At 57.6% G+C, this 57,671-nt stretch carries 46 protein-coding genes (1 of these 46 running past the window's edge); 30 read left to right on the top strand and 16 right to left on the bottom strand.

The genetic code is table 11. The features are described 5' to 3' along the window. On the bottom strand, positions 1-1,438 hold the 5' portion of the coding sequence (menD, locus tag H6G62_RS10745; protein ID WP_190494919.1) for a 2-succinyl-5-enolpyruvyl-6-hydroxy-3-cyclohexene-1-carboxylic-acid synthase. Its footprint begins 491 nt before the window's first position; only the first 1,438 of its 1,929 coding nucleotides appear in the window; the start codon lies at positions 1,436-1,438; its stop codon lies beyond the left edge, outside the window. A gap of 12 nt (positions 1,439-1,450) precedes the next feature. After that, the gene (locus H6G62_RS10740; RefSeq protein WP_190494917.1) at positions 1,451-2,890 is read right to left on the bottom strand and encodes an isochorismate synthase; all 1,440 of its coding nucleotides are present in this window, start codon (positions 2,888-2,890) and stop codon (positions 1,451-1,453) included. 416 nt (positions 2,891-3,306) lie between these two features. On the opposite strand from H6G62_RS10740, the gene H6G62_RS10735 reads away from it, so the two are divergent. Next, complete coding sequence (locus H6G62_RS10735; protein ID WP_190494915.1) at positions 3,307-3,960, top strand: DUF3318 domain-containing protein; 654 nt, start codon at positions 3,307-3,309, stop codon at positions 3,958-3,960. Between the two features lie 128 nt (positions 3,961-4,088). Beyond that, entirely contained in the window at positions 4,089-4,982 is an 894-nt protein-coding gene (locus H6G62_RS10730; RefSeq protein ID WP_190494913.1) for a DUF72 domain-containing protein, read from the top strand. A gap of 56 nt (positions 4,983-5,038) precedes the next feature. On the opposite strand, the gene H6G62_RS10725 is transcribed toward H6G62_RS10730, so the two are convergent. Further along, positions 5,039-5,260 (bottom strand): DUF4327 family protein, encoded by a 222-nt coding sequence (locus tag H6G62_RS10725; protein ID WP_190494912.1) that lies wholly within the window; start codon positions 5,258-5,260, stop codon positions 5,039-5,041. Positions 5,261-5,515: 255 nt separating this feature from the next. Then, complete coding sequence (gene pdxA / locus H6G62_RS10720; RefSeq protein ID WP_190494910.1) at positions 5,516-6,610, bottom strand: 4-hydroxythreonine-4-phosphate dehydrogenase PdxA; 1,095 nt, start codon at positions 6,608-6,610, stop codon at positions 5,516-5,518. Positions 6,611-6,724: 114 nt separating this feature from the next. On the opposite strand from pdxA, the gene H6G62_RS10715 reads away from it, so the two are divergent. Both H6G62_RS10715 and H6G62_RS10710 read left to right on the top strand, forming a co-directional pair. Then, positions 6,725-6,829: a PetM family cytochrome b6-f complex subunit 7 gene (locus tag H6G62_RS10715; RefSeq protein ID WP_190494908.1), complete on the top strand. Its 105-nt coding sequence runs from the start codon at positions 6,725-6,727 to the stop codon at positions 6,827-6,829. Between the two features lie 75 nt (positions 6,830-6,904). Then, positions 6,905-7,861 carry an SDR family oxidoreductase gene (locus H6G62_RS10710; protein ID WP_190494906.1) on the top strand — a complete coding sequence of 319 codons (957 nt, stop codon included), beginning with the start codon at positions 6,905-6,907 and terminating at the stop codon, positions 7,859-7,861. 199 nt (positions 7,862-8,060) lie between these two features. Here H6G62_RS10710 and psaM read toward each other — a convergent pair whose 3' ends face one another. Continuing rightward, on the bottom strand, positions 8,061-8,150 hold the full coding sequence (gene psaM, locus H6G62_RS10705) for a photosystem I reaction center subunit XII (protein WP_190494905.1): 90 nt from the start codon (positions 8,148-8,150) through the stop codon (positions 8,061-8,063). Positions 8,151-8,554: 404 nt separating this feature from the next. On the opposite strand from psaM, the gene phoU reads away from it, so the two are divergent. The 3 genes from phoU to H6G62_RS10690 all read left to right on the top strand — a co-directional run bounded on the left by phoU (position 8,555) and on the right by H6G62_RS10690 (position 12,695). Then, complete coding sequence (gene phoU, locus H6G62_RS10700; RefSeq protein ID WP_347239334.1) at positions 8,555-9,250, top strand: phosphate signaling complex protein PhoU; 696 nt, start codon at positions 8,555-8,557, stop codon at positions 9,248-9,250. Positions 9,251-9,641: 391 nt separating this feature from the next. Further along, positions 9,642-12,023 (top strand): ribonuclease R family protein, encoded by a 2,382-nt coding sequence (locus tag H6G62_RS10695; protein ID WP_190494903.1) that lies wholly within the window; start codon positions 9,642-9,644, stop codon positions 12,021-12,023. Positions 12,024-12,041: 18 nt separating this feature from the next. After that, on the top strand, positions 12,042-12,695 hold the full coding sequence (locus tag H6G62_RS10690) for a flavin prenyltransferase UbiX (protein ID WP_190494931.1): 654 nt from the start codon (positions 12,042-12,044) through the stop codon (positions 12,693-12,695). 28 nt (positions 12,696-12,723) lie between these two features. On the opposite strand, the gene cbiT is transcribed toward H6G62_RS10690, so the two are convergent. After that, positions 12,724-13,320 (bottom strand): precorrin-6Y C5,15-methyltransferase subunit CbiT, encoded by a 597-nt coding sequence (gene cbiT, locus H6G62_RS10685; RefSeq protein ID WP_190494902.1) that lies wholly within the window; start codon positions 13,318-13,320, stop codon positions 12,724-12,726. Between the two features lie 192 nt (positions 13,321-13,512). Between cbiT and H6G62_RS10680 the strand changes: the two genes are divergently transcribed. Together H6G62_RS10680 and H6G62_RS10675 are read left to right on the top strand one after the other, a co-directional pair. After that, positions 13,513-14,220, top strand: coding sequence for a hypothetical protein (locus H6G62_RS10680; protein WP_190494900.1), 708 nt, complete (start codon positions 13,513-13,515; stop codon positions 14,218-14,220). A 77-nt stretch (positions 14,221-14,297) separates the two neighbouring features. Beyond that, positions 14,298-14,807, top strand: a complete 510-nt coding sequence (locus tag H6G62_RS10675) for a hypothetical protein (protein WP_190494899.1) — start codon at positions 14,298-14,300, stop codon at positions 14,805-14,807. Positions 14,808-14,833: 26 nt separating this feature from the next. Here the strand turns inward: H6G62_RS10675 and H6G62_RS10670 are convergent, their stop codons facing one another. The 4 genes from H6G62_RS10670 to H6G62_RS10655 form a co-directional block, all read right to left on the bottom strand. After that, positions 14,834-15,685, bottom strand: a complete 852-nt coding sequence (locus H6G62_RS10670) for an NF038130 family PEP-CTERM protein (protein ID WP_190494892.1) — start codon at positions 15,683-15,685, stop codon at positions 14,834-14,836. A 128-nt stretch (positions 15,686-15,813) separates the two neighbouring features. Beyond that, positions 15,814-19,305 (bottom strand): AAA-like domain-containing protein, encoded by a 3,492-nt coding sequence (locus H6G62_RS10665; protein ID WP_190494890.1) that lies wholly within the window; start codon positions 19,303-19,305, stop codon positions 15,814-15,816. A gap of 243 nt (positions 19,306-19,548) precedes the next feature. Then, positions 19,549-20,733, bottom strand: coding sequence for an NAD(P)H-quinone oxidoreductase subunit H (locus H6G62_RS10660; protein WP_190494888.1), 1,185 nt, complete (start codon positions 20,731-20,733; stop codon positions 19,549-19,551). Between the two features lie 112 nt (positions 20,734-20,845). Next, the gene (locus tag H6G62_RS10655; protein WP_190494886.1) at positions 20,846-24,388 is read right to left on the bottom strand and encodes a bifunctional diguanylate cyclase/phosphodiesterase; all 3,543 of its coding nucleotides are present in this window, start codon (positions 24,386-24,388) and stop codon (positions 20,846-20,848) included. A 271-nt stretch (positions 24,389-24,659) separates the two neighbouring features. Here H6G62_RS10655 and H6G62_RS10650 point away from each other — a divergent pair, with 271 nt between their 5' ends. Together H6G62_RS10650 and H6G62_RS10645 are read left to right on the top strand one after the other, a co-directional pair. Next, positions 24,660-28,655, top strand: coding sequence for a PAS domain-containing protein (locus H6G62_RS10650; RefSeq protein ID WP_190494884.1), 3,996 nt, complete (start codon positions 24,660-24,662; stop codon positions 28,653-28,655). A 60-nt stretch (positions 28,656-28,715) separates the two neighbouring features. Then, positions 28,716-29,915 (top strand): DNA double-strand break repair nuclease NurA, encoded by a 1,200-nt coding sequence (locus tag H6G62_RS10645; protein ID WP_190494882.1) that lies wholly within the window; start codon positions 28,716-28,718, stop codon positions 29,913-29,915. Between the two features lie 16 nt (positions 29,916-29,931). On the opposite strand, the gene H6G62_RS10640 is transcribed toward H6G62_RS10645, so the two are convergent. Then, complete coding sequence (locus H6G62_RS10640) at positions 29,932-30,981, bottom strand: succinylglutamate desuccinylase/aspartoacylase family protein (protein ID WP_347239333.1); 1,050 nt, start codon at positions 30,979-30,981, stop codon at positions 29,932-29,934. A 216-nt stretch (positions 30,982-31,197) separates the two neighbouring features. After that, positions 31,198-32,133 (bottom strand): LysR family transcriptional regulator, encoded by a 936-nt coding sequence (locus H6G62_RS10635; protein ID WP_199324896.1) that lies wholly within the window; start codon positions 32,131-32,133, stop codon positions 31,198-31,200. Between the two features lie 160 nt (positions 32,134-32,293). On the opposite strand from H6G62_RS10635, the gene H6G62_RS10630 reads away from it, so the two are divergent. From H6G62_RS10630 to H6G62_RS10610, 5 genes are all read left to right on the top strand, one after another. Then, positions 32,294-32,998: a pirin family protein gene (locus tag H6G62_RS10630; protein WP_190494875.1), complete on the top strand. Its 705-nt coding sequence runs from the start codon at positions 32,294-32,296 to the stop codon at positions 32,996-32,998. 270 nt (positions 32,999-33,268) lie between these two features. Continuing rightward, positions 33,269-33,505 (top strand): CDGSH iron-sulfur domain-containing protein, encoded by a 237-nt coding sequence (locus H6G62_RS10625; protein WP_190494874.1) that lies wholly within the window; start codon positions 33,269-33,271, stop codon positions 33,503-33,505. Between the two features lie 432 nt (positions 33,506-33,937). Beyond that, complete coding sequence (locus H6G62_RS10620; protein ID WP_190494872.1) at positions 33,938-34,231, top strand: HU family DNA-binding protein; 294 nt, start codon at positions 33,938-33,940, stop codon at positions 34,229-34,231. Between the two features lie 30 nt (positions 34,232-34,261). Beyond that, positions 34,262-35,410 (top strand): threonine-phosphate decarboxylase CobD, encoded by a 1,149-nt coding sequence (cobD, locus tag H6G62_RS10615; RefSeq protein WP_190494871.1) that lies wholly within the window; start codon positions 34,262-34,264, stop codon positions 35,408-35,410. A 50-nt stretch (positions 35,411-35,460) separates the two neighbouring features. Continuing rightward, positions 35,461-37,011, top strand: coding sequence for an ABC transporter ATP-binding protein (locus tag H6G62_RS10610; RefSeq protein ID WP_190494869.1), 1,551 nt, complete (start codon positions 35,461-35,463; stop codon positions 37,009-37,011). A 97-nt stretch (positions 37,012-37,108) separates the two neighbouring features. On the opposite strand, the gene aat is transcribed toward H6G62_RS10610, so the two are convergent. Beyond that, entirely contained in the window at positions 37,109-37,702 is a 594-nt protein-coding gene (aat, locus tag H6G62_RS10605) for a leucyl/phenylalanyl-tRNA--protein transferase (RefSeq protein ID WP_347239332.1), read from the bottom strand. A gap of 231 nt (positions 37,703-37,933) precedes the next feature. Between aat and H6G62_RS10600 the strand changes: the two genes are divergently transcribed. The 12 genes from H6G62_RS10600 to H6G62_RS10545 all read left to right on the top strand — a co-directional run bounded on the left by H6G62_RS10600 (position 37,934) and on the right by H6G62_RS10545 (position 47,253). Then, positions 37,934-40,246 carry an NACHT domain-containing NTPase gene (locus H6G62_RS10600; RefSeq protein ID WP_190494867.1) on the top strand — a complete coding sequence of 771 codons (2,313 nt, stop codon included), beginning with the start codon at positions 37,934-37,936 and terminating at the stop codon, positions 40,244-40,246. Between the two features lie 142 nt (positions 40,247-40,388). Beyond that, on the top strand, positions 40,389-40,556 hold the full coding sequence (locus H6G62_RS10595) for a hypothetical protein (RefSeq protein ID WP_190494863.1): 168 nt from the start codon (positions 40,389-40,391) through the stop codon (positions 40,554-40,556). Between the two features lie 201 nt (positions 40,557-40,757). Beyond that, positions 40,758-42,380 (top strand): PRC-barrel domain-containing protein, encoded by a 1,623-nt coding sequence (locus H6G62_RS10590; RefSeq protein ID WP_190494858.1) that lies wholly within the window; start codon positions 40,758-40,760, stop codon positions 42,378-42,380. A gap of 46 nt (positions 42,381-42,426) precedes the next feature. Beyond that, positions 42,427-43,185, top strand: coding sequence for a sterol desaturase family protein (locus tag H6G62_RS10585; protein WP_242051926.1), 759 nt, complete (start codon positions 42,427-42,429; stop codon positions 43,183-43,185). Between the two features lie 291 nt (positions 43,186-43,476). Then, a complete protein-coding gene (locus H6G62_RS10580; protein WP_190494855.1) occupies positions 43,477-43,659 on the top strand; it encodes a CsbD family protein in 183 nt (60 codons plus the stop codon). Between the two features lie 121 nt (positions 43,660-43,780). Next, positions 43,781-44,452: a signal transduction histidine kinase (STHK), LytS gene (locus H6G62_RS10575; protein WP_190494854.1), complete on the top strand. Its 672-nt coding sequence runs from the start codon at positions 43,781-43,783 to the stop codon at positions 44,450-44,452. A 153-nt stretch (positions 44,453-44,605) separates the two neighbouring features. Beyond that, a complete protein-coding gene (locus H6G62_RS10570) occupies positions 44,606-44,998 on the top strand; it encodes a BON domain-containing protein (RefSeq protein ID WP_190494852.1) in 393 nt (130 codons plus the stop codon). A gap of 119 nt (positions 44,999-45,117) precedes the next feature. After that, positions 45,118-45,483 (top strand): hypothetical protein, encoded by a 366-nt coding sequence (locus tag H6G62_RS10565; protein ID WP_190494849.1) that lies wholly within the window; start codon positions 45,118-45,120, stop codon positions 45,481-45,483. Positions 45,484-45,518: 35 nt separating this feature from the next. Beyond that, positions 45,519-46,001 (top strand): CsbD family protein, encoded by a 483-nt coding sequence (locus H6G62_RS28575; RefSeq protein WP_190494846.1) that lies wholly within the window; start codon positions 45,519-45,521, stop codon positions 45,999-46,001. 105 nt (positions 46,002-46,106) lie between these two features. Beyond that, positions 46,107-46,262, top strand: coding sequence for a lmo0937 family membrane protein (locus tag H6G62_RS28570; protein ID WP_190494840.1), 156 nt, complete (start codon positions 46,107-46,109; stop codon positions 46,260-46,262). 47 nt (positions 46,263-46,309) lie between these two features. Next, on the top strand, positions 46,310-46,579 hold the full coding sequence (locus tag H6G62_RS10550; protein WP_190494838.1) for a GlsB/YeaQ/YmgE family stress response membrane protein: 270 nt from the start codon (positions 46,310-46,312) through the stop codon (positions 46,577-46,579). 383 nt (positions 46,580-46,962) lie between these two features. Beyond that, positions 46,963-47,253: a ssl1498 family light-harvesting-like protein gene (locus H6G62_RS10545; protein WP_190494836.1), complete on the top strand. Its 291-nt coding sequence runs from the start codon at positions 46,963-46,965 to the stop codon at positions 47,251-47,253. 132 nt (positions 47,254-47,385) lie between these two features. Here H6G62_RS10545 and H6G62_RS10540 read toward each other — a convergent pair whose 3' ends face one another. Both H6G62_RS10540 and H6G62_RS10535 read right to left on the bottom strand, forming a co-directional pair. Beyond that, on the bottom strand, positions 47,386-48,303 hold the full coding sequence (locus H6G62_RS10540) for an alpha/beta hydrolase (RefSeq protein ID WP_190494835.1): 918 nt from the start codon (positions 48,301-48,303) through the stop codon (positions 47,386-47,388). 14 nt (positions 48,304-48,317) lie between these two features. Further along, positions 48,318-49,034: a hypothetical protein gene (locus H6G62_RS10535; RefSeq protein WP_190494923.1), complete on the bottom strand. Its 717-nt coding sequence runs from the start codon at positions 49,032-49,034 to the stop codon at positions 48,318-48,320. Between the two features lie 554 nt (positions 49,035-49,588). On the opposite strand from H6G62_RS10535, the gene H6G62_RS10530 reads away from it, so the two are divergent. Continuing rightward, a complete protein-coding gene (locus H6G62_RS10530) occupies positions 49,589-50,110 on the top strand; it encodes a GNAT family N-acetyltransferase (RefSeq protein ID WP_190494833.1) in 522 nt (173 codons plus the stop codon). Between the two features lie 16 nt (positions 50,111-50,126). Here the strand turns inward: H6G62_RS10530 and H6G62_RS10525 are convergent, their stop codons facing one another. Further along, positions 50,127-54,110 (bottom strand): EAL domain-containing protein, encoded by a 3,984-nt coding sequence (locus H6G62_RS10525; RefSeq protein ID WP_190494831.1) that lies wholly within the window; start codon positions 54,108-54,110, stop codon positions 50,127-50,129. Positions 54,111-55,165: 1,055 nt separating this feature from the next. On the opposite strand from H6G62_RS10525, the gene H6G62_RS10520 reads away from it, so the two are divergent. Then, a complete protein-coding gene (locus tag H6G62_RS10520; RefSeq protein WP_190494829.1) occupies positions 55,166-57,475 on the top strand; it encodes a hypothetical protein in 2,310 nt (769 codons plus the stop codon). Positions 57,476-57,671 lie beyond the last annotated feature (196 nt).

Raw genomic sequence — 57,671 nt, 5'->3', positions numbered from 1 at the left:
TGGGCATACTGTTGGCGATCACCACCGCCGTGCCCTGGGGCAAGTGGCGACCCATCAGCCAGGGAACTTTGCCTTCAAAGAGATCCGCCATTTCCCCTAGGGATTGATCCAGGTGTTGTCGCACCTTGCGGTCTAGGGACAGCCATAGATCCCCGTAGGCCGCGTTAGGGCTAGATGAATCAGATGTTGGTTCAAAATTCGCCCCCTTCTCCGGCAAATTTGCGGTCAGGTTTGCCGCCAGATCCGCCACCGTCAGCGGGAGATGGGTCGTCATCCCATGCAACGGGTCGAGGTTGCGGTGGGAGGGAGCAATCACCCAGCGGTGAGGATTATGGCGCTCTAGCCACTGGCGCAGTACCTTACTCGTCGGCAACGGCCCAAGCTGAATTACCTGACTAGGCCGCAAATCCGCCGCCCAAGCCTCCTGGCGCAAAATGGCGTCGTAGGTCGTCACTAAGTAAGGATTTTGCTTGGCGGCGTGGCGCAGGGGGGACAGGGTTTCCGCCAACACGGGCCACTGAAGGCTCTGGGCTAGGTTAGCGACGGCGTGACAGTAGCTCTCAGGGTCTACAGGCTGAGCAGGGCCAGCAATGATGAGGCCACGTTCACAGGCTTGCCAAGTTGAAAAGACCCTCACCCCCGGCCCCTCTCCCATGGGGAGAGGGGAGTTAGACGCCCTCACCCCCGGCCCCTCTCCCACGGGGAGAGGGGAGTTGGAGGTCGTTGAATGAGGCTTACCTGTAACTGAAGACTCAGCCATTCCGGCCTCCCCCTCGTCCTCTGGGAGAGGGGGACTGAGGGGGTGAGGGCCATCCAGGCCACTCGGCACTAACCCCATCCAAAAGTCCTGATTCAAAACCTCTCGCAACACATCCACCGAACCATCATTCACAGGCGCTAGGGGATCGCGAAAGGGACAGTTCAGGTGGACGGGGCCGGGGGTGGGAGAGAGGGCTTGTCGCCATGCCTGCACGAGGGTTTGGCGCAGGTAGCGCAGGAGGGTGAGATCCGCCGCTGGGATGGCCAGTTCGGTGTAGGCATTGGGAAAGTCGCCAAACAATTTCTGTTGGTCGATGGTTTGGCCGGAGGCGCAGTCCCGCAGTTCGGGGGGGCGGTCGGCGGTGAAGACTAGGAGGGGCACCTGGCTTTCCCTGGCTTCGATGATGGCCGGGAAATAGTTGGCCCCAGCGGTACCGGAGGTGCAGACCAGGGCGACGGGATTCCCGGTGCGTTTGGCGATGCCGAGGGCGAAGAAGGCAGCGGAGCGTTCATCCAGGACGGGAATCGCCTCGATCTGGGCATGGCTGGCGAAGGCGACGGTGAAGGGTGTGGAGCGGGAGCCGGGGGAGATCACCGCCGTGGACAGGCCCAATCGGGCCAGGGTGCCCACCAGCACTGAGGCCCACAGGGTATTGGTATTGCGAAAATCAAAGGTCATGGAGGCCGCGCACTACACCAGGGACTCGCCCAGGGCACGGGATTTGAGGGTAATTTCCGCCCATTCCCGTGCCGGGTCAGATCCTGCCACAATACCAGCCCCGGCGTACAGTCTGGCCCAGTTGCCGTTAATCAGCGCCGAGCGAATCCCGACGATAAACTCGCTGTCCCCATTCGCCCCCACCCAACCCAGGGGCGCGGCATAGAGCCCTCGGTCAAAGCGTTCGTAGCGGTGGATGTGCTCACAGGCGGCGGCGGTGGGCACTCCGGCCACGGCGGGGGTGGGGTGCAGGGCTTCCACCAAATGCAGCGGGTGGATGGGGCCAGCCATCCCGGCCTGGATGGGGGTGTGTAGGTGTTGAATGTTGGACAACCGCAGCAGGGTGGGGCGGGTGGGATGGTGGGGCTCCAGCCCTAAGCCGCGCAACTGCTGATGGAGAAACTTGACCACAAGCTGGTGTTCTCCCTGCTCCTTGGGGCTGTGCAACAGTTGCAGGGCCAACTGCCGATCCTCCTGGGCGCTGCGACCACGGGGGGCAGACCCGGCCAGGGCATCGGTGAGCAACTGGCCCTGGGTAATGCTCAGCAGCCGTTCGGGGCTGGCTCCCATGAAGGTCGTCCCTCGCCCATTGCCCACGGCAAACACGTAGCAGTCGGGGTAGCGCTGGCGCAGTTTGGCCAGGGAGGGCAACACCTGAAAGGGCGTCTCGCGCACCATATCAAAGGCGTGGGCTAAGACGATTTTCTGCACCTGCCGATCCAGGTGGCGGAGGGCCTGGGCCACGGAATCCTGAAAATGGTGGCTGGCCTGGGCATCGGGCCAGGTGGTCAGTTCCCCCAGCCCCAGGAAGCGGGGGGAGGCGTTGGGGTTAGGGTAGCGGTAGGGCAGGGCTTTGACCGTGGCAAGGCAATCCTCCAGGATTTTGAGCACGCTGGCCAGGGTGGTCTCGGCGGTCAGCACCAGGTTCACGGTGAGGGCATGGAGACGGCCCCGGCGCACAATCTGCCACTGGGGCAGCACCACCATCGCTGCCGGAAAATCCAACTGGCCCTGGGGCGGCTGGGAGAAAAAGCTAAAGTTACAGAAAAACCGGGGCGCAAGGGCCACCCCCGCCAAATCTGAATCTTGATAGCAGTGCAGGTTTTGCTGCCAGGTTTCGATAAACCGCTGGGTGGCGACAAACCGATCACTCCCGGCAAACTGCCCCATCACCGCCTGCCCAAAGGCCACCACCGCCTCCTGGGTTGCAGCTTGCTCTAAATACAGGTGATAGCCCTGGCGATGGGCCAAGGGCGCTAGGGCCAACAGCGGGTCAATGGCGGGGATGGCGAAGCTGAGGCTGGCCACCTGCGGCCCCTGCCCTTGGGCCACTCGCCCTAAACATTCGTTAACAAAGGGCTGAACGGCTTGTAAATCCTGGCGGCTAGGCAAGCAGTAAGAAGCAACTGGCATGAACTCAAAGGGTTTAAAGCGGTTTAAATTCACGTTTTAACAATTGGCCGAAAAGTGCTTCAGTCAAGCAGCACAGGCATTCCGCCAGTATCCCTACTGGTAACACATTCGGTCATGGCCTAGCCAATTCTGGCCCCGTCGTTCATGCAGCTTAATGTTCACACACCGTTACAAACTCACCCCTCGGCGATGGGCCAGGGTAAAGCCGAGAAAACAAGTCTAAATGCTCATCTACCCCTTGACGAAAAGAGCTTGAGGTAGGATTTATAGGGATGACTCTATCTCGCAGGTTCGGTTGCCCCTACGGCGAAGGCCGAGGTCGGATCGACAAAGCGGAGATTAATATAGAAGCATGTGGCCCAGCCTGCGAGACTGCGGCCCTTAGCCCCCGGTTGTTTTACCCAACACTGACATCCATGACCTCCTACGCCACTTCCACTGCCCGCGCCGACATGGGCGAGCTGCGACGGTTACGAAGCTTGCTGCCCCCAGAACTCCAGAGCTGGGTGACGGTGGAGTCGGCTATTGATGTGAGCCCACCGCTGATCACCTGCGAAGAGCTGGGCAAAGACCAGGTTGAAGTCCAAATCGACCTAGTGAAATGGGAGCAACTGGCCCTCGATCAGCGCAACCTGATGTTCTGGCACGAAGTAGGCCGCATCCAAAACGACACCATTCCCCGCGATGGCTGGGAAATGGCGGCCCTGGCTATTGGTCTGGGTGGGGCCGTGGGGGAACTATGGGTGCAGGATGGGCTGTTGCTGATGCTGGCCCTGGGGCTGTGTGGCTTTTCCGGCTGGCGGCTGTATAAGCGCAACAACAACCAAAAGACCCTACAAGAAAGCATCGACGCTGACGAACGGGCCATCGCCATTGCCACCCGCTTTGGCTATACCCTGCCCAACGCCTACAAGAGCCTCGGTAGCGCCCTCAAAACCCTGATTGAGCAAACCCCCAAAAAGCGCCAGCGAGATCGCTACATCAAGCGCCTCGAAGCCCTCAAAAAAAGTGCCGCCAAGGCCAAGGAACGCGCCCGCAACGAACGGGGAGATTTGCGTTCTGCCTATTAGGCTAGGGGCATCCGTGGAGCGTTACACCCAATCCGGCTGGCTTACCCCCGATAACTGGGTGAGGAGACCACCCCCCTACGGTCTTTCGGGGTGGTCATCGTTGGTTTTGATTCGGGTTGGGTCGGCCTATGGGTAATCGCTATTTCACAGGCTGCGCCGTTTGGGCGTTTAAGGATTGGATGGGCGAGTTCTATCCCCAAGGCAGTAAGGCCGGGGATTTTTTGCGCCTGTATGGAGAGCGGATGACCACCGTGGAGGGCAACACCACGTTTTACTCGATGCCCGATGCCAGAACCATCGAACGCTGGGCCGATACGATGCCCCCCGGCTTTCGGTTTTGTCCTAAGTTACCCAAGGTGTTTTCCCACCAAGGCAAGCTATTACCCCACCTAGACGCGGCCCAGAGGTTTATGGAAACCCTGTCACCCCTGGGGGATCGCCTTGGCCCGGTGTTTCTGCAACTGCCACCTACCTACCGCCCTGCCCAGGGAGCCGATCTGCGCGATTTCTTAACCCAGTGGCCCCGGCAGCGGTATCCTATTGCCGTAGAGGTGCGCCATTTAGAGTGGTTCGCGGCACCCATCGCCAACCGTTTGAACCAAGTGCTGACAGAGTTGGGCGTGGGTCGGGTGCTGTTGGATACGCGCCCAATCTACAACGGGTTGGAGAATGCCGACGAAGACCCCCAACTGGGTTCCGAGCGGCGCAAACCCCAGGTGCCCCTTCAGCCCGTGGTCACGGCCCCGTTTACGATCATTCGCTACATCAGCCACCCCAGCTTTGACCTGAACGATCCCTACCTGGCGGAATGGACGCCCCGAATCGCCCAATGGCTGGCCGCTGGCACCAAGGTTTACTTTTTTGCCCACTGCCCCCAGGAGGTGAAATCGCCCAGGGTGGCCCAGGCCATGTACCACCGCTTGCAACAGGCTGGGGTGGATTTGCCCGATCTGCCCTGGGACGTTTGTTTAAAGCAAGAAGCCGAGGTATCCGCTGCCTCGGCCCAATTGAGTTTGTTTTAGGGGGTGGGTTTAGGCGTAGGGTGCTTTCTCGAAGTAAGGCACCTACGTGGATGGGCCTAGTCGTTTTCCCAGTCTTCGCGGCCCATCAGGTCGGCGACTCGATCCCGCAGGAGAAAGCCGGAGGATTCGAGTTCGGTCTCCACCAGCACCCATTCACGGGCGGGGATGTGGCGGCAGAGGGTGTAGATGGGCTGCTGACGACCCACCAAGCCCTTTTGCACCAAGTGTCGGGCTTCGTCGCGAATGATGTCGATGGAGTAATGGAGGGACTGAAGCATAGGGAAATCCTGTAATCAGGGGGCAATAGAAGCGCAAGCGTAAAACGATAAGCTTCGATAAGAATCTTTGGATTCCGTATCTCAGTTTACTGATATTTTTTTGAAGTTGGTTGGTTAAGTTTGGGTTATTGTCCCCTTAATTGCTGCCCCGTGCCATTAACAAATGCTGTAATTTTGGGTGAGGGCTACTCTGCGGGTCTGTGACGAAATTGTTATTCACGGGTTCCTGAGGTCGGCGCAGCTTGCCCTAGCAGCTTACCCTAACCGCACCTGGGCCAATTCAATGGCGAGGTCGATGGCGGCAATCATACTACTGGGGTCGGCGATCCCTTGTCCGGCAATGTCGAAGGCGGTACCGTGGTCGGGGGAGGTGCGGATAAAGGGCAGACCCAGGGTGGTGTTCACCGCTCGGTCAAAGGCCATCAGTTTCACCGGAATCAACCCTTGGTCATGGTATAGGGCCAGATAGGCATCGTGGGCGGATTCAATGGCACGGGGCTTGGTGCCAAACCAAGCTTGTCCAGGCCGCACCCACAGGGTATCCGGCGGCGTGGGGCCATCAATACGCACCTGGGGATAGCGTTGGCGCTGGGTTTCCATCCAGGGAATTAGCCAGTCCTGTTCTTCGTGGCCCAGTTGGCCCCCTTCGCCGCTGTGGGGGTTCAATCCAGCGATGGCAATCCGGGGTTCGGCAATGCCAAAATCCTGGCGCAGGCTGCGAATCAGCAAATCCAACTTTTGGGTCATCAGGGCCGGGTTCAACGCCTGGGGGACTTGATGAAGGGGAATGTGGGTCGTGACCAGCATCGTTCGCAGAGACCAGCCTGTGTGGGGAGATCGGGCCACAAAGGCCATCGCGAAGTCTTGGGTTCCGGCCCCTTCCGCCAAGAGTTCCGTTTGGCCAGGGTAGTTATGGCTCGCCGCTTTCCAGGCCGATTTAGCAATGGGCGCGGTGACAATGGCCTCAAATTGACCCGCCACCGTGGCGGCAATGGCCGCTTGCAGGTAGGCGAAACTGGCGGATCCGGTGGCGGCACTCTCCTGCCCCCAGGTGAGCTCGTGCTCGGAAAGAGAAGACGGCACCTCCACCAGCGTTATCTGATCCAGTTTGGGCCAGGGCTGATCCCCCGCCTGACGCCTCAAGTGAACCAAGGTCTTCTCCACAAGGGCCGCACTGCCCAACAGGGTGATCTCCGCCTGATCCGACCAATCCTTCGTCGCCAGCGCCTTCAATACCACCTCTGGGCCAATGCCAGCGGGATCGCCCAGGGGAATGGCTAGGCGGGGACGAGGGATTGGGGGCAGAGCCTCGGCGGCGAACGGGGGAGACAGGGGAGTGGGGTAGGGCATCGGGGGCGTCACCAAAGGGTCTAAAATAGGGGCGGTCTAGGGATGTGTCCTTTGGGGACAGTCCGCAACGGATCGGTTTATCACGTTATCTGCTGTTGTAAGGAGATCTCTAAAATGGGCGGCGAAATTTTTAGCACCTCTATCCTCATCTTTACCTTAACCCTGGTGGGGCTGGGGGCGGGCTTCCTGATGCTGCGGATCCAGGGCGGCGAAGAGTAGATTTCTTGCCGATGACCTACGCGGGGGAATCCATCTGATATTCTTAGAACAAGTTAACTTTTGTATCATTCCCCCATGAAAGTACTCGTTGTTGGCGCGACTGGCACCCTAGGCAGGCAAATCGTTCGCCGTGCGTTGGACGAAGGGCACGAGGTGCGCTGTATGGCCAGAAGCGCCCAACGGGCGGGCTTTTTGCGGGAGTGGGGCGTGGAACTGGTGCGGGGCAATCTCACCCAGCCCGACACCCTGCCCCCAGCCCTAGAGGGGGTAGATGCGGTGATCGATGCCGCCACGGCCCGCCCCTCAGAATCCGTGCAAACCGTAGACTGGCAGGGCAAAGTCAACCTGATCCAAGCCACCCAGGCCGCTGGCGTAAAGCGGTTTATCTTCATTTCCATTCTCAATTCTGAGAAATTCCCCCACGTTCCCCTGATGAACGTGAAGCGCTGCACCGAGAAATTTCTGGCCGAATCTGGCCTCGACTACACGATTCTGCAACCCTGCGGCTTCCTTCAGGGTCTCATTGGTCAATACGCTATTCCCATTTTGGAAAAGCAATCCATTTGGGTGATGGGCGAAGCGGCCCCCACCGCTTATATGGACACCCAAGACATCGCCAAATTTGCGGTGAAGGCGCTCACCACTCCCGCCACCGTTAACCGCACCTTCCCTCTGGCTGGGCCTCGCGCCTGGGGGGCCTACGAAATCATCCGCCTCTGTGAGCGCAAGTGCGGCCAGAGTTCCAAGGTGTCCCGCATTTCCCTTGACCTGCTGCGGGTCATTCGCAAGGTGGCCTACTTCTTCCAGTGGGGCTGGAATTTCGCGGATCGTCTAGCTTTTGTGGAAGTGGTCTCCGGCTCTCAGCCCCTGGATGCCCCCATGGAGGAGACCTACAGCGCCTTTGGCATCAATCCAGAGGAAATCAGCACCCTGGAAGACTACATGCAGGAATACTTCAGCCGGATTATGAAAAAGCTGAAGGAACTGGACTACGACCGCGATAAGGCCAACAAGAAAAAACTCCCCTTCTAGGCTGCTAACCCCCTTCCTCACACCTCTAGGGTGGTGAACCGGGATCTAGAGATCAACAAACAAGCCCCTGATGCAATGGGAATCAGGGGCTTCGTGATGGTGACGCGGGGTAGGTTGATAAAAGCCAAAGCAGGTCTGAATCAGGCTCAACTGAATCAGACCGTTTTCCAGCGCCTAGGCGTCCGGTTTGGTGGACAGCCTACTTATAGAGTTCGGTGGACAGCCGGAAAGCCAGCACGCCGGGAATTAGGGCCAGGGCCAGGGCGATAAAAACCTGAGTATCTGACATAGAACAATTCCTCAAAAACGGGGTGAACGATGGATGACAGACTTGTCTAGACCTGATTGTTAACTAAGTCGGCCTGTTCTAGGCTAGAGAGGGCGGCAACTGTTACACAGCTTAACGGTCGGTGGATGGTTTGGGGAATGATTCGGATGGGAGGACTACGCCGGGGGCTAGCTCCTGGAAATGGCCCTAGAGTGACGATTTGGGCAGGCTTCGGGCGTGATGGTGAGGATGGCAATGTTCGCTAAAGATGACGAAATTTTAAGGGAATTTAACGCTAAGCTAACTAAACCTTGTTCCAAGGTAGACCCAGTGGTTTGCCCAGAAAAGCTATAGTTTTTGAGACGGGCTAGGCATCGCCACCCAGCGCGATCTCCGGCTAGGATAACCCCAGGGAGAGGATATTGGTGCAGGATGCGGATCCGTGGTTAACGCCGTCGATGGCGGTCAGCACAACGCCCCCCATTCGTAGCGAGTTTGAGCGACAACTCCTACGGGTGCAGCGAGATTTATTGCGCATGGGTGCCCTCGTCGAAAATTCCTGTGTGCTGGCGCGGGAGGCTCTCTGTGATCGCAATCTAGAGGCGGCCCAACGATTACGGAGCCAAGACAAGCAGGTGGATCGCTTCTACCGCCAAATTGAGGTGGACTGTATGCACCTCTTCACCCTACCCACCTCCGCCGATGGGGATCTGCGACGGGTGGGTGCCTTTATTCAAATGGTGCGCGACCTCGAACGCATTGGGGACTACGCCAAGGATCTGGGCGATGTGGCCATTAAGCTGTTTCCTTACCCAGTTCATCCCTTAATGGGCCGGGTGCAGACCATGCTGGATCGCTGCCGTTCCATGGTTGCCATGAGCCTCTTGGCCCTTTCTGACCTAGACGCCACCGCTGGCCTAGAGATTAAACAAAAGGACGACGCCGTAGACGACGACTACGATGAACTCTACGATCTGCTCGCCCATCAAACCAACCTCACCGGATCCGTGGAGCCCACGGTGCTGCTGGTGCTGGCCATTCGCTACATGGAACGCATTGCCGACCATGCCACGAATGTGGGCAAGCGAGTGGCCTATATCGTCACTGGGGAGCGAACCTAGGTACATGAACCCTTGATGATCGGTCGGGCAAACCGTTCGTCTAACCAGCCATCACCGGGCAAACCGGAACGCAGTATTGACAAAAAAGTTTGACAGCGTCCCATTTATTGAGAGACTGTAAAGGATGTGCTTTGCTGATCCCGTTGAAGGATTCGGCAGGCCACGACCTTTGACCGTTTCGACTCCATTCAGGTCACGGTCAAACCATTCGATTCAGGGCTGGCGGTGGGCCTCCCATCCAGTTTTGTTCCCGGTCAGCCCCTGAATTGACGATCTCCTTTGCGGAGGCTGGGCGACACACCCAGGCGTTACGACCCAACCTCGCAACGGACAACCCGGCACGAATCAGGCACGAGTCAGACACGAATAATCCTTAGGAATGAGTCGCTACATGGAATTTTCGATTGCGGCATTACTCGCGAGTTTTGGCAAAGACAAAACCCTCACCCTGAAAAACCTCGAAAAGAAGCTGCACTGCACCACCGACACCAGCCAGCGCGACCTACAGATCGCCGTGGATGCCCTAGAGCGCATTGGGGTGTTGGTCAAAGAGCGCGGGAAGTATCGCCGTAGCCCGGAAGAAGGGGTGGTGGAAGGAAAACTGCGCTGTTCTAGCAAGGGCTTCTGCTTTGCGATTCAAGATGAAGAGGGCGCAGAGGATATCTATGTGCGCGAAAGCCACCTCAATAATGCCTGGAACGGTGACCGGGTCCTGGTGCGCGTGACCAAGGAAGGGGTGGGACGGCGTAGCCCCGAAGGCGAGGTGCGGCTGATTTTAGAACGGGCCAATGCCTCGGTGCTAGCTCGGGTCAAGCAAGAAGAAAACGACTACCGAGCGGTGCCCCTGGATGATCGGCTGTTGTTTGAACTGTCCCTCCTGGCTCATGGCGGCGATCTGCAAGAGGCCGTGGATCAACTAGCCCATGTGGAAATTGTGCGCTATCCCCTCGGTCAAAACCCTCCCCAGGGGCGGGTGGCGCAAATTTTAGGCAGCAATGCCGAAGCCGCCTCAGACCTGGATATCGTCCACTGCAAACATGACCTGCCCCGCCAGTTTTCCGACCGGGTGCTAGCCGAAACGGAAGCCCTACCCCTACGCCTCGGTAAAACCCACCTGAAGGATCGCCTGGATCTACGGGATCTGCTCACCCTCACCATCGATGGCCCCAATGTATCCGTGGTGGACGACGCCCTCACCCTAGAAAGAACTGAGGCGGGTCACTGGCGGCTAGGGGTTCACATTTCTGACATTACCCACTACGTCCCGGCCCATTCCGCCATCGACCAAGAGGCGGCTAAGCGGGGTACCTCAGTGTATTTGGGTGATACGGTGATTCCCATGCTGCCGCCACCGCTATCGGGGCCGCTGGGTTCCCTGGAGGTGGGCAAGGATCGGCTGGCCCTATCAGTGCTGGTCACCCTTGATGACACCGGAAACGTACTGGAGTACGAAATTCGGCCCGCCGTGATCAACGTCAACCACCACGTTACCTACCAAGCGGCTCAGGCGGTGCTAGAGCGGGATAATCCCGATCTGCTGAGCAGCCTGGGAGTAGAGGCCAAGGAGCTTAAAAAACTTTCCCCCATCTACGACCTGCTGGACAATCTGCTCTACCTCAGCCAAGCCATCAAGCGGCAACGGCTCCATCGCGGTTCCTTTGAGCTGAACCTGCCGGAATACGACTTCCCCGCCGATGCCGAAGAACCCCTCGCCCACTATCGCTCCCCCAAATTCCAGTACGACGATGAGGGGCTACTGGGGGTGATGGTGGTGTCGGTGGGTGGTTCGGCTCGACAAATTGTCACCGAATGTATGCTGCTGACCAATCAACTGGTGGCGCAGCATTTGGTGGCTCTGGGCGTTCCGGCCATCTATCGGCTACACCGCGCTCCCGACCCCAGCGACGTACAAGAGCTGACTAAGCTGGTAGAAAACATGGACATCCAGCTCACCCTGGAATCCGAGGACGCGCCCCAGCCCAAGGACTACCAGCGGTTTGTGGAACAGTTCGCCGCCTCCAGTGCCGAGAAAATCCTCACCTACCTGCTGCTCGAAACCATCCAGCCCGCCTTCTACAGCACCCACTCGGCCCAACACTTTGGCCTGGGTTTGGCCGAGGGCTATACCCATTTCACCTCCCCCTCTCGCCGCTATGCCGACCTGATGGTGCATCGCATTCTCCATGCGGTGTTTGAGTCGGGCCGCGACCGTCGCTCCACCCGATCTAAGGACGGCGTGGATTTGCACCATAGTTCCTGCCACGGCCAAATTAGCTGGAACGTCCTCCCCCCCGAAATTCAGCACGAGCTAGAGGACGACCTGCCCCGTCTGGCCATCCACCTCACCGAGCGGGAACGACTGGCCCAGGAAGCCGAATCTGACCTAGAAGGGTTGAAAAAGGCTGAATTCATGCGCTCCCACACCGGGGAAGTGTTCCACGGGTTGATTACGGGGGTACAGTCCTACGGCTTCTTTGTGGAAATTGAAGAACTGCTGGTGGAAGGGCTGGTGCATGTCAGCTCCCTCAAGGACGACTGGTACGAGTACCGCGCCCGTCAACAAAAACTGGTGGGCCGCAAAAATCGCCAGCAATACCGCCTCGGCGACAAGGTGGATGTGCAGGTGAAGAGCGTCGATTACTACCGCCAGCAGATTGACCTGGTGGCCGTGGGTGGCGGTAGCCAAATGCCCGACGACGAGGAAAACCCCACCTACGACGAGGACACCCCTGAAACCGCTGGCACCGACCTCAACAGCGACGAGAGCGAATAGGTCGTGGCCACGCATCCTATGCCCCCGCCCCCGCCCCGACCGCTGATTGTCGGCATTACGGGAGCCTCTGGACTCATCTACGCCGTCCGCACCCTCAAGCATGTCCTAGCGGCGGGGGGTGTGGTGGATGTGGTGGCCTCCAAAGCCTGTCAGATGGTGTGGCAGGCCGAGGAAGGCATCACCATGCCCGTTGACCCCGAACGGCAGGCCCAGTTTTGGCGGCAGCAGGCCGGAGTCGAGACCGCAGGCACGATCAGGTGCCACCCTTGGGGGGATGTGGGCGCGTCCATCGCCAGCGGATCCCTTCGGGCGGCGGGCATGGTGGTGATTCCGTGCAGCATGAGCACCGTGGCCAGACTGGCAGCAGGGATGAGTTCTGACCTACTGGAACGGGCCGCCGATGTGCAGCTTAAAGAAGGCCGCAAACTGGTGATCGTGCCCCGCGAAACCCCCTTCAGCCTCATCCATCTACGGAACCTAACCACCCTGGCCGAAGCCGGAGCCCGCATCGTCCCCGCCATTCCCGCCTGGTATCATCGTCCCCAAAGCATTGAGGACTTGGTAGATTTTGTCGTCGCCCGCGCCCTCGATCAGATCGACATCGACTGCGTGCCCCTCAACCGCTGGCAGGGCCATCTGCCCCACGAAATGGCCCCGATAGAATCTCCCTAGACTCGACATTCAAACGTCGGGAGTTGTGCTAAACCTTCTCACCGCTGAGGATAAAGATGGGGTCTACGGCGGTAAAAACTTGGTGGTTGCCCTTCACTTCCAGGCGGTTGACGGCGGGTTGGGCGGCTTCAATGTTGCGCACTTGGAGGTGGGCGAAGGTTTCGGAAACGCTGTAGAGTCCTTCTAGGTTGCCCACGGTGACCACGAGCCGTCCGCCGGAGGGTAGGTAGTCCCAGGCGGATTGCAGAATGGTTTTGAGGGATCGGCCCCCCTCCACAAAAATGCAGTTAGGGCTGGGGGAGAGGGTGGCCAAAATTTCTGGGGCGCTGCCCTGCACCACGGTGACGTTGGATAGATCAAACCGCTGGCAGTTGCGTCGGATTAAATCCGCGACGTCCTCGTCCCGTTCCACCGCCACCACCTGACCGGAACGACACATCAGTGCCGCCTCAATGGCCAGGGTGCCCGTGCCTGCGCCAATGTCCCACAGCACATCCGTGGGCCGCAGCCGCAGATAGCCCAACAACAACAGCCGCACCTCCCGACTACTGAGGGGAATACCGGGCAACTGCTCAAATAGGGCATCGGGGATGCCGGGGGTGGCGTAGGGCCAAAGGGTAGACATAGAGAATGCTATCGGGGGGCGCTTCCATTGTGCCATTGCCACCGAATCCGGCCAAATATCGCGGCGGGTGGTTCCCGACAATCCGATGGCTAGGGACGGGGGCGGTTGGGCGGCTGTCCTTCGCCTGGGCCAGGTTGAGAATGGATTCGCTACCATAGGCGTTGACTTGGATGTAGAAGCGGCGCGGAACCTATGAAAGTCAAGCCTGTTTTAATTGTTGGCACGGTCATTTTGGTGGGGTTGGCGGCGGGGGCTGGAGCCGGAGCCGCTTACTATTGGATGCAAGCCACGGCCTTACCCCCTGCCGTTGAAATCGCCGAGGCAACCCCTGGGGTTTTGGCGACCCATCGGCCCAATGCCAACGCTGAGGCCGTAATTGCCCAAAAGCTGGCCAGTGGCGAAGGGGTGCGCTACGAAGGCAACAACCGCGTCGCCATCACTCTATCGGAACCAGAGGTCAACCAACTCATCCTCGATGGTCTTGCCCAGGTGCCCGAAGCGCAATCGGTGCTGCAATCAGCCCAGGGCATGAGCACCACCATCCAAGGCCAGCGAGTCCGCAGCGGCATTACCCTCAACCCGGCGAATTTACCCACCGAAAGTTTACCGCCCCAGGCCCAACGCGCCCTAGGGATGGCCAACCTATTGGGCAACAATTCCCTCTATGTGGGCATTGAGGGCAGTCCTAGGGTGGAAAACGGGCGGCTGATGCTGGGCGACGATACCCAGGTTCAGGTGGGACGCATCAACCTCACCTTGGCCGACATTGAGCGAGCCACGGGGATGAGTGCCGACCAAATTAGCCAAACCCTCAGCGTTACCCTGCCCCAAACGGGCCTTACTTTAGATGGTCTAGAGTTTACCGATGGGGCCGCTATCCTGCGCGGAGCCATGCCCTAGGCTGACCGCCATGTCCTAAGCGCAAGTAAATGCCGTAAGGTAAAACACAGGACTCTAGCGCTGGGTTGACCGTTGCGATGAACTATCTCGTTGCCGTACTCGAAAACCGTCTGAAGGCGGAGGAAGCCTACGCCGCCCTGGAGGAGGCCAAGGTGCCCAAGGACAGTATGGATATTTTGGGCCGAGGGTTTAAATCCGCCGATGAGTACGGCCTGATTGACCCCGCCGACCAAGCGTGGAAGCAAATTCGGTTGATGATGCTGTGGCTGGTGCCCTTTGGCTTTGGGGCTGGGTTTGTGTTCAACATCATCACCGGGTTGGATACCTTCGCCTGGACAGGCCGTCTCGGCAACCAGATGATCGGTGGCCTGCTGGGGGCGGGCTCTGGGGCGATGGGGGCGTTTTTTATCGGCGGTGGGGTCGGTTTGGCGGTGGGCGGTGGCGATGCCCTGTCCTACCGGAACAGTTTGTCTGCTGGGAAATTTCTGGTCGTGGTGCGTGGTTCCGAAGCCTTGATTCGCCAAGCTACCCCCATCCTGCGTCGCTTTCGCCCAGAGGCCATCCAAGGCTACAGCGCCCGCGACTAACCCGATCCGCCGTTATCTAGCTGAATCTAGCCGATGTTTCGGTTCCCCTTACCCTTGATAGCCAGCAGCCCACCCACGATCACGAGCCCCAGCACCGTGGCAGGTTCGGGCACCGATGCGGGGGGATGATCCGGCAACCTGCCCTGGAACCGCACCTCATAGTTACCGCTGTGGGACATACCATCGCTCACCTCCGTAAGCCCGGAGGGAGTGGCGCTGAAGCTCCAGAGGTACTGAGCAGGGGCATCGCCGTAAAGAACCTTAACAATTTCGCTGGCCTGGAAATCTGGACGCAGCAGGGACGCAAGGGTGGGAATGCGAGCCGCCACTTGGCTATAGGCATTGAAGTGGCCCGCCAGACCAATGCTCACTTCTCCCGTGGTGTCATCCTGGTTGACATAGGAGAGGTTGGGGTCACTGAAGATCTGCCGTCCCCCCGCCTGAACAAACTGACCATAGAGGGCCGCATCCCCCAGGTTGGCACGGGCGGCTTGCCCCTGGGCATTGAGGCCCGTGGTCAAAAACTGCCCAAACCATTGCAGCCCAAACCCGTCCCAGTCGGTGGCGGTAAGACTACTGAGGGTCATGGCCGTGCCATTGAGGGTACCACTGAGGGTAGTAGGGGTGTTAAAGTTGCCCCCCGGTTGCTCGCTGCTGGCGAAGAGTTCTACATTACCGCCCGGACTGCTGGCGTTCCCCGTTAGGATGCTGGCGAGGGAGGCGTTGGGGTTGACAAAGGTGTTGGTGCCGTTGGCGTCGTAGAGAATCACGTCCTTCGCGCCGCCCAGGGTTGGGTTGATGAGACTGGCGGCAAAGGCTGGGGCCACGCACAGGTTGGCCAGCAGGGAAGCACCGAGGGCAATGTAGGTGAATTTCATGGTGAGGTTCGGCTTAGGTAGGGAAGAACTCGATCATCAGACGGCCACATCGCACAGAATAGCAATTCTACTGATCGGGAGAATGGTAAAACTACGGGGTTCACACAAGTTTTATGGGGAGACCGGATCTAGGGACAAAGATCCCGGTCGGATGGGGGCACTTGGGGGTTAGTGCGAAGGTAATCGCTGATCCAGGCGCAGGCGACCGTGAGGGGATCTAGGGCCAGAATGTCATCGAGGTTCCAATGCACTAGGCTGCCATCGTCGCCGATGGAGGTGAGGACTTGGCCATTGGGGCTAAAGGCCACGGTGCGAACCCCGGAGGTGTGGCCCTTGAGGGTAGACAACAAACGGCCTTCTAAATTCCAAAGCCTGACGGTTTCGTCCACGCTGCTGGTAGCGATCAAATTCCCCTGGGGGCTAAAGGCTATCCCCCATACAGCGGCTTCATGGCCCACTAGGGTGGCTACCAGGGATCCATCCCCACTGCGCCAAACTTTAGCAGTGTTGTCGCCACTACTGGAGGCGATCAGGCTCCCATCGGGGTTGTAGGCTACGCGCCACACGGCGGCACCGTGACGAAGATCGTGCAGCCTGGTGCCATCGGGTTGCCACAGGGTGACGATGCCGTCATTTCCTGCCGAGGCAATTTGGGTGCCTTGGGGATGATAGACCACATCCCAGATGGGGCTGGGGTGAGCATCCCACCGCTGGATCAAGTCTCCCTGGGCGCTCCAACGAAACAACTGCCCGGAGGAGCTGCTGGAAACTAACGCTTGACCGCTAGGGTGCCAACTCACCCCTAGGATGGGGGCCTCAGAATGGACAAAGGACTGCCGCAGTTGGCCCGCCATATCCCACACTTTGAGGGTGTCGTTCTCCCCCACCGAGGCCACCCAATTCTCCGTGGGGTGGAGGGCCAAATTAGTCGTTGTGACCTGCTGGGCATCCACCGTGCGATAGGCCAAGTCCTGATCTGACATAAAAATCAACCCCGATCCGGTGCCCACCGTGACTAGGGTGTGGCCATCGTGGGCGTAGAACGTCTTGAGGTAAACGGTGACGGGTAGCCCCTTGAGGGTCGCCTGAAGGTTGCTGCGGGCCTGCCACAGCCGCACCGTATTATCGGCCCCCGCCGATGCCAGGGTCTTTCTATCGGGGCTATAGGCCGCTCCCCACACAATGGCTCGATGGCCCTGATAGGTTTCGAGCAGATGCCCATCCCGGCTCCAGAGGGCTAGGGTTTTATCGTTGCTGGCGGAGACAAAGGTCTCGCCATCGGGGCTGAAGGCCAGATCCTCCACGGAGGCTTTGTGGTGCAGAATTTCCCGCAGCAGTTCCCCGTCGCGATTCCAGATCCGAATGCTCTTGTTGATGCTGCCGCTAACGATCAGGTTGCCGTCGGGGCTGAAGCTCAACCCATGTACCGGATCCTGGCCGTGTTGCAGCGTCAGGCGACGTTCGCCGCTGGGGGCGAAGAGGGTGATGCTGCCGTCGTTGCCGCCCAGGGCAATCAGATCGCCTTGGGGGCTATAGTCCAGCACCCGCACCCCCGACGGCGATCCCCCCGTGGTGATGCGCCTCACCCGCTGGCCGTTGTCTACCCGCCAAATTTGCATTTCGCTGGCGGATCCAGCCACCGCCAGGGTTTGGCTATCGGGGCTAAAGTCTACCCCCCAAATGCCCGTGATGGCTGTGGCTAGGGTCTGGGTCAGTTCCCCATTCCGATTCCACACATACACATGGCCATCGTCACCGGAGGCCGCTAACCATTGACCATCGGGGCTAAATTTTAGGGCTCGAATGCTAGCCTGGGGGCCGGAGAGGGTGATCAGCAGGGTACCATCGCGATCCCAGAGGCGGACGGTTTTGTCCACCCCCGCCGAGGCCAACCGGGAGCCATCGGGGCTGAAGTCTACGGCCATCACGGCGGCCTGGTGGCCATCTAGGCGATTCACCTGGTGAATGTTGAGCACCACCCGCTCCAGGATGGCCCTGGCCTGTTCCTGCAAGGCCGTGGGTACCCGATGCCAGCGTTCGAGCCGCCGTTGCCCCCGAATCGCTTCAATCAGGGCATCAAAGTCTTGGTCGGAGGCAAACAGGGCTTCCGCCGTACGCACGATGGATTGGGCCTCGTTGAGGGAGGCTTGGCGATATTGCCCCCAGGCCACCAGCCCCAGCCCGATAGCGGTGACCATGGCCAAGCCCATCCCCGCCAGCAGCCCCCGCTGCCGTTGCAAACTGCGCTGTTGCACTTGGTTGCGCTGGTATTCCGCCGCCAGTCGCCCCTCCACCGCCTTGAGGCGAGCGGTTTCCATGGCGGAGATGGTTTCCTGGCGGTCGAGATCCTGGCTGGCGGCCAAAAAGCGGTAGTCCAAATCGCTGAGGCTTTGGTGTTGCGACCACCGCAGCACCTCCTGAAGCGCCTGCCCCCGCAGCAGCCAAGCACTATCGCCCCCAGAGGCCACCCAGGCATTCAGGGCTTGGGAGTAGGGCCGCAGGTGATCCAGTTGGGTTTGAATCCAATCTAAGGAAAAGACGGACTGATAAATGCGGTTTTTGGTGATTAGCTGTCCTTGATGCTTGGTCACTAGGCCCGACAGCAGCAGTTCCGTTTGCTCTGGGCTACCGTCCACAGCCACCCGATCCCCTGGGGTAATCACCCGTTGATATAGGCTCAGCAGACGCGGCGCGCGCTGTTCGTGGTAGAGCAGGCGGTTGCGGATGGTGCGCAGGTGTTCGGGAATGTCCTGGCTTTCCCAGTTATCTAAAAGATATTCCTGCACCAGGGTTTCCACCCAGGTGGCTTCCGTTCCTGGCGGCAGGCTGAGATCATCCTCGGCGGCAGAATGACTGAGCTGGGCCACCAACCGACAGAGCTTTTGGGTGAGGAAGGGCTGGCCCCCCGTCCAGTCGAAGATGGCCTTCAGGAGGGCGGTGGGGTGATCCACTTGGTGCTGAAAGCCCATCATCAGCGGCTCGGCCTCCTCAAGGCTGAAGTCCTGCACATCGATGGAACGGCCAATGTTGAAGGGGGTGCGCTGGGGGTCTTGAATCAAATCCGACGGCGTGGCCACCCCAAACAGCACCCAGGTCACCCGGTGATAGGCGGCTTGGTTAGGTCGTTGTTCGTGGCAGGCCCGGATGAAGGCAAAAAAGTCATTGACTGGAAAATCCAGCCCCAGCACACTGTCCACCTCATCCAGCAGGATAAACAGCCGAGTATCGGGCAGCCGCGCCAGAATGTCATCCATCAGCAGCCGCAACTGCTGCACCGGGGGCTGATCGGCCCAGGTTTGCCAATGGGCCTTGAGATCGATGGTGCCCAACAGCCGCAGCCCAGACACCAGTTCCAGCATCACCCCCCGATACCATTGGTCGTGGGTGACTTGCTCGCTGCCCAGTTGGGTCATATCCAGGTAAACACAGCGATGCCCCTGCTGTTCGAGCCGTCGCTGCACCCGCACCCGCAGGCTAGATTTCCCCATCTGGCGGGCGTTGAAGACATAGCAAAACTCACCACGATCCAGGGTCTCGTAGAGGTCGCGATCCGCCTGCCGCACCACGTAAACCGAGGCATCGGCAGACAGGCTACCCCCGACTTGATACAGTGTCTCCAAAATTCGCCCTCTCCACGAGGTGCCCAACCCAACCCAACCCAATGCCTAACGTTCCTGGAGCCCACCCTTACGGGAAGCAAGCTACACCCCCAGCCCCTCTCCCACGGGGAGCCGGAGCCCTCACCCCCAGCCCCTCTCCCAAGTTGGGAGAGGGGGGCCGGATTTTTCAAAGTCCCTCTCCCACGGGGAGAGGGATTTAGGGTGAGGGCTCCGGAGATTTAGGGTGAGGGCCAACTGAAGCCCCTAGCGATCCACCGACCCCATAATGACGTCGATGCTGCCCAGGATGGCCATGATGTCGGCCACCTTTACGCCCTTCAGCAGGTGGGGCAGAATTTGCAGGTTGTTGAAGTCGGCGGCGCGGATTTTGAACCGCCAGGGGAAGACGTTGTCATCGCCCATGATGAACACGCCCAGTTCGCCTTTGCCGCTTTCTAGGCGCACATAGTGTTCGCCAGCGGGAATTTTGAAGGTGGGGGCAATTTTTTTGCCGATGAACTGGTAGTCAAAGCCGTTCCATTCGGATTTGGGGCCTTCGGCGATGCGCTTGGCCTCTAGGTTCTCGAAGGGGCCACCGGGGAGTTGCTTGCAGGCTTGGCGAATGATTTTCACCGATTCGCGCATTTCTCGCACCCGCACCTGGTAGCGGGCCATGCAGTCGCCAGCGGTTTCGTAGTGGATGTCCCAGTCGAGTTCGTCGTAGCATTCGTAGTGGTCTACCTTGCGCAGATCCCACTTGACGCCAGAACCGCGCAGCATGGGGCCAGACAGCCCCCAGGCAATGGCTTCATCCCGTGTGATAGTGCCGATGCCTTCGATGCGGCGACGGAAGATGGGGTTGTTGGTGATCAGTTTCTCGTACTCGTCTACCTTGGGCAGGAAGTAGTCGCAGAAGTCTAGGCACTTATCGATCCAGCCGTAGGGCAGGTCTGCCGCCACGCCGCCAATGCGGAAATAGTTGTTGTTGATCAGGCGCATCCCCGTGGCCGCTTCCCACAGGTCGTAGATCATCTCCCGTTCCCGGAAGATGTAGAAGAAGGGGGTTTGGGCACCCACATCCGCCAAGAAGGGGCCAAGCCAGAGCAGATGGTTGGCGATGCGGTTTAGCTCTAGCATGATCACCCGGATGTAGCTGGCCCGCTTGGGCACTTCGATATCCGCTAGCTTTTCTGGGGCGTTGACGGTGATCGCCTCGTTAAACATCCCCGCCGCATAGTCCCAACGGCTGACGTAGGGCACAAACATGACGTTCGTGCGGTTTTCGGCGATTTTCTCCATGCCTCGGTGCAGGTAGCCGATGACAGGCTCGCAATCCACTACATCTTCACCATCCAGGGTGACAATGAGACGCAACACCCCGTGCATGGAGGGATGGTGCGGCCCCAGGTTGATCACCATGGGCTCGGTCTTAGTTTCAATAATTGACATAGGTCAAACCAAGGATCAGCGGCTAGTTGGGGGATATCTTTGTCTTTGAGTATCTTAATGTGGATCGTCCGCCTTGGCGAGATGAGCCGTTACCGAAATCCTCCCTGAAATTCTAGGGGCCAAGGCGGGGGGATGCTTGGCCACGGGGGCCGAGCAGGGAGGCGGGTTTGGCGATGCCGTAGCCCTGGGCAAAGTCTACGCCGAGGGCGGTGATGCGCTGGAGGATAGCGTCGTTTTCTACATATTCGGCCACGGTTTGCAGGCCCATCACCTGGCTAATGTGGCTGATGGCCTCTACCATGGCGCTGTCGATGGGGTCGTTCACCATGTCTTTGACAAAGCTGCCGTCGATTTTGAGGTAGTCCACGGGCAGGTGTTTGAGGTAGGTAAAGGAGGACATACCGCTACCGAAGTCATCGAGGGCAAAGTGACAGCCCAAGGCTCGGAGTTGCTGGATGAAATGGCTAGCTTCGATCAGGTTGGCGATGGCGGCGGTTTCGGTAATTTCAAAGCAGATGAGGTGAGGCGGCACGCGATGTTCCTCAAATTGTTGCTTGAGGAAGTCAACCATGCGGTCATCGGTGAGGCTGTGGCCCGACAGGTTGATGGCGTATTGCCGAGGGGGCTGGTCGGCGGGGGGCTGCACCTGATCCCAGTTTTGGAACAGAGTGCTGACTACCCAGCGGTCAATGGCGACCATGAGGCCGTAGCGCTCGGCGGCGGGAATGAAGGCCATGGGCGGAATGACGGTACCGTTGTCGTCCCGCAGGCGAATGAGGATTTCGGCATGGTCGATGGCGGGGTGGCAGGGATGAATGGCCTGGATAGGCTGAGCAAACAGGCAAAATCGATGGTTCTCGATGGCGTGGGTGATGCGGGTGGCCCAGCGAATTTCTCCCTGCTGCTGGGCTAGGGCTTGGTCGTCGGTCTGGAAGAGGTGAACCCGGTTGCGGCCCGTGTTTTTGGCGGCATAGCAGGCGGCATCGGCCCACATCAGCAAGGATTCTAAATCCTGCACCTGGGAGGTGATGGGGACTACTCCAATGCTGGCTCCAATGGTAAAGGCTTGGTTATCCCAGATGAAGCGAAAATCCTGCACCGTTTCCCGCAGCACATCCGCCACCTGGAGCCCCTGTTCCAGTTCGCACTGGGTTAGTAACAGGCCAAATTCATCACCGCCCAAACGGGCCAGGGTATCGGTTTTGCGGATGTGGGTTTGCAGCAGGGCGGTGATTTGGCGCAGCAGTTCATCCCCCACCTTGTGGCCGCAGGTGTCGTTGACAATTTTGAACCGATCCAGGTCGAGGTAACACAGCACATGCACCTCGTTGTAGACCTGGGCGTTGTGGATGGCCTGATCTAGGCGATGCTCGAAGGCGCGACGGTTGACCAACCCGGTGAGGGGATCGTGCATGGCCTGCCAAAATACCTGACGGGTGAGCCGTCTGGCCTGGGTAACATCGTGGAATACCATCACCGCCCCCACGGTATTCCCCTGGCGATCCCGAATCGGCGCAGCGGAGTCATCAATGGCAATTTCGCGGCCATCGCGGGCCAACAACACGCTATCCGCCGCCAGTTCCACGATGACATTTTCCCGTAGGGATTGGAAGACGGGATTTTCTACGGGTTCGCGGGTTTCATCATGCGCTAGGTGTAAAATCTCACCGATGGGTTTGCCTCCAGCCTCCGCTTGGCTCCATCCGGTCAAGCTTTCTGCCATTGGGTTGATGTACTGCACCCGCCCGTCCACATCTGTCGTAATCACCGCATCGCCGATGGAGTGCAGCGTCACCTGGGCCAGTTCTTTCTCACGGAACAGTTCCTCTTCCATGCGCTTGCGGTCGGTGATGTCGGCAAAGGACGTCACCGCCGCATAGGGCTTCTCCTCCCCAGGACGAAACATGGGCTGGGAATTGAGGGAAATCCAGGTGAGGTCGCCATTGGGTTTCCGCACCCCCATCACCACATTGCGGCAGGGTTGCCCCGTGTGCAGGGCCACCACGGCGGGATGGGTTTCTCCGGGAAAGGGCGATCCATCTTCGTGGATGCTGTGCCAGCGGGGATCCATGGAGGTTAGCCCCTGTAACTGGCCTATGGTCAAACCCAGAATTTCCTCAGCCCGGTCATTGCTGACTAGGATCTTGCTTTCGGCATCCTGCAACACAATCCCCTCCGCCAGAGTGTCCACCAGGGAACGATAGCGTTCCTCGCTCTCCCGAATCATCGCCTCGGCTTGGTAGCGCTCGGTGACATCCCGATAGCTGAGTACCTTGGCCACGGCTTGACCATCCTGCCATTGGGGGCGGGCGTGGCGTTCAAAAATCCGCCCATCCTTGAGGGTGATGACATCCATCGTCTTTTTGTCCATCTCGGCCATCATGGCCTCGACATTCCGACGAAATTGGTCGGGATCCTGGATCTGATCGAGCACGACGGCATAGAAATTGGGAGTTCCCCTACCGCTACGCACCTCCTCTGCCAAGGCCGCAGGAATGCCCCACATCTTGAGGAAGCGCTGGTTCCAGTGGGTCAGATGCATAGATTGATCCAGCACTAAAATGCCGTCGGCGGTGGATTCTAGGATGGACTCTAGGGCCGAGTTGGTGGCAGACTGTTCGGCACTGAGCCGTTGTACCAACTGGTTTCGTGCCCGCACTTGTTGATCTACCCACACCAGCCCCGTCACAAAAACGGACAGCAGGATGCCCTGAATCAGAACAATGTTGGACACCGGATCAATGGCCGCACTCACCTCATTGCCCAAGGTGGGGATGTGAGCACCGACCTGCTTGCTCCAGCTTTGCAGGGCATTCCACAAAAACAGGCTGGCCATCAACACCCCAAACCCTGCGCCCCCCGCACACCAGCACGGGGATTTCGCTTCCCGGTGCCGCCCCAGGGCATGGACCAACAACCCCAGCCCCAGCCCAATCAGCCCCACCGCTGTGGGGATCGAAAGCCCGGTGAGGTAGCGCCAAGTACGTACATCGCCAATCTGCGCCAAGTAGCCCAGAAGCCCAATCGCGCCGAAGGCCAGCACCCCAAAGGACAGAAAGCCCGACAGCGCCGAGGCTCGATCCGGTGGCAAGTTCAAGGTCGCCGGGGTTTGCCAAGGCCACCGCTGCCAACGTCGGGGCACCCCAGCCAGCAGCAGCGCCAACCCGGCCAAGGCCAACACCAGGGCTGTATTCGGTGATGGGCGACCAGGAAGGGGCCGATCCACCAAAATAAAAAGCTGCTCAGTGGGTTCGATGATGCGCCCTGAGTCTAGACCACTAGCACCGTATAGGGCGGGGGTGATGGTATCGGTCATCAGCCATTGGTCAATGCCGAAATCTACCTTAAAGATGTATTGAATTAAGGTAAGGCCACCAATGGCCAACACCCCACCCGCAGGCACCCAGGCCCACCGTTGCCCTCGCCGATGCTGAAGCAACAGCAGCGCCAACCCCGCCAAAGCAAAGGCCAAGGCCGTGTTGTAGCGCATCGGTGGCGAACCGGGCGGCACCTGAAGCAGTTTCGGTATCTGCCAATGCCATGCGGCCATCATCACCAAGCCCAGGCCAACAGTCAGCCACCCGGCTACAATGGCTACCCCAATCTGCCAAGACCAACGCGATGCAGGAACGGTTTGGGGGGAAGTTGGGGTCATAGCCAATAGAACAGAGCAAGAAAACAGCGCAGGCCAACGAACGGGCGGTTTCCAGGATAGGCCCATTATTCACTATGCCCATCCCCCTGATCCCAGTCACGCCAAAACGTTAGAAAGTTAACTAACCCTAGGCCAGCGGCCTAAGTATGTTGATCGGTATCCTTAACACTTCCCTAGGGTGGGGGATCCTAAAGATAGGGATAGGATAGACACAAGGCTCTACTGCGGGCTTCGCAGGGGCAGCGTCACTACGGATTGAGATGCGATATCTATGCAACCCTCCTCTCCACCGCCCCTAACCATCGCTGAAATGGCTACTAGGCTCCTGGTACAGCCAATTGTGGCCACTCCCAACACGCCGATTCTGACGGTGATAGCCCAGCTAGGGGAGCCTAGCCCAGCGGATCGGCCCCGTGGGGAGTCGCAGTTGCCGGAGGGTTGTGTGGTGGTGGAGAATCGGCAGGTGGTGGGCCTGTTGACCCTGGGGGATGTGGGGCGGCTGATGGCCCAGTCTGCCCCCCTAGAGGCGATGACCGTGGGCCAAGTGATGATCCAGCCTGTGATCACCCTCCCCCAGGATCAGATCACCCAGCCTTGGACGATTCTCGACCTGTTTCATCAGCACGCCATTCGCCATTTGCCTGTGGTGGATGACCAAGGAACCCTAGTGGGGCTGCTGACTCAACCTCGCCTGATCCAAACCCTCAGCGCCCTAGGGCTATATCGACCCAGACCTCAGCCCCAGGGCACATCTCCAGTGGTCGCCCCGCCCCGCCGCGAAAGGCTGTTGCCCAAGATCGCCACCATGGCCCCTGGGCTGTTGTATGGCATGGATATCCACGATCTGAATGGCCCTAGCGATGACCAGGGGAACGGCCAGGGGATGATTCATCCATCCACCCTGGCGTTGCCCCAAATCCTCTACATCAGCCCCCAATCCATCGAGATTCTGGGGATTTCGGCGGAGGCGCTGATGGCCGATGGGCAGCGCTTTTTCGACCTGATTCACCCCGCAGATCGCCCGGACTATTGGGCCACCCTAGCGGCCAGTGCCACCACCCAGCAGCCCTTTTCCCAGGAATACCGCATTGTTACCCCCACAGGTCAGGAAAAGTGGATCCGTGCCCACGCCCAGCCGCAGCCGTTGCCCCAGGGGGGGGTGCGCTGGTTTGGGGCAGCCCTAGAAATTACCGGACGGAAACAGGCGGAACATGACTTAATTTTGGCCAGTCGCCGTTTGCAGGAGGCCCAGCGCATTGCCCAGATTGGCAACTGGGAGATGGATCTATGGACAAACACCCTGCACTGGTCGGAGGAAATCTTTCGCATTTTTGAGATCGACCCCCAGCGGTTTGGAGCCTCCTACGAAGCCTTTTTGCAGGCCATCCACCCGGAGGATCGCGCCACCGTCCACGAAGCCTATTCCCGCCATTTGTGGGATAAGCAGCCCTACAAAATTGCCCACCGCCTCCAGTTTCCCGATGGCCGTATTAAATACGTGCAGGAACAGTGTGAAACCCTGTACGACGCCAGCGGCAACCCCTACCTCTCCCAGGGCACGGTGCAGGATGTGACGGAACTGAAGCAGGTGGAAATGGCCCTGGCGGAACTCAACGCCGATCTAGAGCAACGGGTGGCCCAACGCGCCCAGGCTCTCCGGCAAAGCGAGGCCCGCTATCGGCAAATTGTGGAAACCGCCAACGAGGGGGTGTGGATTTTAGACGCCGAGGCCCGCCATGTCTTTGGCAACCCAACCCTGCTGACCCTGCTGGGGCAAACCGACGAGGGCATCACCACCAGCACCCTGTGGGACTACTGCGACTCCGATCTCCATCCCCAGGTGGCAGCACTGCTAGATCATTGTGCGGCAGGGCAGAACGCGCAGGAGGAACTACCCCTGCGACAGCGGAATGGGGAAACTCGGTGGGTCTTGGCCTCCCTCAGCCCCATTTTCAGCGAAGGGGGAAAGTACCAGGGCATTTTGGCCATGGTGACGGACATCACCGAGCGCCGCCGAGCGGAGGAGGCCATTCGCCAGGAAAACCTCTTCCGCCAGTTGATTTTAGACAACCTCACGGAGGGGATCTGCGTCTGCCATGCCTGCCCCGGCTTCCCCTTTGTTGATTTCTCGGTGTGGAATCCGCAAATGGAGGTGATTACGGGCTACAGCCAGGAGGAGATTAACCGCCTGGGCTGGTATCAAAGCCTCTACCCCGACCCCCAGGTGCGGCAGCGGGCCATCGACCGCATGGCCGCCATGCGCCAGGGTGACGATCTGACCGCAGAGGAATGGGAGATTCGCCATCGGGATGGCACCTACCGCACCGTCACCATTACCACCACCCTGTTAGTGAATGCCGAAGGAGACAGCAATGTGCTGGGGGTGGTGCAAGACATTACCGCCCGCAAGCAGACGGAACGCCAAATTCAGCAGCAAATTCAGCAGGAGGCACTGCTGCGGGAAATTACCCAGCACATTCGTCAGTCCCTTGATCTTCAGGTCATTTTTAATACCGCCTGCCAGGAGATTTGCCAGGTATTGGAGGCCGACCGAGTCGGGATTTTCCGCTTCGATCCCCAGTCGGGATGCCATGATGGCGCTTTTGTGGCCGAAGCCTTGACCGAGGGCGTGATTTCGGTGCTGGCCATTCCCGTCCACGACCACTGCTTTGGCGAAACCTATGCACCGCAATACATCCAGGGGCGGTATGCGGCCATGGACGATATCGAAGCCCTGAAGGAATGCCACACCTCTATCCTGGCCGATTTTCAAGTGAAGGCGAATTTGGTGCTGCCCTTAATCTGCGGGGATAACCTGTGGGGGTTGCTCTGCATTCACCAGTGCCACCATCGCCGCCATTGGGAACAGGAGGTCATTGACCTGGGCCAACAGCTTGCCGCCCAGTTGGCCATTGCCATTCAGCAAGCCACCCTCTACGACCACCTCCAGCAGGAACTCTCAACACGACAACAGGCCCAGGCCCAGCTCACCCAAACCAACCAATTCCTGGCCCAATCCAACCAGGAACTGGCCCGCGCCACCCGGCTAAAGGACGAATTTTTGGCCAACATGAGCCACGAACTGCGTACTCCCCTCAACGCCATCATGGGCATGACCGAGGGAATGCAGGAGGAGGTGTTTGGCCCCGTCACCCCAGAGCAGCGGAAGTCATTGCAGACGGTGGAGAGCAGTGCCGCCCATTTACTCTCCCTAATTAACGACATTTTGGATGTGGCCAAAATTGAAGCGGGGCAGATCGAACTCGATCTCAGTTCCGTGGCGGTGGCTCCCCTGTGTTCCTCTGCCCTAGCCTTTGTCAAACAGCAGGCGACGAAAAAGCATATTCGGCTCGAAACCCATATTCCCTCTCCCCTGCCCAACCTATGGGCCGATGAACGCCGGGTGCGCCAAGCCCTGCTCAATTTGCTCACCAATGCCGTCAAATTTACCCCCGCCCAGGGCCGTGTATCCCTCACGGTGACCCTGGTGGAAGCCCCCCAAGCCTCGCCCAGCCTGGAAGATCTCGACCTAGGCGATCCCAAGACCAACAGTCCCAACGGATCGACCACCAACGCCCCAGCGGCCTTTCTGCGCTTTGCCGTCACCGATACGGGCATTGGCATTTCCCCAGAGAACATCCGCCGCCTATTTCAACCCTTCGTGCAGATCGACAGCGCCCTCAACCGCCAGTACAACGGCACGGGCCTGGGCCTCACCCTGGTGAAACAGATCGCCGAACTGCACGGGGGCCGGGTCGATCTCCAGAGCGAACCGGGGGTAGGCAGTTGCTTCACCATCGATCTCCCCTGCGACCCAGCCAGCCTGTCTAGCCTCGACCCAGACCAGGTGAAGGCCGCTATCCTGGGGGGCACACCTCCCGCCGCCGATCCCCTCCATACCCCCCTGGTGCTGCTAGCGGAGGACAACGAAGCCAATATCCGCACCATTGCCAGCTACCTCAAGGCCAAGGGATACCGCCTCAACCTGGCCCAAGACGGTCAGCAGGCCCTTGACCAAGCCCAGGCCACCCCGCCCGATATCATTTTGATGGATATCCAAATGCCTGGTATGGATGGCCTCACTGCCCTCAAGCACATCCGCCAAATGCCCGCCCTCGCCCAGGTGCCCATCATTGCCCTCACCGCCCTCGCCACCGCCAGCGACGAGGAACGCTGCCTTACCGCTGGGGCCAACGCCTACCTCTCCAAACCTGTGCGTCTCAATCAACTGGCCACCCTCATCCACTCTCTACTCCATCCCCAATAGGCTCAGCGCCTGGGCTGGTTCTGTCGCTAAGCTGAGGAAAAGGTCGAGAGGTCAGGTTCTATGCTGGATTTAACCCGGTTGGCTCAGCAGATGCAGGGAATTAGCCACCATTTGGCCCAGGAGGCGGAAGCGGCCCAGGGGCGGGTGCGATTGGCCCAGCGATGGATGGCAGCGGCCACCCAGGATCAGAATCATTGGGTGGCCCAACAGCACGACCATGGCGATCAGTTGGCCTTTACCGCAGCGGTGCCCGTGGAGCCGCTGACCACCCGGATCACCCTGGAACCTGCCCCAGAGGCCCATACGGTGATGGCCACCGACGGTTCCCAAATTTCCCCTAGCCACCACGAAATTGCCTACTGCTATTTAATCAACGTGGGTCGGGTGGTGTTGCACTATGGCCAGGGGCGGTTTCCCCTGTTGGATAGTCTGCCGGAGGTGATCTATCGGCCAGAGGATCTGTACCAGTCGCGGCCCTGGGGCATTAGCACCGAGGAATGGATGGGCCATCGGCGCACGGTGGCGGAGGCCGAAGCCCTGGCTGATCTGGGGGCCATGGTGCAAACGGCCACGGCGACCAAGGACACCCAGGCTGCACCGATTTTGGCCATGGAGGATGGATCGTTAATCTATTGGTTTTTAGAGAGCCTGCCCGCCGAGGCCCGCGACCTGATTCTCACCCCGATTTTGTCGGCCTGGGATAAGTTACGACAATGGGGCATTCCCGTCGTCAGCTACCTCAGCGCATCCCGCAGCAGCGAGGGCTTGAACTTTTTGCGATTGCCCGCCTGTCCTTTTCCCCAGCCCCACTGTGAGCAACACTGCAACGGCCAGTCGGAAAAAGCGCCCTGTGGCGGGTTCATGCCCCTGCGAGATGCCGTCTTTTGGGCTACGGAACTGAAACCGGGGCAGCGCAGCCCCCTGTGGCGCAGTTCCGCCAGCATCCTAGATCGCTACGGCGACCAACGGATTTACTTTTGCTACCTGCATGGGGGCGCAGAGGTGGCGCGGGTGGAAATGCCGGAGTGGGTGGCGGCGGATGCGGCCCAGTGCGAGATGGCCCTGCGAATGGTGCTGACCCAGGTGCAGAAGGGCTATGGCTATCCGGTGGCCCTCGCCGAGGCCCATAACCAGGCGGTAGTACGCGGGGGGGATCGGCAGCGCTTCTTTGCCCTGCTAGAGCGGGAAATGATCCGGGCCGGACTGCAAAATATCGGCATTTCCGCCAAGGAAGCCCGCAAACGGGGCAGCATTGCTTAGTTAAGGGGTCTCTCGGTTAAGGAGTCTCTAGCCGAGCGACATGAACCAAAGCATCGCCTTGGTTGACCAGGGGATTTTGGCCGTGGCCGATTACCATTCCGGTCATAGGGCTACGCACCTGCACAGGTTTGTCGCCAAAGGTATCGCTAATGAACCCCAAGGGTTGACGAACCTTTACCGGATCCCCCAGGCGGGTGGTGCAGCGCCAAATCCCCCCACGGGAGGCCCGTACCCAGCGGGTTTCGCGGGCTTCGGTACTGGTGACGGCGGGCAGAGAACCGGGGGGCGCATACATACCCAGGTAAGCCATCACCCGGTAGATGCCGTCCACACCGCCCTGAATGGCCGCTTCGTCAAACCGGAGTGCCTCGCCCCCTTCGTAGAGCAGGGTGGGAATGTTGCGCTTGGCGGCAGCTTGGCGCAGGGATCCATCGCGGTGGGCGGCATGGAGGATAATCGGCGCACCAAAGGCTTGGGCAAAGGCGTAGGTGTCGGGGTTGGTGAGGTCGGCCCGCACCTGGGGCAGGTTAATGCGGTGGATAGCGGCGGTGTGGAGATCAATGCCGTGGGTGCATTGGCTTACCACCTCGCTCATAAACAAAAAGGCCAGTCGGCTGGCTAAGGAGCCCCGCTGGGAACCAGGGAAAGATCGGTTCAGGTCACGGCGGTCGGGCAGGTAGCGCGATTGCTCTAGCAGGCCAAAAATATTCACCACGGGCACCGCAATCACGGCCCCTCGCAACCGGGTGGGCCTAAGGGCTTTGACGATGCGCCGGATGATATCAACGCCATTGAGTTCGTCGCCGTGGATGGCCGCACTGAGCCAGAGCCGGGGGCCGGGATGTTTGCCATTGATAACGGTGACAGGCAACGACATCATGGTGCCCGTGGTGAGTCGCGCCACGGGTAAATCTAGCCGCACCCGTCGTCCTGGGGGAATGGCTTCTCCCCCCACCACTAGGGGCGGACGCGGATCGCTGGATTTTTCGGCCCGGTTTTGGGCCAATTGAGGCCGGGACTTGGACAGCGGGGTCTCTAGGATCGAATCACGGGCAGGGTCTCTCACCGCAGGGTTTCTCGCACGGCAACGAAATCTATTGCTAGCCACTATAGCGAACGGCCCCACCCGATGGTTCCCTAATCCAAAATCTGGCTCGTTTGCCCCTGGTATCAGCGGTCGAGGAGACCTCGCCCCTACGGTTTGCTGGGCTGGCAATCGGGGTTGTCCAATGGGCCAAGGCCGAATCGGGTGGATCGACGGTGGATGAGATCTCAGTACCCGTCATCCCAGGGTTAACCGCTGCTGCAAAAACTCAATCAACCGCTGCACCTTCACCGAGAGGTGGCGATTCACCGGGTAGAGGGCGTAGATCTGGCTCTCCGGCGGGCAGAAGTCCGGCAAAATCGGCTGCAACCGTCCTTGCTGAAGGGACTCTTCCACAATAAATCGAGGCATGAGCACCAGGCCCAACCCCGCCAAAGCCGCCTGCTTCAACACCTCGCCATTGTTGCAGCATAACGGGCCATCGATAGACACCGTTAGGGGCACTTGATCAGCGCCCATCAGCGTCCAGGTATTGTCCTGGGAACGGTGGCCATAGTGCAAGCAGGCATGATGCACCAGGTCGCTAGGCTGGCTGGGCATCCCCCGCCGCTGGAGGTAGCTAGGGGCGGCACAAATCACCATCGGGCAGGGGGCCAGGGTATGGGCGATTAAACTGGCGGCACCGGGGCTGGGGGCAATGCGCACCGTCACATCAAAGCCTTCGTCGATGGGGTCGATGAAACGGTCATTGAGGCTCAATTCCACCTGTAAATCGGGGTATTGGGCCATGAAGTCTACTAAAAGCGGCCCCAGGTGAAGCACACCAAAGGTCATGGGTGCATTCACCCGTAGGCTACCCCTCGGTTCCTCCTGCAAGCGAGACAGGGCCAGTTCCGCCTCCTCCAAATCCGCCAAAATATTAACGCTGCGTTCATAGAAAGCCCGCCCCGCCGCCGTGGCCGAAACCCGCCGGGTGGTGCGGTGCAGCAGTTGGGTTTGCAGGTCATCCTCTAGGTTCAGCACCAATTTATTCACCGCCGACCGGGATAGGCCCATTTTGCGAGCCGCAGCGGCAAACCCACCGGATTCCACCACTTGGGTAAAGGCGCGAATACTCTCGAATTTGTCCATGGCAGGGGGGTAGGGAGTCGGGAATCGGGAGTCAGGGCGCATCGCTGGGTGCCCGCCCTGGGTTGATGGGTGACTATTGTCTTTATTTTAGAGACAATGTGTTTATAAAATTGGTGATTGTCGTTATCAAGGATTCGGTTTAAGGTGGGAACAGGATAAAAGCATCGAGATCAGCCCAAATTCGTTATGAGGAGGTGTGGTCATGATTACGATCCGTCCATCGAGTGAGCGGGGCGCAGCCAACTTTGGCTGGTTGGATACGCGGCATTCCTTTTCCTTCAGCAACTACTACGATCCTCAGCACATGGGGTTTGGGCCGCTGCGGGTGATCAACGAAGACAAAATCAGCCCCAGCCAAGGCTTTGGCACCCACGGCCACCGGGATATGGAGATTGTCACCTACGTGCTAGAGGGATCCCTAGAGCACAAAGACAGCATCGGCAACGGATCCATTATTCGACCGGGGGATGTGCAGCGGATGTCGGCGGGGACGGGCATCATGCACAGCGAATTCAATGCCTCGGCCACGGATGCCGTGCATTTGCTCCAAATTTGGCTGCTGCCCGCCACCAACGGCATCGATCCGGGCTACGAGCAAATCTACATCGACCCCGCCGAAAAACAGGGCAAATTGCGCCTGATTGGCTCCCAGGATGGCCGCGATGGATCGGTGACGATTCATCAGAATGTCAGCCTCTACAGTTCGGTGCTGAAGGCGGGCGACCAGGTCAGCCACACCCTAGGCGAGGGGCGAATCGCTTGGCTCCAGGTGGCCAAGGGGGCACTCACCCTGAATGACCAAGCCCTCACCGCTGGGGATGGGGCGGCGATCCAAGACCTCGACCACCTCACCCTGGCCAGCACCGCAGCGGAAACCGAATTTCTGCTGTTTGACATGGCCGCCTAACCCTTCCCCATGGGGCTACCGCTTATACATAAGTCTTTGTGCTGCTTGATGTCTGGGGTTGATCCCCCCTAGCCCCCCTTGAAAAGGGGGGAACCGGAGTCAAAGTCCCCCGTTGAAAAGGGGGGAACCGGAGTCAAAGTCCCCCTTACCAAGGGGGATTTAGGGGGATCTCCAAGGACTAGCGGTGTGAAAACAAAAGGTGTATGCACCGTAGCCCATGGGAAAAGGGACACCTGCACAATTTAAGTCATTTAACCGAGAGACATCACCATGGCTGATCCCGTTATTGCCGATACCAAGCCCGTTGTCACCACCCTGGAAGCAGGCGATTACTACTGGTGTACCTGTGGCCAGTCTGCCAACCAGCCCTTCTGCGATGGGGGCCACAAGGGAACAGACTTCACCCCTATGAAGTTCACCCTGGAAGCCCAAAAGCAGGTAGCCCTCTGTGCCTGCAAGCACACCAACAAGCCGCCCTTCTGCGATGGTGCCCACACCAGCCTGTAGCGGCGTTGTCGGTTCAAGGTTGGCATGGGTGGCCCCGTCGCCCGTCGTCAGCACTTCTACCTAGGGGTGGAAAGTGGCCACAGGCGGGGTTTTCGCCGCTTTACGCTTAGTGACAATCGAGTTTCAGTCCTGGGAACCCTTAAACCGCTGAATACTAGGCGGAATAAGGGTTTCGAGCATTTTGGGAAGCCTGCCAACCGATCTGACCTTGGCCCAAAAGCCGTTAACTTTCTTAAAAAAGCCCGAAATCCACATAAATTAAAGGTTCTGGCGATCCACTTTGGGAAAGTTCCCCTTAGAATGAGTCAGTGAAATTCTGAGTTTATGGGGGTTTCAGCCCTTCTGCCGATGTTGGTCATGGGCCAGCGGTAGCCGTGGCGGATTCCCTTGGGTCAGTACCCTAAATCTGTTCCTTTTCCCCTAGGAGACAACATGAATAAAGGCGAACTCATTGACAAGGTGACCGAGAAAGCATCTGCAAGCTTGGAAAAGTCGATCACGAAAAAGGATGTAGATTCGGTCATTACGGCCACCATGGACGCCATTATGGAAGCCGTGGCGGAAGGCAAGAAGGTAACCCTGGTGGGCTTTGGTTCCTTCGAGCCTCGGGAACGCAAGGAGCGGGAGGGCCGCAACCCCAAAACCGGAGACACCATGGTCATTCCAGCCACCACCGTCCCCGCGTTCTCCGCTGGGAAGTTGTTCAAAGAAAAGGTGGCTAAATAGGCCAGACTTCAATTGTCCATGGGGGTTTCCATGGCTAAACGACCAGTACACGGGGGCAATCTAGCCTGGGCGGCAGAGATCGCGGGCTGTTCCCCTGGGGTGCTGGTCGATTTTTCTGCCAGCATTAACCCCCTAGGGCCACCGGATGCCGTCCTAGCCGCCCTTCAACGGGCGATTCCCACCCTAGGCCACTACCCCGACCCCGCCTACACCGACCTCCGCCGCGCCCTTGCCAGTCACCACGATCTATCCCCAGACTGGATTTTGCCCGGAAACGGAGCCGCCGAACTACTGACCTGGGCCGCCCGCGACATCGCTTCCCAGGCCGATCCCACCGCCTACCTGCCCACCCCAGCCTTTAATGACTACCAGCGGGCCTGCCAAAGTTTTGGGGCCACCGTTTCCCCTTGGCCTTTACTCAGTGCCGATCCATCAGCGGTCTTAGTCTTAGATCCATCTACGACCCCGGATCAAAGCCTATCCTCCCCACCCATCCCTGCGGTTGATCTGCGGGTGGATGCCCTCATGGTCGCCAGCCCTCCTACGGCAAGCTGTTTAATGAACAATCCCCACAACCCCACCGGGCATTTGTTCCGTCTGGATGACCTGCGTCCGCTGTTGGATCACTTCAGTTTGGTAGTGGTGGATGAGGCATTTATGGACTTTTTGCCTGCCCAGGAAGCTCCCAGTTTGGTGCCCTGGGTGGATCGCTACCCAAACCTGGTGGTGGTGCGGTCTCTGACCAAGTTCTACAGCCTGCCGGGGTTGAGGCTGGGCTATGCCATCGGCCATCCCGACCGTTTGCAACGCTGGCAGCAATGGCGCGACCCCTGGCCCGTGAATACCCTGGCGGTGGCGGCGGCGATGGCGGCGGTGCAGGATACGGCCTTTCAAGCCCAAACCTGGGCCTGGTTGCCCCCCACCCGACAGGCGTTGATGGCTGGATTGTCTGCGATACCGGGCTTTTCCCCTCTCCCCAGTGCCGCCAATTATCTATTGGTCAAGGCGGATACTCCCGTTCCCCCCCTGCAACTCCGATTGCTGCAACACAGCCAAGTGCTGATTCGCGACTGCCTCAGCTTTGCGGAGTTGGGGGAGCATTATTTTCGGGTGGCGGTGCGATCTGAATCCGAAAATGAGCGTTTGCGAACAGCTTTGATCGAAACCAGGGATCTATGATGCAGAGATCTAGGTTTCAAAAGCCCCTATTTCAGCGTTGGCGTTCCACCATGACTCCTGCAACCTCCATCCTCGACCCCAGTGTTAAAACGGCCCCCCCCGAGCTGAAGGTGGTCAACATGACCAAGCACTTTGGCTCCCTAGTGGCCCTGCAAGATGTCAGCCTTACCCTCAAACCGGGCACCGTTCACGGGCTACTGGGGGAAAACGGCGCAGGCAAAAGCACCCTAGTGAAATGCATCATGGGTTTCTATGCCCCCACCGCTGGCCAAATTTGGGTGGATGACCAACCCCACGCCATCAAAAGCCCCAAGGATGCCCACGAATTTGGCATTGGCATGGTGTATCAGCACTTCACCTCCGTTCCCGCCATGACCGTGGCCGAAAACCTGGTGCTCTCCCGCTACGACCGCCGCCAGGTGATCCACTGGAAGACCGAGTACGACGCCCTCCATGCCTTCATGGATAACTCGCCCTTTCGGGTGGATCTCAACATGCCCGTGGCCCAACTGGCGGCGGGGCAAAAGCAAAAGCTGGAAATTCTCAAGCAGCTTTACCTGCAAAGCCGCATTTTAATTTTGGACGAGCCCACCTCCGTGCTCACCCCCGACGAGGCCGATGAGGTGCTGGGGCTGCTGCGGGAAGAGGTGCAAGCCGAACGCCTGAGCGTGCTACTCATTACCCACAAGTTCCGGGAAGTGACGGCCTTTACCGATGAAGTCACCGTCCTGCGCAAGGGGCATCTGGCGGGGCACGGGGCGGTCAAGGATCTCACGGTGGCCGACATGGCCCACATGATGCTGGGTTCCGAGCGCCAAACCAAGGACATGGCCAAGGTGGATCACCCCGACGCGGTGCCCATGCTGGAGGTCCACGGCCTTGCCGCCCACCGCGATAACGGTCTGGATGCCTTTGGGCCGCTAGATTTGGCGGTCTACAGCGGCGAGATCGTGGGGATTGCGGGGGTTTCGGGCAATGGCCAGCGGGAACTGGTGGAGGTGCTGGCGGGTCAACGTCCGTCTACCCAGGGGGAAATTAAGGTCAACGGTGCCCACTACGGAGCGACCCGCACCGAAATGACCCAGTTGGGCGTGTTTGCCCTGCCAGAGGAACCCCTGCGCAATGCCTGCGTACCGGGGATGAGCGTGGCGGAAAATCTGGCCCTACGGAACTTCGACCGTCCCCCCCATGCCAAATGGAACCTGTGGCTGGTGCTGAAGTCCATCCGCCATGCCGCCCAGGAATTAATCCACGCCTTCTCCGTCAAAACCCCTTCCCCCGATACCCCCATCCAAAACCTGTCCGGCGGCAATGTGCAACGTGCTGTGCTGGCCCGCGAGTTGTCCTCCCCGGATATCAAACTGCTGATCGCCGCTAACCCCTGTTTTGGCCTAGACTTTGCGGCGGTGGACTTCATCCATAGCGCCATTGTGGAGGCCCGTAACCGAGGCGTGGCGGTGTTGCTGGTCAGCGAAGATCTGGACGAACTCCTGGTACTCAGCGACCGCATCCTGGTGATCAGCGAAGGCCAGTTTGTCTACGACAGCCCCATCGCCACCGCCGACGTGAAGGAAATCGGCCACCGCATGGCCGGACATTAGCCCCCTCGGCGCTAGACTTCCTGCCCCTGCCAAACCGCCCTCCTGCCAGAGGGCGACCAAGGGAGCGCGGGCGTCGTGGTAAGCCGCTCTGCTCTGATTACAGAAAGGTGCAGTTTTGGGCCAGGGCCACCTTCAGCAGGCTCTTATAGTCCCGTTCGGGCACAATGTAGGCTCCAAAGCGGGCCAGGTGGGGGTTCATCATCTGGGCATCGAACAGGATGAAATGCCGCTGTCTGAGATGTTCCACCAGTTTTACCATGGCCACCTTAGACCCTTCGGAAATGCGAAAAAACATCGATTCGCCAATGAAGGCACCACCGATGGCCAAGCCCAGCACGCCGCCCGCCAGTTCGTTGCCCTGCCAGGTTTCAAAGCTGTAGGCCCATCCGGTTTGATACAGTTCCCAATAGACCTGCTTGAGTTCGTCGGAAATCCAAGTGGTGTCTCGGTCGGCGCAGCCCTCTACCACCGCCTGAAAGGCCTGGTTAATGCCCACCCGAAAGCGGTTTTGGTTCAGCGCCCGCCGCAGCGAGGTGGGATAGCGAAACCGTTGGTCGAGGGGAATGAGGGTGCGCTGGCGGCTGGCATACCAACCGAGGTTGTCGCCGTCGTCATCGGCCATTAAAAAATAGCCCTGGGAATAGCCGTCAATAATAGCGTCAATGTCGTATCGGGGGGGGCGCAAGGTCACAGGGGGGTCTCCGTACCGCTGCTCCCATTATCCCCCAGGCGTACAGATCTCAGGCCCATCATGGTCTAGACAGGACCCGTGGGTTGGTTGAGGTGCGTTGGTTTCATTGGTTGTGGGCAATTAGGCAAAGGGATGAGAAAGAAAAGCGTTAGGATAGGGCGCGTATAAAAGACCACTTTTTTATCCCTGTTTCAATTCACCATTCACCATTTAGGATGCGTTTTTTGCGATATGGCCAAGCGCTCGCTCAAGGCCTCGTCCACGGGTATTCAGTGGGCGAAGCGAGCGTTTTCCCTTAAGGGGTGGACGCAAGACAATTTAGCCGCAGAGGTAAACCTCAAGACCCGGCAGCCAATCTGGCGATTTTTCACTGGACAGCCGGTGGATCGTCAGGTTTTCATGGAAATTTGCCAGATCCTAGACCTCGGCTGGCGCGAGATTGCCGAAAACCCGCCCGCCGACTTTTTGGAACCAGGCGAACCATTAACGCCGCCATCCCTGACGGTGGATGAACTGGTGGCTATGGTGCGATCCCAGCACTACGACACCCTTCAACACCAGTGCGGCATTCTGCAACTGCTCGACATTGGCCGCCCGGTCAACCTCGACGATATTTATGTGGATGTCAACATTCTTGAGGCCGTAGCCAACCAACAATGGTTAGCCATTGCTGACTTGAATAATCTGGAATCAACGGAATTTGATCGGGTGGGGCTAGGGGTTGTGGAGATCCCCCAAATCCCCGGTATGGAGGCGGTAGAAACCTACACAAAACTCAGGGTACTGGGTAGACCAGGGGTTGGCAAAACCACCTTTTTGCAGCACCTAGCGGTGCGGTGTAACCAGGGCGAGTTTGCCGCCGATCAGGTGCCCGTATTTATGGCCCTACGCGAGTTTGCCGATGTAGCTAAACGTCGGGACGACTTTAGTTTATTCAGCTATCTGCACCAAACCCTGCTAACCGCTAGCATCACCGCCCCCCAACTCGAAATCCTGCTCACCGAAGGGCGCATGTTGGTGTTAATGGACGGCCTAGATGAGGTGAGACATCAGGACATCAACGCTGTTCTTCAAGCCATTCGCACCTTCTCAGATCAGTACCACCGCAATCGGTATGTGGTGTCCTGTCGCACGGCGACCCAAAAGCTGGCCCTGCGCGGCTTTACCGATGTAGAAATCGCCCCCTTTAGTTCGGCACAGATTACCACCTTCGCCCAAAAATGGTTTATAGCCCTAGGCCGAGATGCTACCCCCGCAGGGCAGGCCAAGGCCACCGAATTTGTTGAAAAACTGGAGCGCCCTGAAAATTGGCCGTTTCGTCAACTGGTGGTGACGCCCCTATTTTTGCACCTGGCCTGCTGGGTATTTCAGGGAGAAGGGCAATTTCCCAGCAAACGCACGGCCTTCTATAAGCAGAGCCTTGACCTGTTGCTGGGCAAGTGGGATGAGACCAAGGGGGTAGAGCGGGATGATATTTACCGAGGGTTTTTATTACCCCAGAAAATAAAGCTGCTCAGCCAGATTGCAGCCGTCACCTTTGAGCAGGGGCAATACTTTTTTGAGCAGCGTACCATCGAGCAATACATCGAAGATTACCTAAAAACTCGACCCAATCCGATGCTTGAACCGGAAGAACTCCGGCTTGAAAGTGAGGCCATATTAAAAGCCATTGAGGCCCAGCACGGGCTGCTCATCGAGCGGGCACGGGGCATTTTTTCCTTCTCCTATCTAGCCTTCCAGGAATATCTGACAGCCCGAAAAATCGTCGCCGCCCACAATCTGCGGGCGTTAGAGCAAGCCCTAGGGGGGCTGGTTAGCCACCTGACCGACCCCCACTGGCGGGAAGTCTTTTTGCTCACTGCCGCCATGCTACGCAGTGCCGATTCCCTGGTGCAGTTGATGAAGCAGGAAATCGATGCCTTGGTGGCCCACGACCCCCATCTACAAGATTTTTTGCGGTGGGCCAGCCAAAAATCCCAAACCCTTTCCCCCACCCCTAAACTCGCGACCACCCGAGCCTTTTACCTAGCCCTAGCCCAAAGCCCCACTGCCGCCGCCCCGTTTGCCCTAGCTATCACCCTGGATCAGGGCATTTTGTTAGATGCGGCTTTGGAAAATTTGCTAATGGACTGTGCCCTTGACCATCGCCAAGATTTTGCCTATGCCCAGACCTGTCGTGAAGCGATCAACAACATTTTGGTGATGGTGCGGGATGCGGGATTTTATAAATCGCTGCAACAGCTTAAGGATCAGTTACCCAGCACCCAGCACCCGCATCAGCTTCAATCCTGGTGGCAAGCAAACTATGAAACCTGGGTCGAGCAATTGAGGACTACGATGATTCACTACCGCAATATTCACCATCCCTGGCAGTTTAGTGCTGAACAACGACAGAACCTAAAACGCTACTACGATGCTAACCAACTGCTGGTAGATTGTTTGAATAGCAACTGTGAAGTGACCCCAACCATTCGCCAAGACATTGAATCGACGTTGCTGCTCCCTCAACAAGAACTGGAAGACCGTGAATGGCAGGGAGATTGAGAATAATTGCTACGTTTTTATACAAATCAATCAATCAAAGCACCTTTTGAAACCTTAACTCAAACCCTACTACGAAATGATATATCTACATATCTACCGGAGTTGAATTCGTCAACCGTAGAATCACGAGTGGAGAAGCGTCATGCCCCGCCTCATTGGAAAACAGTCAAACGGTAGCTGGTCGTTTGGCCTGCTGCTACTGATAGCGATCACCACCGCTGGAACGATGGAATATCTCGGTCTGATCAACGTTATTCCCGGCTTTGGCTGGGATCGTCCAGCGAACTTGCTGGAACTGCGCCGGGATTAGGGGCGGGGGCAATTAACCGCTATCGGCACAATTGTCAGAAGGACATAATCCCGCAGACCTGCCGCTAATTAATCACAAATCAACCACGTAGATTAGTCACTTAGCCAGTGTTGACGACTAGGTCTCTTCATAGCTTCAAACCCTTGAAGCGAATTGTTAATACTGTGACCGATTCAAGCTTAATAAAAAGGATTTTAGATCATGTTTAAAGGTAGAGAGTTAATCGGCAAGTCCATTGTCTCCTATGACGCTGGAGAAAAGTTTGAGGTGGTTAAGGACTTAATCTTTGACCAAGAGAGTAATCAACTGCTGGGGTTTTTAGTTCAAGAGGCAGGCTGGTTTAAGCGTGCTCAAGTGCTGCTCCTCAGCGATGTGCAGGCCATTGGGGTTGATGCGGTGATTACCTCGTCGAAGGGGGCCATCGTCAATGCCCATAACCTACCTGCCGTTGGCCCCATTCTTGATCACAATACTGTCCTCAAAGGCACTCGCATTCTCACGATGGATGGGCGCGATTTAGGGGTGATTGTTGACCTTTACGTTGACGAGGCCAATGGCAAAGTCGAGGGCTATGAGGTCTCCGGTGGGCTCTTTGCCGATGCCTACTCCGGGCGCTCTTTTGTGCCAGCCATCGAGACCCTTAAAATTGGCCGAGATGTGGCCTTTGTACCCGTTCAAACGGCCCAGTTGATGGAAGAACAGATCGGCGGGCTGAGGGGTGCCATGCAAACCGTTGGCGACCAGTTGCAGGAAACCGCCCAGGTGACGGGGGAACAACTGCACGACCTCGGCCAATCCGCCAGCCATCAATTTCACGAAACGGCCCAAGCTACGGGCGAACGGCTCCATGAGTGGGGCCAAACGGCTAGCGATACGTGGCAAGAGACCACGCAAGTGACGGGGGAACAACTAAACAACCTCGGCCAAACCGCTAGCGATAAATGGCAAGAGACCACGCAAATCACGGGGGAACAATTCCACGACCTAGATCGCCATACCGCCGCTTCCATCACCAACGCCATGGTTGACCCTGCGGCCCAAAAAGCCTTTGTGATCGGCCAAACTGCTCAGCAGGATGTGATGGCCCCCGGCGGAGAATCCCTGGTGTTGGCAGGGCAACCCGTTACCCAGGCTATTGTCGCTGCCGCTGAAGCCCTGGGGATTTTGGATCAGCTCTATCGGGCCACCGGAGGCCGCCGACTCGCCCCATGGAAAGCGCGACTGGGTGATGCCATCGCGGGTTTCGGCGTTGAGCAAACCGAGGGTCGGCGTGTACAACACCTAGTGCGGAGCGAAGAGGGTTCGATTATTGCCGCCCCAGGCCAAATTGTGACCCCTGAGGTGATCGAGCGGGCCAAGGCAACTCACCGGGAGCGGTTGTTACTCCAGGCGGTTGGGCTATCTGCCGGGGAAGCGTTGCAATCCCGGTCTAGCAGCGCCATCACCCTGGCGGTCGATCATCTCCAAGGCACCAGCCAGACCACAGGCGAGCACCTCCATCGGGCGGGTGAGCAGATGCAGGTGGGGGCCAAGGGGCTGTGGAGTCAGGTCAAAGAGACGGCCAACGCCGTCCAGAGCCGCAGTACCCAGGCTTTTGAGGACAAACGAATTAAAGGGGCCTTGGGCCGTCCGGTCACGCGGGTTATTCTGGGGCAGCAGGATGAGGTGATCCTCAATGTGGGTGAGTTAATTACCCATCAGGCCATTGCCAGCGCCCGCCAAGCCCAGGTGCTTGACCTACTCCTCAACTCGGTTTATACCGACAAACCCCAGATCTCCCTAGAGAACTTGCGGGCTCCCCAGGTTGGTACCGCCGCACTGTAACTCGGTACTTGGTATGGAACTAAGGAGCCACTCGTTTGAGTTTTATATGATTGCCTTTTTTGGCATCATTTTGCTGCGGTATTTCTTAGTGGCGGGGGCCACCTACGGGTTCTTTTATGCCCCGCTCAGTCAGTGGTTTGTGAACCATCAACGGCCCCATCGCCCTCCTTCCTGGCGCATCATTGGCCACGATATTAAACTCTCGGTGTTATCGGCAGCGGTGTTTGCCCTAGCCGCCGCCCTAATTTTCTCCGCCTACGATCAGGGCTTCACTCGCCTATACACTGACCCCTATCGCTATGGGCTGTGGTATTTGGGCCTCAGTTATGGGGTGGTGCTGATGCTACAAGATACCTACTTTTACTTTACCCATCGCCTCTTTCATCACCCTCGGCTTTTTCCTTGGGTACACCAGGGACACCATCGATCACGCTACCCCACCCCCTGGACATCCTTTGCCTTTGACCCCCTAGAGGCGGTCGTACAATCCCTATTTTTAATGGGCATTATTTTCACGATTCCGCTGCATTTTATTACCTTAGTGGCGGTCTTAAGCACCATGACCGTGTGGGCCGTCCTAAATCATCTGGGTACCGATCACCTTCCGGTATCTTTCCCCCACCACTGGCTAGGGCAATGGGTCATTGGCCCAGCCCATCACTCTATTCATCACCTTAAATATACAGTTCACTTTGGGCTGTACTTTACCTTTTGGGATCGACTGCTGGGCACCCAAGATCCCAAGTATACTGACACCCTAAACATTTTTAGGTCAGACAACACGGGTGGCAATGGTCGCCCATGATTTTCTGATGCGATAAATCTTTTCAAAAAATCAACAACATACTATACATCGCCATTAGATATTGCCTCAACACGTTATTGCGCCAGACCTTGATTCATTGCATGACCATTCATGCATCAAGAATTTTGAATGCGACAAAAAGATTAAGTATAACAACAATAATTGCCATGGGAAAGTCCCATCAATCAAATCATACATGAAATACAACATCCACTTGACATAGTATATCCATGGCCTAAATGGATTGAGACGTTCCAATTAGCCTGCATGTACTGAACAAGGAATTTAATCATGAACGTTAAAAACAGAGCAAAAGCGGCCTCCAAGAATGTTGAAGGCAAAATTGAAGAAGCGGTTGGCGATCTAACGGGCAACCACGAAGCCCAGGCTAAAGGCAAAGCAAAGCAGGTCGAGGCCAAACTCGAAAATGCCATTGAAGATGTCAAGGATGAAGCCAAAGAAGCCATTGACTAAAGAGTCATCGCCCGTCAGGGCTTAGTTTATGGGTTGGGTTTGGCCAGCGCTACACCCAACCCATAGCAAGCACTCAGACATTTCAATATCCATATCAACATTCAATGAATAGGAACATAACATGGCTGCTTTAGAAAACAAACGTGCCATTGGTGTCTTTCCCGACTATCACTCTACCGAGCAAGCTTTAAGAAAGCTTCAAGGGATAGGCTATGCCATGGCCCGCGTATCCGTGATTGGCCAGGACTCAGAAGATTTAAATCGTTCTGGGCAAGGGAGAGATGTTCAACTTCAAGATATCCAAGCCATCCAGGACGACGATACCCATGCCGATGATGGAGCAGCAACGGGGGGGGTTGCTGGCGGTGCGGTCGGTGGTCTAACGGGTCTCCTGGTGGGCCTAGGGACATTGGCCATTCCTGGCGTTGGCCCCATTATGTTGGCTGGGGTGGTCGCCACGGCCATCGCGACCACCGTGGCGGGTGGGGTCATCGGTGTCGCTACCGGAAGTTTACTCGGTGGCTTAATTGGCCTAGGCATTCCTGAAGATCGGGCCAAGCTCTACAACGATAAAGTGATTCATGGCCATTATCTCATCATTGTAGATGGCACAGAAAGCGACATTGCCCTGGCTGAACCTATCCTACGGGATCAAGGCGTTCGTGAATGGGAAGTGTATCGCCTTTATAATCAGTCCGCTACAGTTGGCATGAATCCTGAAAACCCCAATGCTCCGCCCCCACATCGAACGGAGCCTCGTGGGACGAAAGGGGTTTCATCGGGGCGATTTTAATCGATTGCATCGATATCCAGTTTAGTTGGAATGCTGAGCAGGAATCGAATTTAGGCGCTAGGGATGCTGCCAAGGGGGGCATTCCTTGCTAGTCCAATAGATTTCTGGTTGCTTTCTGCTTGCCCATCGATTCATAAAAAGAAGGTTTTGATCATGAAGAAAATTATTCCGCTTATCCTAGGCAGTCTGCTATTCCTTGGGGCTAACGCTTGTAGTCAAAACCCTGAGGCCAGCGATACCGATGGTGGTGTACGCAGCGACCAACGAGAGTCCGATGCTCGTGCCCGTGAACAGCGTGACAGTCTAACCACTATGGTCGAGGGAGAACAGCCCCTGTCGGGCGATTTAGCCGTTGACGTTCGCAACCTACTAGAAAGTAATTTGCCAGATAGCCGATTGGCCGTCAATGTTGATGTGGAAGCAAAAACGGCAACCGTTACAGGAACCGTGAAGAGCCAAGAGCAATTTGATAGAATTCAACCCCTCGCTATGGAAGTAGAGGGCATTGAATTGGTGAATAACAACACGGAAATCAAGCCAGATTAATGAATCTGACAGACGGGAGGATTGAAAAAACGCGACTCCCATGATTCATTCCTCCCCTTCCTCTTAGACTTTTGTAAGAGCCGTTACTTAAGTCGAAACGAAGTTTATCTAAGGAAACAATGGCGTCTTATCGACGAGTTTTTAGTTTCTTGTTTGTTGTAGTTGCAACGATTATGTTGATAGCTACGGTAGTGTTTAACTTTGGCAACACAAACGCCCTAGCGGCAACCTTGCCCACGCAGTTTGTGAGTCAGAGTCAGGCCCAGATTTCAGCCAAGCAGGCCGAAGGTCAGGTTCATAATGCCGCTGAAGATGGAAACGATTTGCCTCGGATTAAGGGCATCGCTGAAGCCATCACCAAAAAACTGGAAGGCCAATCTCAAACAGCGGTTGACCCTATAACTGACAAATACAAGACCCAGAAGACAGACAAAATGAAGCGATCTGGAGGTCTAAAGGGCAATGTTGGATGGCTCACGTTTTAATTGTTCACCGATAACATTCTATTAGGATAAAACCAATGTTATTTCGACGAATTTTCAGTCTTTTTGCAATGATGACGTTAACAGTTCTGTTGACAACCGCAGTGGTGCTTAATGTGGGTACCGCTAAGGTCTTTGCGGCCACCTTGCCCGTCCAGGTCGCTAGCCCACTTCAACTGGCGATGGCAAATCGAGTTGAGACCATGGCCAAAGATCTTGAAGGCAAGGCTCAAGAAGCCATGGGCAACCTCACCGGAGATCCGAAGGATCAGATCATGGGGAAAGCCAAGCAGGCTGAAAGCCAGGTTCGTAACACGGCTGAAGACCTCCAGGATCAACTTCAGCTCAAGGGTAGGGCTAAGGCCGTTACCAAAAACCTTGAAGGCAAAGCCCAAGAAGCGGTTGGAAATATCACTGGAAATTCCAGCAATCAAACCATGGGTAAAGCAAAGCAAGCGGAAAGCCAAGGTCTTAATTTAGTGGAAGATGCCAAAGATCTGATTCAGGACGTCTTCAAGTAAGGGATGATCGCCTGTTATCAATGAAAATGTCGCTAGACTAAATCATTGTGTCATCCCTTTGTCATCCCTTAATGGCTCATTCTGGCTCATCAGGAGAATAGAAACATGTTGAATATCATCTGGACTGTCGTCGTTATCCTTGTCATTCTTTGGGCGCTAGGCTTCGCGGTTAATATTGGCGGTGGATTAATTCATCTACTGCTAGTTTTGGCCCTGATTGGTATTGTCTATAACTTGCTAATCGGGCGTCGAATCGTTTGATTTTTTGACTTCAAATCCATCCATTTAACACTTTTAAGGAGTCCATCATGAACATCATCGCCTGGATTATTTTAGGTCTGCTAGCAGGGGCAATTGCCAAGGCCATCGTTCCTGGTTATCAAGGCGGAAACTGGCTAGCTACCATGGTTTTGGGCATTGTAGGGGCCTTCATTGGGGGCACATTGCACCTATTCTTGAAAACTGGAAGCCTGCAACTAACCGCACCGGGTTTAAGTATCGTTGGGGTGTTTATTGCGGTTTTGGGAGCCATTATCGCTATTTATCTCTATGGTGCCCTATCCCATCGCAATGCATAAATCCTCGCCGACGAAGAGCCTTAGCTCTGAACTATGATGACCACTGCCTTGATCACGCCCGTTTCTACCCTCACAAAAGTCTACAGATGCCCCAGTAGGTTTGAGCTGCCGCAGGCGCTAGGAGATAGACATTTATGCCTCTGCTGCTCAAATATTTTGCTTCGCCATGCGCGATCTAATCAGGTGTACTGGCGCTGTAGCCACTGCCATCAAGCGATGCCCCTGTTGCAGGATGGTTATCCCTGGTTGACTGACAACGCTTCTCAGCGAGAACTCCGAAAGCCCGCTCCCTAGACCTATTCCAGGGAGCGAGGGGTAGCGCGATTGACCCGTGGGTAACCCGCTTTTTGTTCGCCACAAAAAATATCCAATCTGGAGAGGCCATGACTCATCTAAACTCAGAATCAAAATCAGGTAGTGATGGTAGTGAGCTAATCCCCGCCGAGGTTCAGGCCAATATTCGCCATCATGATGATTCCCAACACACTCAATCCGTTGCGATTCCGGGTACAACGGTCGATGATGAGGGGTTGATTAATAACTTTGCTACCGAGCCTAAGGTCTATCCCTCGACCTACCCTTCGCCACGCCAGCAACGGCAATATCTTTTTCTAGGTGCAGGGGCAATGGTGTTTGTGGCTATCCTCCTTGGGATTGCGTTTTCCGTGAGCTAAACGTTGATCGACGGATGGTTTCATCCTAAATCTGACTTACTGACCCACGGTATCAGCGGGCGAGGAGACCTCGCCCCTAAGGTTTGTCGGCCTGGGGATCGGGGTCTTCTGGCTCGGATTTGGTTTCAAAGGCTAGGGACTTGGCAAGGCAGACGCCGTGGGCACCGTCTGGGTCTGGGTGAGGGCGAGGATGGCCTGGGCCACCGCCTGGGGTTGCTCTAGCATAGCCATATGGCCACAGTTTTCGATGGGAATGACCGCCGATTCTCCCGCCGAGGCGCTGGGAATGTAGCCCGCCAGGTGACGAACAAACTTCAGATCCATCACCGGATCTTGACACCCAGCCAGAAAGTGGATGGGCTGCTGAAGGCCACTCACCAAGCGGGGCAGTAAATGTACCTCCGTTTCGGTGGTGGATTCGAGCAGGGCACCCAGGGCGGCCTCGGCCTCGGCCTCCAGCATATCCTTTAGCCGCTGATGGCCCCAGCGGTAGGCCAAGGGCTGCACCACCGAGGCCCGTGTCATGGCCCAGGAGAGGGGGAAAACGTAGCGCAACCAGGGGGATCGCCATCGCACAATTTGTCGTCCCACCTGGCGAAATTGGTTAAATTCTCGCTCTAGGTACAGCCCGCCCCCGGCGTTGAGGCAGATTACCCCCTTCACCCGGTCGGGGTAGCAGTGGGCCGCCCACAGGGCAATGCTGCCCCCCAGGGAATGCCCCACCAGCCACACCGGGCCGAGGTCAAGCTGGTGCAGCAGTTCCCCCAGGTCGCGGGCATAGGCGGCGAGGCCGTAGGGAGAGGCGCTGGTGGGCAGGGTCTCGGCGGCAGCGGGCAAGCCAGGGACGTAGTGATCTAACTGGTGGCGCGATTGGCCAAACCCGCGCAGGTCGTAGCACAGGCAGGGATGGTTATCGCTGAGGTAGGGCAGCAGGGGCCGCCAATAGTGCTGGCTGAGCAGCCAACCATGGACGAACACCAGCGGCGTTGCTTCACCGCCCGTCGTCCGTTCGTAGGCGTGGGGAACGCCAAAAAGAGTCACGGTAGCCATAGCTAGATCCTACTCTAGCTGGTGAGACGAGCACGGATACCCTCGGCAATTTTGTGGCCCAAATATTCGGGGATCAGGTTTTCGTTGGGGCCAAGCAGGTAGAGAATCAGCCGGGTGCGCCCTCGCCACACCAGCAGGTTGGCATTCACCACCAGCAGGTCTTCCTGCCACACCGCGTACATCACCTTATAAAACAGACCGGGCTGGTTGTTCGCCTCAATCAGCAGGGCGGGCAAATGAAACACCGGATCGACGTAGAACTCCGTTTCCACCCCATCTAATCCGGCATCAAGGTTAAATTCTACCGACAGCATTTCCTCCACTTCAAAATGCCCCGCCAGCGATTCCTGAATGGCTCGGCAGACATTTTCCGAGGTTTGGGGCGTGAGCGCCTTGCCACCACGAGACATCACCATTTTGATGAACACCAGCATGGGCGAGGTGATCTGGCCATAGAGACTGAGGTTATGGATGGTGAGACCATAGGCCGCCAGTACCCCAAAAATATCGCTGAGCAGAAAGGACTGATTTCGATACACAAAGAACAGCGCGTTTTTGCTGCCCTCTGGCTTAATTTCAATCACCGCCTTCTGCTGTTTATACAGTTGATAGGCCAAACGCAAATTCTGTAGCTGAATTTCGCTACTCACAAACTGTTCATAGAACTGGGGAAACGTCCGGTTAAATCGTTTCAACAGATCTACGGTGGAGGAATTTAAGCCAGCGGCCATTTTGGGAAATAGGAACTCCATTGCGTTAACGCTACCATCTCCTCCTCAGGAGTCTACGGTTGACACCCCTCTCGGCTCCTAGCCATCACCTTCAAGGCGATCCCCCTAAATCCCCCTTAGCAAGAGGGACGTTGACTCCAGTTCCCCCCTTTCCAAGGGGGGCTAGGGGGGATCCCCCTCGGAACAAAGCAGGGCAGAGACTTAGGGATAAGCAACGGCCCAAGACAGCAGAGGGACTTTAACCGATCTCAGTCCCCTATCGCCCTGGGGCTAGGGAAGTGTAGCTTGCTTTCCGTAGGGTGGGGTGGCCTAGACGGTGTGGGTTAGCCTAGACCGTATGGCCTAGACACGGTGGCCTAGACCCTGCGATCCAGGCGGTGTGATCCCTCATGATCCTAGGTTAGCCGCTATCTACGACAAGGACACCCAAGGGCCATGCTGATTTTGGCGCTTGGGGGGTGGAACGGAGTCCAGGATAGACATCCGGTTGCGGCAAAATGCTCTTAAACTAGAATGAGTTTTCGTATCTCCTCACAATACTGAGCTGGGCCTGCATGGGTTTTTGGAAGAATCTTTTTATTGGATCCGATGGTGCCGCACCGGGAGACTCTGGGGGTTCCGGCACAGTCCTAGAGGCCATCCCGGAACAGCGGGAGGGCAGCTCCATCATTTTTAGCACCGACCGCGATCTCGATCTCTACGAGCTAGAGGAACTGTGCAACGCCGTGGGCTGGGCCAGACGCCCCATCCGCAAGGTTCGCAAGGCCATCCAGCACAGCTACCTCGTGGTCACCATGTGGGAACAGCGGGGGGCACGACGGCGGCTGGTGGGGTTCTCGCGGGCCACCTCTGACCACGCCTTCAACGCCACCATTTGGGATGTGGTGGTTCACCCCGACTTCCAGGGGCGCGGCCTAGGCAAGGAACTGATGAAGCAGATGATCAAAAAACTGCGCAGCGAAGACATCAGTAACGTCACCCTCTTTGCCGATCCCCATGTGGTGGATTTCTACAAAGGCTTGGGCTTCATGCCCGATCCAGAGGGCATCAAAGGCATGTTTTGGTACCCCGACTAGGGCTAAGATCCCCTCCCTAGAGGCGTCGGCGGACAAGCAGGGCTTGGATGTGCTGGGGCAGCAGGGGGCGGCTGTAGAGGTAGCCTTGGGCCTCATGGCAGCCTTTGTGAATTAAAAATCCCGCCTGTTCTTCGGTTTCCACGCCCTCGGCAATCACCCGCAGGTTGAGGGCGTGGCCGAGGGCAATCACCGCTTCGGCAATGGCCATGTCGTTGGCGTCTTGGGGGATGTCGCGGATGAAGGAACGGTCGATTTTGAGCTTTTCGATGGGCAGTTGCTTCAGGTAGCTGAGGGAGGAATAGCCCGTGCCAAAGTCGTCAATGGAAATTTGAATGCCCAGGTCGCGTAGGGAGGCCAACTGTTCGATGCTATCCGTGGCCCCTTCCATAATGAAGCTTTCGGTGACCTCTAGCTCTAGGTGGGTGGGGGGAAGATGGCTTTCCGCTAGGGCCGACTGCACCACCGACAGCAGGCCGTTTTGGCGAATCTGTGGCCCTGCAATGTTGACGGCAATGCGGCCAAAGGATAGCCCTTGGTCTAGCCACTCCCGCCCCTGGCGACAGGCGGAACGCAGCACCCACAGGCCAATGTCGCGAATCAGCCCAGTTTGCTCGGCCAGGGGAATGAACTGCACCGGAGACACCATGCCCAGTTCCGGGTGTTGCCAGCGCAGCAATGCCTCCAGGCCCACCAGCCGCCGCGAGATCAGATCTACCTGGGGTTGATAGACCAGGTGAAATTCCTGGCGATCCAGCGCCCCCCGCAGGGCATTTTCTAGCAGCATTTGCTCGAAGGTGATGGCCATCATCTCTTCGGTGTAGAAGCGGTAGGTGTTGCGGCCTTCCTCCTTGGCTTGGTACATGGCGGTGTCGGCGTTGCGCAGCAGAGTGGCGGGGTCATCGCCATCGTTGGGAAACAGGCTGATGCCCATACTGACGGTGACATAGATCTCCTGCCCCTGGATCTGTATGGGATCTTTGAGGGCTTCAAGGAGCTTATTAATGACTAGGGTGACGTTTTGGCTGTGGGTCACATCCTCCAGCAGCACCACAAATTCATCGCCGCTGAGGTGGGCCACGGTATCGTTGGTGCGCACCAACGCCTGAAACCGCTGGGCCAGTTGGCGCAGCAGGTCATCTCCGGCCCCATGGCCCATGCTGTCGTTGATGTGCTTAAACCGATCCACATCCACAAAAATCAGGGCCAGTCGGGTATTTTGGCGGCTGGCCAGGGTAAGGGCATGGCGTAGGCGGTCGTTGAACAGCAACCGATTGGGCAACTCCGTCAAGGGGTTGTGGTGGGCCAAATAGTCTAGGCGTTCCTGGTTTTCCTTGGTGGCGGTGATGTCGGAAAACACGCCCACATAGCCTGTGGCTTGGTTTTCGCCGTTGCGCACGGTGGTGATGGTGAGCAGGCTGGGGTAGATGGTGCCATCCTTGCGGCGGTTCCAAATTTCCCCATGCCAAGATCCCTGGGTGACCAGGGTTTGCCACAGGTGTTGGTAAAAGGCGTCATCGTGGCGACCGGACTTGAGCAGGCGGGGGGTTTGGCCAATGGCCTCGCTGTCGTGGTATCCGGTGATGGTCTCAAAGGCTTGGTTCACATCGAGGATACGGCCTCGGAGGTCGGTAATCATCACCCCCTCTAGGGTGCTCTCAAACACCGCTGCCGCCTGCTGAAGCCGCTCGGAGGCCAACACCTGTTCCGTCATATCCTGAACAGTGCCAAAGGCGCGGAGGGGCTGGCCATCGTCGCTGTATTGGGTTTCGCCCCTGGCATAGATATGCTTGATTTGGCCCTGGGAGGTCAGGATGCGGTAGGCATAGCTGTGGTTTTGCCGTTCCGCTAGGGTTCGCTGGAAAGACTGATCGACCTTGTCGCGATCCTCAGGATGTACCAGGGCCAGAAAGGCTTGGTAGCTATGGCCAAACTCCTCTGGGGTGAGTTCAAAAATCCGTAGCGACTGATCCGACACCTGCAAGTCCTGGGTGGTGATGTCCAGATCCCAACTGCCGATGTTGCCCACCCGCTGAGATTCCCGCAGTTGGTATTCGCGCTGGGCCAACTGGGTCAAGGATCGCCGTCGCTGCACCAGCCGCCAAATTTCGTTGGACACCAGTTGCACCGTTTCCACGTCGGGGTCGGTATAGGCTGTGGCCTTGTTGCCCACTCCGGTCAGCATCACCACTTGGCCATTTTCCAGCACAGGTACCGCCAGCAGCCGAATCAGGGGGGCATGGCCTTCGGGAACCCCCTGTTTGTGGGCATAGGTGGCATAGTCGTTCACCACCACAGGCTTTTTCTGGCGCAGGGCATCGGCCCAAATGCCCGCCTTGCTGACCGGGTAGTGGCGGTCGTAGGCCGCATCGCAGTAGTGATCCAGGGTACGGCGCGACCAGGCCACCAGTTCAATGGTTTGTTGATCGTCGTTGATGAAGTGGATAAAGGCGATCTGGCTGGCGGTCAAATCCTCGGCCAATTCCTGCCCATGCTGCATAAAGGCCGCTTCGTCGAGGGTTTCGGCGGCGGTGGGCAACGCTAACAACGCCTCGGCCCGCCGCACCTGGAGGGCCATCAGGGCTTCGGTGTGCTGGCGCTGGGTAATATCCACCAGGCTAACGGGCACCTGGGCGGCTTCGGCGGCACTGTGGGGCACCGGGAAGCGAATCACCACAAATAGGTCAGCCCCAGCTTTGGTTTTGTAGGTCACCTCGGCGGCAAAGGTGGGTCGCCCCTCCCACATGGCCTGGACGCTCTCCACAAACACGGCGAAGGTCTGTTCTGAGAACTGATCGGCCAGGGTCGCTCCATACTCCTCCTGTGTCTCTACCCCAAACAGACGCAGGGCGGCTTGGTTCATTTCCAAAACCTGAATCTGGCCCAGCCAACCCCTAGCCCGATCCGGCTGTGCGGTCAGGTAATCGCGGAGGTTGGTGACCCCCTGTTGCCGCAGGGCCTGTAGATCGTGGTAGATGCCGGAGACATCCTCCAGCAGCAGGGCCGTTTCTAGGTGTTCAAACATGCCCTGGAAGCGGCTCTCGGCCTCCTCGGCCTGTTGGCGGCTCTGGCTATGTTGGTGCAGGGAGTCTTGGTGTTGCCAGTAGGCCACCGTAAAGCCAATGGCCGGGAACGCCACCACCGCCACCATCCCCTGAAAGGCCACCAGATTTTCCGGCACCCCCAAATCCAGCAGCCCCTGGGTGAAGGTTAAGCGCCCAATGGCCGCCACCACCCAGGCCAAGCCCATGGCATTTACCCCCAGCAGTTTAAACCGCATCCCCGCCCACATCAGCAGGGGCAGGATGGTGTAGGGATGGTGGAGGATGGCCATGGGCTTGGTTGGGTCACCGGAGGGATTATCCCAGAGACAAAACTGCATCCAGGCCATCCCCACCGCCAGGGCCAGCAGCACCAAAAACTCAGCCCAGCGCAGGGGATGACGGCTCCATAGCGGTCGCCCCCGTTGACCATAAAGGGCCACCACCCCAGGGGCCACAAAGATCAGCCCCAGCCCCACCGCACTCGACCAAGCCTGGTGTACCGTCCACCAAGCCTCGGCCTCGGTGAACCGCACCACCACCCAGGCCGCTGGAATAGCGGTGATCCAAGGCAGCAGCACCCCCACCCCCAGCAAAAAGGCCACCACCTGCTGAATGGAGTGAAACCCCTGCCTGCCACCACAGTAGTGCCGCATCCACAGTGCCCCCAGCACCGCCTCTAGGGTATTAATACCTATAAATGCCAGCACCAGCAGCGGGGAGCGCCCCAACCACACCACCTCCAGGGGCAGGGTGATGGCACAGGCCAGCCCCAGCAACCCAACCCAGCGTGACCGGGGAGCCACCACCAAACAGCCCAGCAAAAAGCCCCCCACGGGCCAAATTACGGCGGTGCCACTGGTGGCATGGAGCAAACTGAGACTGAGGATGAGGAGCAGGGCGTAGAGCAGACCAAAGCGTAGACTCTGTCGCCCTGGGCCTCCGGTGACGTATTTGACCATTAACCCCGCTTATTTCGGATGCACCGAGGAGCGCCTAACTAGGCTAGACAACGCTATTTTAGGGCGATTTTCCCTACCCCTGGCCCTAGCTTAAGGAAAATTCCCCTGCCGCCCTCCCCCTCAGCCCCTCGCCCAGGGGGGCTACTAAGTAACCTGAGTTCGGGATAAGCCAAAGGCTTCAATCACTAGAAACCCGCTTCTGGCAACGACGCTGGCCCTCACCCTAAATCCCTCTCCCTTGGGGAGAGGGACTTTGAAGCTCTAGCTCCCCCTCTCCCCGTGGGAGAGGGGGCTGGGGGGTGAGGGCTTCCGGGGCATCGGACTGGGGATCTCCCAGCCTTTGGCCAGTGGCAACGAGATCTGTGTATGTAGTAGCCCATCTGGGGAGAGGGATTTAGAGGGTGAGGGTCAAGATCGGGGCTGGGGGATATCGTTGGGGGAGAGGTTATAAAAGGTTTGTGAATTCTCGAAGAAATACGCAACGCAGTCTATGAAGTTATCACTAAGATGGAAATTGGAGGTACTAACAATTTCAGTGCTTTTGCGTTGATCTCGATGGTTTAGCTCTAAAACTTGGTGGTATAAAGTCTTACGCCTGAGGAGCCCGTACAGCCCCACCAGGCCGTAGGACACCCCGACTCCTATCTCAGATAGTGGCCTATGTGAACAGATGCAAAGGCTGATCGCTCCGCTAGAATATCTGGGTATCTTAGGGATAAGCTGTGGCTGTTCCTTGATACTACCCTTGACGGGGGTAACGGGGTCTGCATTTACCCCTAGAGCACACGCCAATCCGGAATGTAGGTTCAGTACAGTGAAACCATCATTAAGTCCTCCATGCGGTGGAATGGCCCAAGGGTGCGGGTCATTGGCCTAGGCCGCTCGATCTGAATTCCCTGGTTCTAGAACTCGATAGGTTTTCTGTAGGTCTCCTGTCCAGCCGAGTCTTTGGTTTTGTTGTTTGGCGAATCGGTCTTAGAAATATGCATCTTCACCTGCTTCAGAAAGTTTGGCGGTTCCCGAAAACTGTCCTTAAGCGGTTCGTAAGCGACCTATTGCGCATTCTCCTGCTCAGTAATCGGCCTCGACGCATGGCCCAGGCGGGTTTTGTGCTACCGACTACGGTGTTGCTGGTGTTGATGGTGGTACTTACCGCCACGGCGCTCACCTACCGCACCGTAAACCGCAGCCAAATGAATATTGCCCAGCGGGAGCAGGTGAGGGTGGCCAATGTGGCGGCCCCTGCCATTGACCGAGCTAAATCTAAGATTGAATTTATCTTCACGAACGATACCCGCCTCACCAGTGGTCTGCCCACCCCAGAGGTGCTGGCGAGTCTGATGCTGGCGACGCCCTATCCCGACACCGTTGATCAACTGGTGCCGGGGAAAGATCCCTTCACCCTGCCGGGGGAAACCCGCCTGGATATTAATAACGATGGCAAGCTAGACAATGCTTGGTCTTTTGTGGATGGCAATACCGGGGAAACCGTCGCCTATTCCATTTTGGTGGAAGATAAGGGGCTAACGGCCCCCACCATTACGGTGACGTCTCCGGTCAATATCGCCAAGGCCAGAGCCCTCGTGACTCGCACTGGCCCGGTGGCGGCTACCTCGCCCTCGCCCGTCTGTTCTAATGCGAGGGCCGAGGCGGGCTGGCAAGTGGTGGATAGCGGCAGCAGTTCGACGCTGCAAAAGAACTTCCAAATTAATGTGTTTGTGCCCAACGCCAGCGATGTGAATCGCACCCTAGAAGCCTTCGAGTTTCAGCAGTCTCGGATTGCCGAACGGGGCAACAAATGGGCCGCTTGGTTCCGCTACGACCTCGATATTTCTCCGGGGGGGGCGTTTACCATGAACGGTGCCATGCACACCGACTCTAACTTATTGGTCAGTGGGCCTGAAACTAATTCCAAGTTTGAAGCCTTCAAAATTAGCTCCGAAAAGTCCTGTGTGTATGGCAAAGAAGCCTCGGAAATTACCGTGGGGGTGGGCACCAGTACCAATACCTTTGAGGGCCAAATTGTCCGGGGTTCTGTGGTCACCAACGCTTACGATACTACTGCCGCAACTAAGGCTATCTTCCATATCTGGGCCGGGGATGATAAAGCTCCCACAGTAGCAAACTTGACAACCCAAAATGACTCGGTGAACGGTGGCACACCGGGCGACATTGCCGTTAACCCAATCAAGCTCTTTACCGAAGACAAACTAGAGCCCCTGGGTAGCGGCTGGAGCCGAGATAATGCCGCCTGGGAGGCCAACCCGATCCGTAATGGGGGAACCAACGGGGCTCCCCGTGTGTTCAATCGCCGGATGCCCAAACCCTTTGTGGATGACCTGTTCCGGGCGGATAATCGCTGGGGACCAAAGCCTCGCTATAGCGAAACCATCGCCAGCCTAGACATTGCCAATACCTCCAACAAAGTCGGAGACCCCATTGATTCTTCGTTAGAACTCCTCAACAACGCGCAACTGGGCTTAGATGGTTTTTGGGAACGACAAGCCATTGCCAACGGGCTGCGGCTGGTTGTGGGCGAACGCTTAGAGCTAGGCGATCCGTTGCGATGGAACTCAACGGATGCTCCTGATACCCCCACTAACACCAATCGCCTATATCCTCCCAATGCTGCGCCGCGAGTGCCTGCTACTGGAACCCCCATTACTATTGGAACCAATGAGTATCGCCAAAAGCGTTCCTTGCGGGATAACCTAGCTGCCGTACAAGGCATGGTGGTTTATCACTATAAGATTAACAGTGGTAAGTTCCCGGCAGCCTGTGTGGCTTTCACCTCCCACCCCGGCACGTTAAATACCATTGTTAACAGTCGAACCTTCGACAGCTATCCAAAGCTCAACACATCGACCAATATTGCAATCAAGACCGATTTCTTTAATGGGGTTGGAACAGATGGATGGGAATTTGCCTTTCCAAGCACCTTCAACACGCCTAGCGGCTTTGCAACCGAAATTGCTAGCAACAAACCCCTGGGGGTTGCCCTCAGAAACCTAGCCCGCTTTGCCGGAGATCCCAAAGGCGGTGCTCCATCTTTCCCCGCTGTGCAGGATAGCGATATTCACCCAGCCCCCTATTTCAACATGTGGGGAGACTTCTCTACACTCCGGCGGGTTATTGAATCCTATGATGGCATGTCTTCTAGCCTGACCGCGCAGCAGAAGTATGACGCTCTGAACGCTGCCGATCAAGCAACGCTTCACAGTGCCGCCTGTACCGTCAGCATGTTGGCCTACAACGCCTACAACGACTATCTTCAAGCCACCAGAGACCTAGAGGACTATGTGCCCACTGGGCTGAATGCTTACTTGAACCAGGTTGTGAGTGCTATTCAAGACATTGCGGCCTGACTGCCTGACAGAAGTGGGTGAAAGGCTTGAAACCTCGTGCTGCGAGGGGGAAAAGGTGAGGTGACATGAGACGCTGGAATTGCATATCTCAGGGTCTTTGCCATGCCAGCCACCACCTGTCTCTATGATCAAGTGCTGTCCTTGCTGCGTCAATATAGCCATCGTCGGGATCTGCGACACCTCAAGGCCTTGGCGT

Source organism: Phormidium sp. FACHB-1136, assembly GCF_014697375.1.
Lineage (GTDB): Bacteria > Cyanobacteriota > Cyanobacteriia > Phormidesmidales > Phormidesmidaceae > Nodosilinea.
This window is presented reverse-complemented; position numbering and strand designations above follow the sequence as displayed.

Coding starts and splice junctions, on each gene's coding strand:
- H6G62_RS10655 (WP_190494886.1), bottom strand. CDS start 24,388: ATGACCCCAACTTCCCCCCAAACCGTTCCTGCATCGCGTTGGTCTTGG.
- H6G62_RS10580 (WP_190494855.1), top strand. CDS start 43,477: ATGAACGTTAAAAACAGAGCAAAAGCGGCCTCCAAGAATGTTGAAGGC.
- H6G62_RS10565 (WP_190494849.1), top strand. CDS start 45,118: ATGGCGTCTTATCGACGAGTTTTTAGTTTCTTGTTTGTTGTAGTTGCA.
- H6G62_RS10650 (WP_190494884.1), top strand. CDS start 24,660: ATGCAACCCTCCTCTCCACCGCCCCTAACCATCGCTGAAATGGCTACT.
- H6G62_RS10670 (WP_190494892.1), bottom strand. CDS start 15,685: ATGAAATTCACCTACATTGCCCTCGGTGCTTCCCTGCTGGCCAACCTG.
- H6G62_RS10710 (WP_190494906.1), top strand. CDS start 6,905: ATGAAAGTACTCGTTGTTGGCGCGACTGGCACCCTAGGCAGGCAAATC.
- H6G62_RS10600 (WP_190494867.1), top strand. CDS start 37,934: ATGGCCAAGCGCTCGCTCAAGGCCTCGTCCACGGGTATTCAGTGGGCG.
- H6G62_RS28570 (WP_190494840.1), top strand. CDS start 46,107: ATGTTGAATATCATCTGGACTGTCGTCGTTATCCTTGTCATTCTTTGG.
- H6G62_RS10595 (WP_190494863.1), top strand. CDS start 40,389: ATGCCCCGCCTCATTGGAAAACAGTCAAACGGTAGCTGGTCGTTTGGC.
- H6G62_RS10630 (WP_190494875.1), top strand. CDS start 32,294: ATGATTACGATCCGTCCATCGAGTGAGCGGGGCGCAGCCAACTTTGGC.
- H6G62_RS28575 (WP_190494846.1), top strand. CDS start 45,519: ATGTTATTTCGACGAATTTTCAGTCTTTTTGCAATGATGACGTTAACA.
- H6G62_RS10730 (WP_190494913.1), top strand. CDS start 4,089: ATGGGTAATCGCTATTTCACAGGCTGCGCCGTTTGGGCGTTTAAGGAT.
- H6G62_RS10645 (WP_190494882.1), top strand. CDS start 28,716: ATGCTGGATTTAACCCGGTTGGCTCAGCAGATGCAGGGAATTAGCCAC.
- H6G62_RS10570 (WP_190494852.1), top strand. CDS start 44,606: ATGAAGAAAATTATTCCGCTTATCCTAGGCAGTCTGCTATTCCTTGGG.
- cobD (WP_190494871.1), top strand. CDS start 34,262: ATGGCTAAACGACCAGTACACGGGGGCAATCTAGCCTGGGCGGCAGAG.
- H6G62_RS10725 (WP_190494912.1), bottom strand. CDS start 5,260: ATGCTTCAGTCCCTCCATTACTCCATCGACATCATTCGCGACGAAGCC.
- cbiT (WP_190494902.1), bottom strand. CDS start 13,320: ATGTCTACCCTTTGGCCCTACGCCACCCCCGGCATCCCCGATGCCCTA.
- H6G62_RS10550 (WP_190494838.1), top strand. CDS start 46,310: ATGAACATCATCGCCTGGATTATTTTAGGTCTGCTAGCAGGGGCAATT.
- H6G62_RS10675 (WP_190494899.1), top strand. CDS start 14,298: ATGAACTATCTCGTTGCCGTACTCGAAAACCGTCTGAAGGCGGAGGAA.
- pdxA (WP_190494910.1), bottom strand. CDS start 6,610: ATGCCCTACCCCACTCCCCTGTCTCCCCCGTTCGCCGCCGAGGCTCTG.
- H6G62_RS10680 (WP_190494900.1), top strand. CDS start 13,513: ATGAAAGTCAAGCCTGTTTTAATTGTTGGCACGGTCATTTTGGTGGGG.
- H6G62_RS10620 (WP_190494872.1), top strand. CDS start 33,938: ATGAATAAAGGCGAACTCATTGACAAGGTGACCGAGAAAGCATCTGCA.
- H6G62_RS10535 (WP_190494923.1), bottom strand. CDS start 49,034: ATGGCCGCTGGCTTAAATTCCTCCACCGTAGATCTGTTGAAACGATTT.
- H6G62_RS10540 (WP_190494835.1), bottom strand. CDS start 48,303: ATGGCTACCGTGACTCTTTTTGGCGTTCCCCACGCCTACGAACGGACG.
- psaM (WP_190494905.1), bottom strand. CDS start 8,150: ATGTCAGATACTCAGGTTTTTATCGCCCTGGCCCTGGCCCTAATTCCC.
- H6G62_RS10545 (WP_190494836.1), top strand. CDS start 46,963: ATGACTCATCTAAACTCAGAATCAAAATCAGGTAGTGATGGTAGTGAG.
- H6G62_RS10735 (WP_190494915.1), top strand. CDS start 3,307: ATGACCTCCTACGCCACTTCCACTGCCCGCGCCGACATGGGCGAGCTG.
- H6G62_RS10695 (WP_190494903.1), top strand. CDS start 9,642: ATGGAATTTTCGATTGCGGCATTACTCGCGAGTTTTGGCAAAGACAAA.
- H6G62_RS10525 (WP_190494831.1), bottom strand. CDS start 54,110: ATGGTCAAATACGTCACCGGAGGCCCAGGGCGACAGAGTCTACGCTTT.
- H6G62_RS10530 (WP_190494833.1), top strand. CDS start 49,589: ATGGGTTTTTGGAAGAATCTTTTTATTGGATCCGATGGTGCCGCACCG.
- H6G62_RS10740 (WP_190494917.1), bottom strand. CDS start 2,890: ATGCCAGTTGCTTCTTACTGCTTGCCTAGCCGCCAGGATTTACAAGCC.
- H6G62_RS10625 (WP_190494874.1), top strand. CDS start 33,269: ATGGCTGATCCCGTTATTGCCGATACCAAGCCCGTTGTCACCACCCTG.
- H6G62_RS10660 (WP_190494888.1), bottom strand. CDS start 20,733: ATGTCAATTATTGAAACTAAGACCGAGCCCATGGTGATCAACCTGGGG.
- H6G62_RS10585 (WP_242051926.1), top strand. CDS start 42,427: ATGATTGCCTTTTTTGGCATCATTTTGCTGCGGTATTTCTTAGTGGCG.
- H6G62_RS10715 (WP_190494908.1), top strand. CDS start 6,725: ATGGGCGGCGAAATTTTTAGCACCTCTATCCTCATCTTTACCTTAACC.
- H6G62_RS10635 (WP_199324896.1), bottom strand. CDS start 32,133: ATGCGCCCTGACTCCCGATTCCCGACTCCCTACCCCCCTGCCATGGAC.
- H6G62_RS10575 (WP_190494854.1), top strand. CDS start 43,781: ATGGCTGCTTTAGAAAACAAACGTGCCATTGGTGTCTTTCCCGACTAT.
- H6G62_RS10610 (WP_190494869.1), top strand. CDS start 35,461: ATGACTCCTGCAACCTCCATCCTCGACCCCAGTGTTAAAACGGCCCCC.
- H6G62_RS10690 (WP_190494931.1), top strand. CDS start 12,042: ATGCCCCCGCCCCCGCCCCGACCGCTGATTGTCGGCATTACGGGAGCC.
- H6G62_RS10590 (WP_190494858.1), top strand. CDS start 40,758: ATGTTTAAAGGTAGAGAGTTAATCGGCAAGTCCATTGTCTCCTATGAC.